Source organism: Pantoea cypripedii (assembly GCF_011395035.1).
Lineage (GTDB): Bacteria > Pseudomonadota > Gammaproteobacteria > Enterobacterales > Enterobacteriaceae > Pantoea > Pantoea cypripedii_A.
Genome location: NZ_CP024768.1, coordinates 3281730 through 3323764, shown reverse-complemented (window position 1 = coordinate 3323764; position 42035 = coordinate 3281730). Strand labels below are relative to the sequence as shown.

General features: G+C 54.3%; 39 protein-coding genes, 1 rRNA gene and 1 other annotated feature (1 of these 41 only partly in view). Of the genes, 14 read left to right on the top strand and 26 right to left on the bottom strand.

Annotated features, from left to right (window positions below):
- Positions 1-229, top strand: a sequence feature (23S ribosomal RNA rRNA prediction is too short).
- Positions 230-466: 237 nt separating this feature from the next.
- Positions 467-582 (top strand): 5S ribosomal RNA (rrf, locus tag CUN67_RS15525).
- A gap of 249 nt (positions 583-831) precedes the next feature.
- Positions 832-2136 carry an MFS family transporter gene (locus CUN67_RS15520; protein ID WP_208716220.1) on the top strand — a complete coding sequence of 435 codons (1305 nt, stop codon included), beginning with the start codon at positions 832-834 and terminating at the stop codon, positions 2134-2136.
- 34 nt (positions 2137-2170) lie between these two features.
- On the opposite strand, the gene pssA is transcribed toward CUN67_RS15520, so the two are convergent.
- The 4 genes from pssA to trxC all read right to left on the bottom strand — a co-directional run bounded on the left by pssA (position 2171) and on the right by trxC (position 7579).
- The gene (gene pssA / locus CUN67_RS15515) at positions 2171-3526 is read right to left on the bottom strand and encodes a CDP-diacylglycerol--serine O-phosphatidyltransferase (protein ID WP_208717237.1); all 1356 of its coding nucleotides are present in this window, start codon (positions 3524-3526) and stop codon (positions 2171-2173) included.
- A gap of 117 nt (positions 3527-3643) precedes the next feature.
- A complete protein-coding gene (locus tag CUN67_RS15510) occupies positions 3644-6301 on the bottom strand; it encodes a bifunctional acetate--CoA ligase family protein/GNAT family N-acetyltransferase (RefSeq protein ID WP_208717236.1) in 2658 nt (885 codons plus the stop codon).
- A 77-nt stretch (positions 6302-6378) separates the two neighbouring features.
- On the bottom strand, positions 6379-7071 hold the full coding sequence (locus CUN67_RS15505; protein WP_208716218.1) for a tRNA-uridine aminocarboxypropyltransferase: 693 nt from the start codon (positions 7069-7071) through the stop codon (positions 6379-6381).
- An 88-nt stretch (positions 7072-7159) separates the two neighbouring features.
- Complete coding sequence (gene trxC, locus CUN67_RS15500) at positions 7160-7579, bottom strand: thioredoxin TrxC (RefSeq protein WP_208716217.1); 420 nt, start codon at positions 7577-7579, stop codon at positions 7160-7162.
- Positions 7580-7734: 155 nt separating this feature from the next.
- On the opposite strand from trxC, the gene CUN67_RS15495 reads away from it, so the two are divergent.
- Both CUN67_RS15495 and CUN67_RS15490 read left to right on the top strand, forming a co-directional pair.
- Positions 7735-8847, top strand: coding sequence for a tRNA/rRNA methyltransferase (locus tag CUN67_RS15495; protein WP_208716215.1), 1113 nt, complete (start codon positions 7735-7737; stop codon positions 8845-8847).
- Between the two features lie 229 nt (positions 8848-9076).
- Positions 9077-9727: a hypothetical protein gene (locus CUN67_RS15490; RefSeq protein ID WP_208716214.1), complete on the top strand. Its 651-nt coding sequence runs from the start codon at positions 9077-9079 to the stop codon at positions 9725-9727.
- Between the two features lie 299 nt (positions 9728-10026).
- On the opposite strand, the gene emrB is transcribed toward CUN67_RS15490, so the two are convergent.
- From emrB to CUN67_RS15430, 12 genes are all read right to left on the bottom strand, one after another.
- The gene (gene emrB, locus CUN67_RS15485) at positions 10027-11562 is read right to left on the bottom strand and encodes a multidrug efflux MFS transporter permease subunit EmrB (RefSeq protein WP_208716213.1); all 1536 of its coding nucleotides are present in this window, start codon (positions 11560-11562) and stop codon (positions 10027-10029) included.
- Between the two features lie 17 nt (positions 11563-11579).
- Positions 11580-12752: a multidrug efflux MFS transporter periplasmic adaptor subunit EmrA gene (emrA, locus tag CUN67_RS15480; RefSeq protein WP_208716212.1), complete on the bottom strand. Its 1173-nt coding sequence runs from the start codon at positions 12750-12752 to the stop codon at positions 11580-11582.
- 150 nt (positions 12753-12902) lie between these two features.
- On the bottom strand, positions 12903-13433 hold the full coding sequence (gene mprA / locus CUN67_RS15475) for a transcriptional repressor MprA (protein WP_208716211.1): 531 nt from the start codon (positions 13431-13433) through the stop codon (positions 12903-12905).
- 329 nt (positions 13434-13762) lie between these two features.
- Positions 13763-14941 (bottom strand): MFS transporter, encoded by a 1179-nt coding sequence (locus CUN67_RS15470; protein WP_208716209.1) that lies wholly within the window; start codon positions 14939-14941, stop codon positions 13763-13765.
- A 234-nt stretch (positions 14942-15175) separates the two neighbouring features.
- Positions 15176-16171 carry a glycine betaine/L-proline ABC transporter substrate-binding protein ProX gene (proX, locus tag CUN67_RS15465; protein WP_208716207.1) on the bottom strand — a complete coding sequence of 332 codons (996 nt, stop codon included), beginning with the start codon at positions 16169-16171 and terminating at the stop codon, positions 15176-15178.
- A gap of 63 nt (positions 16172-16234) precedes the next feature.
- On the bottom strand, positions 16235-17377 hold the full coding sequence (gene proW / locus CUN67_RS15460; protein ID WP_208716205.1) for a glycine betaine/L-proline ABC transporter permease ProW: 1143 nt from the start codon (positions 17375-17377) through the stop codon (positions 16235-16237).
- A gap of 2 nt (positions 17378-17379) precedes the next feature.
- Positions 17380-18567 (bottom strand): glycine betaine/L-proline ABC transporter ATP-binding protein ProV, encoded by a 1188-nt coding sequence (proV, locus tag CUN67_RS15455; protein WP_208716203.1) that lies wholly within the window; start codon positions 18565-18567, stop codon positions 17380-17382.
- Between the two features lie 393 nt (positions 18568-18960).
- Positions 18961-19920, bottom strand: coding sequence for a class 1b ribonucleoside-diphosphate reductase subunit beta (gene nrdF / locus CUN67_RS15450; RefSeq protein ID WP_208716201.1), 960 nt, complete (start codon positions 19918-19920; stop codon positions 18961-18963).
- Positions 19921-19928: 8 nt separating this feature from the next.
- Positions 19929-22010, bottom strand: coding sequence for a class 1b ribonucleoside-diphosphate reductase subunit alpha (gene nrdE, locus CUN67_RS15445; protein WP_254711409.1), 2082 nt, complete (start codon positions 22008-22010; stop codon positions 19929-19931).
- A gap of 5 nt (positions 22011-22015) precedes the next feature.
- Positions 22016-22450: a class Ib ribonucleoside-diphosphate reductase assembly flavoprotein NrdI gene (nrdI, locus tag CUN67_RS15440; RefSeq protein ID WP_208716197.1), complete on the bottom strand. Its 435-nt coding sequence runs from the start codon at positions 22448-22450 to the stop codon at positions 22016-22018.
- A 4-nt stretch (positions 22451-22454) separates the two neighbouring features.
- Positions 22455-22697 carry a redoxin NrdH gene (locus CUN67_RS15435; protein WP_208716195.1) on the bottom strand — a complete coding sequence of 81 codons (243 nt, stop codon included), beginning with the start codon at positions 22695-22697 and terminating at the stop codon, positions 22455-22457.
- A 356-nt stretch (positions 22698-23053) separates the two neighbouring features.
- Positions 23054-23368 (bottom strand): DUF883 family protein, encoded by a 315-nt coding sequence (locus CUN67_RS15430; RefSeq protein ID WP_084876394.1) that lies wholly within the window; start codon positions 23366-23368, stop codon positions 23054-23056.
- Between the two features lie 149 nt (positions 23369-23517).
- On the opposite strand from CUN67_RS15430, the gene CUN67_RS15425 reads away from it, so the two are divergent.
- The 4 genes from CUN67_RS15425 (at position 23518) to CUN67_RS15410 (ending at position 26846) form a co-directional block, all read left to right on the top strand.
- On the top strand, positions 23518-23856 hold the full coding sequence (locus tag CUN67_RS15425; protein ID WP_084876393.1) for a DUF2002 family protein: 339 nt from the start codon (positions 23518-23520) through the stop codon (positions 23854-23856).
- Between the two features lie 133 nt (positions 23857-23989).
- On the top strand, positions 23990-25405 hold the full coding sequence (gene mmuP / locus CUN67_RS15420; protein WP_208716193.1) for an S-methylmethionine permease: 1416 nt from the start codon (positions 23990-23992) through the stop codon (positions 25403-25405).
- A complete protein-coding gene (gene mmuM, locus CUN67_RS15415; protein ID WP_208716192.1) occupies positions 25395-26330 on the top strand; it encodes a homocysteine S-methyltransferase in 936 nt (311 codons plus the stop codon). Before mmuP ends, mmuM begins: the two co-directional genes overlap by 11 nt.
- A gap of 96 nt (positions 26331-26426) precedes the next feature.
- On the top strand, positions 26427-26846 hold the full coding sequence (locus tag CUN67_RS15410; protein WP_208716190.1) for a hypothetical protein: 420 nt from the start codon (positions 26427-26429) through the stop codon (positions 26844-26846).
- Between the two features lie 13 nt (positions 26847-26859).
- On the opposite strand, the gene speG is transcribed toward CUN67_RS15410, so the two are convergent.
- On the bottom strand, positions 26860-27405 hold the full coding sequence (gene speG, locus CUN67_RS15405) for a spermidine N1-acetyltransferase (protein ID WP_208716188.1): 546 nt from the start codon (positions 27403-27405) through the stop codon (positions 26860-26862).
- 215 nt (positions 27406-27620) lie between these two features.
- On the opposite strand from speG, the gene CUN67_RS15400 reads away from it, so the two are divergent.
- The 3 genes from CUN67_RS15400 to CUN67_RS15390 are packed head-to-tail and all read left to right on the top strand — an operon-like array spanning position 27621 to position 30232.
- A complete protein-coding gene (locus CUN67_RS15400; RefSeq protein WP_208716186.1) occupies positions 27621-28580 on the top strand; it encodes an ABC transporter substrate-binding protein in 960 nt (319 codons plus the stop codon).
- Between the two features lie 21 nt (positions 28581-28601).
- Positions 28602-29447: an ABC transporter permease gene (locus CUN67_RS15395; RefSeq protein ID WP_208716184.1), complete on the top strand. Its 846-nt coding sequence runs from the start codon at positions 28602-28604 to the stop codon at positions 29445-29447.
- A complete protein-coding gene (locus CUN67_RS15390; RefSeq protein WP_208717235.1) occupies positions 29447-30232 on the top strand; it encodes an ABC transporter ATP-binding protein in 786 nt (261 codons plus the stop codon). Before CUN67_RS15395 ends, CUN67_RS15390 begins: the two co-directional genes overlap by 1 nt.
- Positions 30233-30311: 79 nt before the next feature.
- On the opposite strand, the gene CUN67_RS15385 is transcribed toward CUN67_RS15390, so the two are convergent.
- From CUN67_RS15385 to CUN67_RS15365, 5 genes are read right to left on the bottom strand one after another with little or no spacing between them, the layout of a single operon-like run.
- Positions 30312-30989 (bottom strand): ABC transporter ATP-binding protein, encoded by a 678-nt coding sequence (locus CUN67_RS15385; RefSeq protein WP_208716182.1) that lies wholly within the window; start codon positions 30987-30989, stop codon positions 30312-30314.
- Entirely contained in the window at positions 30982-31815 is an 834-nt protein-coding gene (locus tag CUN67_RS15380) for an ABC transporter ATP-binding protein (protein ID WP_208716180.1), read from the bottom strand. The genes CUN67_RS15385 and CUN67_RS15380 overlap by 8 nt, the downstream gene beginning before the upstream one ends.
- A complete protein-coding gene (locus CUN67_RS15375) occupies positions 31805-32662 on the bottom strand; it encodes an ABC transporter permease (protein ID WP_208716178.1) in 858 nt (285 codons plus the stop codon). Before CUN67_RS15375 ends, CUN67_RS15380 begins: the two co-directional genes overlap by 11 nt.
- Complete coding sequence (locus tag CUN67_RS15370) at positions 32659-33711, bottom strand: ABC transporter permease (RefSeq protein WP_084876382.1); 1053 nt, start codon at positions 33709-33711, stop codon at positions 32659-32661. Before CUN67_RS15370 ends, CUN67_RS15375 begins: the two co-directional genes overlap by 4 nt.
- Complete coding sequence (locus CUN67_RS15365) at positions 33711-35279, bottom strand: ABC transporter substrate-binding protein (RefSeq protein ID WP_208716177.1); 1569 nt, start codon at positions 35277-35279, stop codon at positions 33711-33713. Before CUN67_RS15365 ends, CUN67_RS15370 begins: the two co-directional genes overlap by 1 nt.
- 742 nt (positions 35280-36021) lie before the next feature.
- Between CUN67_RS15365 and mgtA the strand changes: the two genes are divergently transcribed.
- The 3 genes from mgtA (at position 36022) to CUN67_RS15350 (ending at position 39983) form a co-directional block, all read left to right on the top strand.
- Positions 36022-38745, top strand: coding sequence for a magnesium-translocating P-type ATPase (mgtA, locus tag CUN67_RS15360; protein WP_208716176.1), 2724 nt, complete (start codon positions 36022-36024; stop codon positions 38743-38745).
- Positions 38746-39151: 406 nt separating this feature from the next.
- A complete protein-coding gene (locus CUN67_RS15355) occupies positions 39152-39409 on the top strand; it encodes a DUF1471 domain-containing protein (RefSeq protein ID WP_208716175.1) in 258 nt (85 codons plus the stop codon).
- A 1-nt stretch (position 39410) separates the two neighbouring features.
- A complete protein-coding gene (locus tag CUN67_RS15350; protein WP_254711356.1) occupies positions 39411-39983 on the top strand; it encodes a TetR/AcrR family transcriptional regulator in 573 nt (190 codons plus the stop codon).
- On the opposite strand, the gene CUN67_RS15345 is transcribed toward CUN67_RS15350, so the two are convergent.
- The 4 genes from CUN67_RS15345 to CUN67_RS15330 form a co-directional block, all read right to left on the bottom strand.
- Positions 39980-40639 (bottom strand): epoxyqueuosine reductase QueH, encoded by a 660-nt coding sequence (locus tag CUN67_RS15345; RefSeq protein ID WP_208716174.1) that lies wholly within the window; start codon positions 40637-40639, stop codon positions 39980-39982. The two genes, CUN67_RS15350 and CUN67_RS15345, sit on opposite strands and share 4 nt — an antisense overlap.
- Positions 40640-40756: 117 nt before the next feature.
- The gene (locus tag CUN67_RS15340; protein WP_208716173.1) at positions 40757-41113 is read right to left on the bottom strand and encodes a hypothetical protein; all 357 of its coding nucleotides are present in this window, start codon (positions 41111-41113) and stop codon (positions 40757-40759) included.
- 414 nt (positions 41114-41527) lie between these two features.
- Positions 41528-41824, bottom strand: coding sequence for a contact-dependent growth inhibition system immunity protein (locus CUN67_RS15335; protein WP_029991162.1), 297 nt, complete (start codon positions 41822-41824; stop codon positions 41528-41530).
- A 7-nt stretch (positions 41825-41831) separates the two neighbouring features.
- A protein-coding gene (locus CUN67_RS15330; protein ID WP_208716171.1) for an RNase A-like domain-containing protein crosses the window boundary here: on the bottom strand, positions 41832-42035 show its final stretch. 618 nt of this gene lie beyond the right edge of the window; 204 of the gene's 822 nt are visible here — the last part of the coding sequence; the start codon falls outside the window, past its right edge; its stop codon occupies positions 41832-41834.

Below are 42035 nucleotides of genomic sequence, written 5' to 3'. Positions count from 1 at the left end.
GGACCGGAGTGAACGCACCACTGGTGTTCGGGTTGTCATGCCAATGGCATTGCCCGGTAGCTAAGTGCGGAAAAGATAAGTGCTGAAAGCATCTAAGCACGAAACTTGCCCCGAGATGAGTTCTCCCTGACCCCTTGAGGGTCCTGAAGGGACGTTGAAGACGACGACGTTGATAGGCCGGATGTGTAAGTGCAGCGATGCATTGAGCTAACCGGTACTAATGACCCGTGAGGCTTAACCTTACAACGCCAGAGGCGTTTTNGCTGAGAGGCCGGAAGAAGAATTTTCAGCATTGTTTACCGGATTCAGTTATGTCCTGCGGATTGAAGTCCGAAGGATTTTGCGCTGAAGCAAGGCGGCAAAAGAGACGGAAGGAAGGAGCATACATAAGTATGTGACTGACTTACGCGAATGCAGCCAACGCAGCAGCAGTGCAAAAGACACAGGACAGAGCAGAAAGAATTTGCCTGGCGGCTGTAGCGCGGTGGTCCCACCTGACCCCATGCCGAACTCAGAAGTGAAACGCCGTAGCGCCGATGGTAGTNTGGGGTCTCCCCATGCGAGAGTAGGGAACTGCCAGGCATCAATCAAGTGAAGAAGCCCTGAACGAAAGTTCAGGGCTTTTTTACGTCTGAAAATCAGAGAAACTTACAGAACCATAGCTGTGTGATTTATCGCGCAGATTTTGGTGTTATCCAATACGCGCGATAAATCGCGCCGCTACATCTGTCACATTTTGTCATTCAGATATTTGCCCGCTTCACCTGACGGGCCAACAAATGCTTTACTCAATGCTTTGGCGTTTATTATCCGCAAGGAAAAGAGGAAAGCATGACAGACTCTCTACAACAAAAAGTGGTACAACACGACACAACGGCCATCAGCAAACAACGCATCTGGGCGATTGTGGGGGCCTCATCAGGTAACCTGGTCGAGTGGTTCGATTTCTACGTTTACTCTTTCTTCTCACTCTACTTTGCCCATATCTTTTTCCCATCGGGCGATACCACCACACAATTACTGCAAACCGCAGGCGTGTTTGCTGCTGGCTTTCTGATGCGTCCTATCGGTGGCTGGCTATTTGGTTATATCGCCGATCGGCACGGCCGCAAAAGTTCCATGCTGATCTCAGTCTGCATGATGTGTCTCGGCTCACTGGTGATTGCCTGCTTGCCAGGATATGGAGAAATTGGCATTGCCGCCCCTGTGATCCTGTTGCTGGCGCGAATGTTCCAGGGGCTGTCCGTGGGGGGCGAATATGGCACCAGTGCTACCTATATGAGTGAAGTGGCGCTGGAAGGTCGCAAAGGGTTCTACGCCTCATTCCAGTACGTGACCTTAATCGGTGGGCAGTTACTGGCGGTGCTTACCGTGGTGGTTCTGCAGCAAATTCTCAATGATGAACAACTACATAGCTGGGGCTGGCGTATCCCATTCTTCCTGGGTGCTATTCTGGCGGTCGTCGCTCTCTGGCTACGCCGCTCGCTCAATGAAACTTCAGAGAAAAAACACCGTGAGCATCGTGATGCTGGCAGCATTACGGGCCTGCTGCGCAATCACTCGCGTGCTTTTCTGATGGTTCTGGGCTTCACTGCCGGTGGTTCATTAAGTTTTTATACCTTTACCACCTACATGCAAAAATACCTGGTCAATACAGCAGGGATGGATGCACGCAGCGCAAGTGCATTGATGACCGGGGCGTTGCTGGTATTTATGTTGATTCAGCCGATTATCGGCGCGTTATCTGACAAAATTGGCCGACGTGCTTCGATGATCATTTTTGGTGCTGGCGCGGCGATTTGTACCGTACCGATTCTGACGCTGCTACAAAATGTGCAGAGTGGCTGGCTGGCATTTTTTCTGGTGATGCTGGCATTGATCATCACCAGCTTCTATACCGCCATCAGTGGCATTCTGAAGGCAGAGATGTTCCCGCCAGAGGTACGTGCATTGGGTGTCGGGCTATCTTATGCGGTGGCAAATGCTATTTTTGGCGGTTCCGCCGAATATGTCGCCCTGCTGCTGAAAAAAGAAGGCGTGGAAACCAGCTTCTTCTGGTATGTGTCCGCGATGGGGGCATTAGCGTTTCTGGTTTCACTGATGCTGCATCGCAAAGGGAAGGGGATTAGGTTGTGAAATGTCGGCCGCTCTTCAGGGAGCGGCCAGGAGATTACAACAGACGACTGATCAGACGATCGATACGGATCCGGCGCAGACGGCGAATCAGCTTGCGCACTTTGGCCGGATAATCGGCAATACTTTCCAGTTCACGGAAATGCTGCACCACCGTGGTGTGGGTACGGATCAAGGCCAGTTCCCGCTCGCGTTGTTCAGCCAGCTGATTCAGCGGGTCATGGATAAGCACCGCGTTTTCCAGATCGAGCCGCCAGGCGCGTGGGTTAAGGTTATTGCCGGTGATCATCATCCATTCATCGTCGACCCAGATGCCTTTAAGATGGTAGCTATTTTCACCATCTTTCCACAGACGCACCGTCAGCTGGCCATTGTTGACGTAATACTGCAGGCGGCTCAGGAAACGGCGCAGGTTAATCTCGTAGAGATAAGGCAGCGCACCGATAATCTTGAAGGGCTGCTCTGGTGGGATATAGAAGTCATTAGCCGTTTTGTCCCCGACGATGATCTCAACCTCTTTCCCCTGACGCAGCAAATGGATCAGATTGCGTACCAGGATAGCGGGCAGGTTGAAATAAGGCGTGCATAGGGTGAGTTTACGCTCAGCGCAGGGCATTAAATGGAAGATGGTTTTATTCAGCAGGCTACGTTTGCCGAGGCCCACCAGTGGTGTCACCGTCAGCGTTTCGTTGCCAGCATTGCCGGTAAACTGATAGTTGAAACCACGCAGATCCTGACGGAACTGGCGGGTTTCATTTTTGATTTCCGGGCTGGAAGGTCGTTCCGACTGATCAAGACGGTGCACCGCATCTGACTGCTTCAGATTCTCACAGACCCATTGATACATGGTATCGGCCAGCTGTGGGTTGCGGATCAGTTGGTAGCGGTCATAACGGTATTTATCATGCTGATGTAAATAGACATCGTTCAGGCTGGCACCGCTATACAGCAGGGTATCGTCAATGATAAAGCCTTTCAGATGCAGTACGCCCAGCGCTTCACGCGTATTCACCGGGATGCCATAAACCGGAATGGCGATATCCGGATGTTGCGTCGCCATCTCGCAATACCAGTCGGCATTGGTGAAGCCACGTGCTGCACCGATGCGGCCACGTTGCGCACGATGCCAGTCCACCAGAATGCTGATATCCAGTTCAGGACGCGCCTGACGCGCAGCATACAGTGCCTGCAGAATGCCACGTCCGCCATCATCATTTTCCAGGTAGAGCGCAGCGATACAGATGCGTTTTTCTGCAGCGGCAATTTTCGTCAGCAGGGTTTCGCGAAATTCAGCAGGCGAGTAAAGCGTGGTCACATCCGACACGGATTGTGACAGTTTAGGCAGCTGTGCGAGGTGTTGTTGGTGTTTATTGCGTTTGAATTTAGACAACATCACGGTGCACTTCTTCTCTGTTCATTGCATGGCCTTTTGCCATCAAATCATGATCCTAACGCTCGATAATAACATTAACCGGCGGGCCAGGGGGGATTTTTACCTTTCTCTACAAGGTTAGTCGATGACATCATTTAAGGGTAAATTGAGGCTGACAATTCCGTCATCCAGTTGAATATTCACACGAAAGTTAAGTTTTCGTGCCAGCGTGATCATGCCGGTATTATGCGGCATGGTGATACCGTTCAATTGTTGCAGACCGTGATCGCGGGTATAGCGAATCATCTTTTCCAGCAGGCGTCTGCCCATGCCCAATCCTTTAAGGTCTGAACGCACCAGCACAGAAAACTCGGCATCAATGTTATCGGCATCAGAAATGGCACGCGTTACGCCAATAATCTCTTGCTGGCCTGCCTGCCGACGCACCGCCACAATCGCCATCTCTCGGTCATAATCGATCTGCGTCATATTGGCCAAATCCTCATGAGTGAACTCGTTGATCTCACTGAAATAGCGGTAATAGAGATCTTCTTTGGTGACCTGCGCGATAAAATCACGCAGCAGCGGTTCATCTTCAGGCAGGATGGGACGGAACAAACAGTGCTGACCATCTTTCAGCTCGACCTGCTCCTCAAGGTGATGGGGATAGGGGCGAATTGCCAGCCGGGCTTCGTTATCGCCGTGGAAAGGGGCCAGCTGCAGCGTGACATCCAGCAGCGTAAATTCATTCCCGGCGGCGAGTAGCGGGTGGATATCCAGTCGCTGAATCTCCGGGCAATCCACTACCAGGTTAGAAACCTGCACCAGTAATTGACTCAGCGCAGGAATATTTAACGGTCGCAGGGCGCTGCGGCTGCGCACTTTGCCACTCTTCATCGCCTGGATGACCAGATAACGTGCCAGCGTCATATTGAGCGGTGGCAGGGCAACGGCGGCTTGCTTATCCGGCTGCCATTCAACGCCACCTTCTCCCAGCATAATAATCGGCCCGAACAATGGGTCCTGTTCTACTACCACGCGTAATTCCTGCGCACCGGCGCGATTGGCCATGCCCTGCACCAGCAGGCCATCAATACGCGCGTGCGGATGGGTTTGACGCACGCGGTCGAAAATGGCTTCGGCGGCCTGCTCCACTTCTATTGCGCTGCGCAGATAAAGCATCACCCCCTGTACCTCGGATTTATGTGGGATATCTGGTGAACGGAGTTTGAGTGCCACGGGGTAGCCAATCTGCCCGGCAATGTTGGCTGCGGCAGAACTGTCAGCCGCAATCCAGGTTGGCAGGGTTGCCAGACCGTAGGCTTCCAGCACGGGCTGCACTTCGTGGGTATCCAGCGTGGTGATGCCCTGATCGAGTGCCTGCTGAATCAACTGATGTGCCTGCGCGCTATTCTGTGTCAGCCCCAATGGCAATGCGGGCGTTTCGCGCAGCTGCTTCTGATTGCGACGATACTCCACCTGATGCATAAACGCGGTCACTGTCCCTTCCGGGGTGCGCCAGGTGGGGATACCTGCTTCGGTGAAGGCGCGTCGTGCGCCCTGCGAGGAGAACTCGCCGCACCAGTTAGTCAGCAATGTCACCTGCTTGCCACGCGGATGGCGGGCGATTGCCGCGATGATTTGCCCGGCTGTTTCGCTGGCGGGGGATACCGCGCTTGGCGCGTGGATGATCATCAGTGCATCCAGCTCATGGCTATCAAGCAGCTTCTCAATGCAGGCGACGTAACGCTCCGGGGTCGCATCATCTTTCAAATCAAGAGGATTACTCCGCCCGACACCTTCTGGCAGTAGCGCCTCCAGCGCCTGCAAAGTCTCTGCGCTCAGGGTCGCCAGTTTACCGTTACGCGCGTAAAGTTCATCCAATGCGAGGGCCGCCGGGGCGGCACCATTGCTGATGATCATCAGACGATCGCCGCGCAGCGGGCGCATATGGCTGAGTGATTCGACGGCGGAAAACAGTTCATGTGTATCCTGCACGCGCAGCAGACCGGCACGCTGAATGGCCGCATCCCAGGCGGCATCCAGCCCACTATGGGTGCCAATCATCGCCTGGGCCTGATGGCTGCGACCACTTTTGATCACCAGGATCGGTTTATTTCGCGAGGCGCTACGTGATGCAGAAACAAAGCGGCGCGCATCGCTGAGGTGTTCCAGGTACAGCAGAATGGCGCTGGTTTTGCCGTCGCGCGCCAGGAAGTCGAGCAGGTCATCAACATCAATATCGAGACTGTCTCCGAGGGCAATAAACCAGGAGAACCCCAGGTTGCGCTGCTGCGCCCAGTCGAGGATGGTGTTCGACACCGCTGCGGATTGTGAAATAAAGGCAATGCGACCTTTGGCAATGGGCACAGGCGAGAAGCTGGCGTTCAGTCCTTGCCAGGGTGCAAGCAATCCAAGGCTGTTGGGGCCGAGCAGGCGGATCTGCCACTGGCTGGCGCAGGCTTTCAGTTCTTCCAGCTGGCTGGCCGGTGCCGAGAGGATAATGCAGGCTTTGCAGCCTTTTTCGCCCAGTTGCTGCAACAGTTCGAGGTTACGACGGGCATGGGTGCAGATGACGGCAAGATCCGGGGCGAAGGGCAGGCTGGCGATGTCCGGCCAAGCCAGCACGCCGCTCACGGCTTTATATTTTGGCGTCACCGGTAATACCGGGCCACTAAAGCCCCCCGCCAGCAGGTTACGCATCATAAAGTAACCAGCCCGACCGGTTTTCACCGAGGCACCAATTACCGCAATGGATTTAGGTCGTAACAGCGCTTCCAGTCCGCGTTGGCTCATCATGCACTCCTGACATGGGGATTTGCATGATTGTAAACGCTTTTGACGCCGTTTGCCGATTCACCGATCGCAGCCTGCTACAGGGCTTCGTCCAGCGCGTGCACAGGATGATGTGGCTTTCCGGCCAGATACGCCTGGCGGAATTGTTCGAAATGCTGATACAGGGCGCTGGCGGCCGCGCCGTCTCCTGCTTGCTCCAGCAGCGCGGCGGCAACTTCGGCCGTGCAGTGCTGGCCTTCAGCGTGGGCTTCACGCAGCGTGTAACGTGAAGGCGTGGTGACATTCAGCGACATCACTGGAAAACCATCCAGCCACGGGCTTTTGCGGAACATTTTACGCGCCTCAGTCCAGGTGCCGTCGAGCATAATAAACAGCGGCGGCTTGCCGGTGGTTGGCGGTTCGGTCAATACCGCACGACCAGGGTCAGCATAGGAGGCGGGGAACACCACCAGCGGCTGGTATTCGCTCATCTGCACCGCCTGTAATAATGCTGCATCCGGCTCGGTGCGCGACCAGCCAAATGCCAGGGTGTCTGGCAGAATATCGGCGATAAGGCGTCCGGTGTTGCTCGGTTTCATCGGTTCGGTATCAAACATCACCAGGCAGAAGCGGCTACGCGCGGTTTGCGGTTGTAAACTGGCACAGACGCAATGCTTATGCGGCAGAAGACAGCCCTGACAGCGGATAACACGATTTCCACGTGCCAGAAAAGGACGCGTGGCGCGGGCAAGACGTTGCGTACGCAAACGCAGGACAGCATTCTCAGACATAACACTCAGGCGGGCAGAAAAAACGCAATTGTAATGGAATTGCCGCAGAAAGGTAATATGGCCAGCGCAAGGCTGGCCAGGGGCAGGATCACAGCGATTCGTCGAGCCATTCATTAAACGGCGCTTTTGGCATGGCACCGTTGAGCATATCCACCACTTCACCCTTCTTAAACAGCATGATGGTGGGAATGCTGCGAATGCGAAAACGCGAGCTGAGTGCCGGTTCTGCTTCGGTATTTACCTTCACAAAACGCACTTTGCCACGACGCTCATCGGCGACATCTTTGAACACCGGTGCGAAGTTGACGCAAGGACCACACCACGGTGCCCAGAAGTCGACCACCACCGGCAGGTCATCCTGCAAATATTTATCCAGCGTTGCAGCCGTTGCGCTGACTACTTCACCGTTGAACAACTCACCGCCGCAGCGGCCGCACTTGGCTCCATCGGCAATGCGTGCTTCGGGCACGCGATTGGTTGCCTGACAGGAGGCACATACCGTATTCATAGTTACCTCAACCGGACCTGTAAAACTTACGATTGCCGAGCATTATGAAAGGGTTGAGTGCTATGCTCAATCTGGATTGCCCAATAGGTTCAATAGTTGATAGCTAAGCGCCTACACATCAGGTAATCTTCGCGCTCTCAATGCTGGAGGAACAGATGAACGACGAATTTAAAGGCAAAAGCGGCAAGGTAAAAGTGATGTATGTACGTGGTGAGGATGAGGGTCAGAAAGGCTCGCGTGCGCCAAACCCCCGTACCGGCAAAGGCGGCCGTACTGCTGCGCGCCAGGAAGATAATCGTCGTTCCGGGCCTCGCAGCGGACGTAATAATGAAGAGGGTGGCCGTAACGCCGGTCCTCGCGGCGGACGTAATAGTGAAGAAGGTGGCCGCAGCGCCGGTCGTCGCAATGACCGTGAACCCTCGCGTGGCTACGAAGATTCACCGTGGCGCACCGTTTCGCGTCCTCCTGTCACGGAAGAAAACCTGTCTGATGAGGCGGGTAGCAACAAACCTGCCATCGATCCGGAGCAAATTCGCCGTCAGCGTCAGGAAGAGACGCGCGTTTACGGTGAAAATGCCTGTCAGGCATTGTTCCAGAGCCGTCCTGAAAGCATCGTTCGTGCCTGGTTTGTGCAGAGTGTCACGCCGCGTTTTCGCGAAACCCTGCGCTGGCTGGCGGCCAATCGTAAAGCCTATCACGTGGTTGAAGATGCCGAACTGGCGAAAGCCTCAGGCACTGAACACCACGGCGGCGTTTGCTTCATCATTAAAAAACGCATGGGAATGGCGGTTTCTGAATGGTTAAGCCAGGCCGAAGCCAAAGATTGCGTGCTGGCGCTGGAAGATGTCAGCAACCCGCATAACCTCGGCGGCATCATGCGTAGCTGCGCGCACTTTGGCGTGAAAGGTCTGCTGGTGAATGACGCATCTCTGCTGGAATCCGGTGCAGCGGTTCGTACCGCTGAGGGTGGGGCAGAGCACGTCCAGGCGATCAGTGGGGAAAGCTTCTCCGCCGGTCTGGAAGCGTTCCGTAAAGCGGGTTACACCATCGTGACTACCTCAAGCCATGAAGGTACACCGCTGGCGAAGGCTGAATTGCCGGCCAAAATGGTACTGGTGCTGGGTCAGGAACGTGAAGGTCTGTCCGACAGCGCATTCCAGCAGGGCGACATGAGCCTGTCGATTGGCGGCACCGGTAACGTGGAAAGCCTTAACGTGTCAGTGGCAACCGGCATCCTGCTTGCCGAATGGTGGCGACAGAACGCATAAGGCCATAGTGGTCTGATCGTACCCGGAAATAACAAGACAGGCATGGCAGGTTATGTTCTACTGGATGTTCTTAAAGTAAGTTCATAATGCTATGCCTGTTTTTTCAGCAGTGATACAGATACGTACTTAGCTCTTTATTGATTTTTACTTGCGACTTAATTCTTCCACATCAAATTTTATTACAGGACTAAAAACCACTATATTTGATAAAAAATGAAAGGAATCTCTTATGCGCAGTTATTCGGAAATCGCAAGACGCATAGCAAAAATCATATTATCACCTGAATCAGCCATCGGTTTTTTTAGCGGCGTTCTTTCTGTGCCCACTGATATTGGATATCTGGCTTTTGGTTTTATTGATACTGAAAGTCGCCATCAGAGAAGAACTGAAAAAATAAGGATGCTAAAGGCAATTCGCCACGGAATTCTTGAAAATCATAATTTTGTTAAGACTATTGAAATTGTACTAAGTCGTTTCAATAAGAGTGTTCCTGAATCGAAGCAGAACGCTATATATCGTAAAACAATGGCTTCAGTAGCGGGAAGAACGCTAACAAACTCGCTGATTGCTGGAAGACTTGCTACAGTAATTGCGCAGCGTAGTTCTTTTCTGATCACCATTCGAGGTGGCCTTATAGGTAACACCTTGTTATTAGGTGGCATGGTTGAACGCTGCATCTACACTTCAGAACGACTCCAGCAGAACAATCCTGATATTTATCATGCTTTGCGATACCGGGATTTTGACCTGCTTTATTTTCTTCTTGAGCCTGCGCTAAATCCATTTATCGAAGCGCTTAATGTCAGAAGAACACAGGGGCAGACGGTATTTGAAAAAATTCTTGATATGGTTGAGAGTGAAATTCATGCGAGAAGATAAACCACCTAAACTAAACCTCGGAAAGCGAGTTATGTACACGCTAATAGAAGCTTCGGGTTCGATTATCGGAGGACTATTGGTTTTAGTGTGTTGCTACTGGTTTTTTCATTATGAAACATGGCATGAGCGATTTATTGCTATAGGATTATCGGTATTAGTTGTTTACCTCATCGTTAAGATCATGCCTGAAAGACCAAATCAGTAACGATGATGATGCTGTCAGGTAAGAAATAACTCGTGATATCCATGTTGCCGCAATAAACGCCTGATGAACTTCATCAGGCGTTTTGCTTTCTGGCTTAGTGTGCACCCCCGCCACCACCGCCCGCGCCGAAAGGCGGACGCGCGAACCAGATCAACACCAGCAGAATGATAAACACCCCGGCTGAGGCCCAGAAAATCTCGTTGGCGGAGATAATCAGGCCCTGATTGGTGATCTGCTGCGCGATATAAGCGGAAGCTTGCTGGTGGGTCATACCGAGGCTTTCCAGCTGATCGTACATCTGCTGCGAATTGGCGTTATACGGATTGACCGACTCCGACAAATAGCTGTGATGCATCGATTCACGATCGGTCCACATGGTGGTGGTGATCGACGTACCGATGGAACCCGCCAGCGTACGCACGAAGTTGGACAAACTGGACGCTGCTGCCATACGTTCCGGCGGCAGGCCCGACAACGTGATGGTGGTCAGCGGCATAAAGAAACATGCCACCGCGAAGCCCTGAATAAACTGCGGCCACGCCGATGCACCAAAATCCATCCCCGGCTCAAATGTATAGGCGCGCCAGTAAAAACAGACGGCATACATAATAAAGCTGAAGGTCACCAGACGGCGCATATCCAGCTTATGGGCAAAGCGACCAATAATCGGCGACAGGATCACCGGAATCACCCCGACCGGTGCCGAGGCCAAACCAGCCCAGGTGGCGGTGTAGCCGTATACCTCCTGCAATAGCTGCGGCAACAACACGATCGAGCCGAAGTAGAGCATGTAAGCGAGGCTAATCGACAAACAACCGATGGTGAAATTACGCGATTTAAATAGCGAAAGATCGACTATCGGATGGTCATCGGTGAGTTCCCACACCAGTAGCACCAACAGGGAGACCACGGCGACGACCGTCAGCACGATAATCTCCGTCGAGCTGAACCAATCCAGCTCCTTGCCACGGTCCAGCATCACCTGCAGACAGCCAATACCCACCACCAGCAGCACCAGACCGACCATATCGATCGGTCGTACTGCGGTTGCAGTTTCGCGGCCACGCAGGGTTTGCAGCGTCAGCATCACCACCACCACGCCAATCGGCACGTTGATGAAGAAGATCCAGCCCCAGTGATAGTTATCGCTAATCCAGCCACCAAGAATCGGTCCACAGATCGGCGCGACGATCACCGTCATCGCCCATAGCGATAGCGCCACGCTGCGTTTTGCCGGTGGATAGTTGTTCAACAGCAGGCTCTGTGACAGCGGAATCAACGGACCCGCCACCACCCCCTGGATGATACGGAAGAAAATCAGCATCGACAGACTTTCTGACATACCACATGCCCAGGAGGCGAGGGCGAACAAAATGGTCGCCCAGGTAAACAGCTTCACTTCACCAACACGTTTTGCCAGCCAGCCAGTGATCGGAATCGAGATGGCGTTTGCCACCCCGAAAGAGGTGATCACCCAGGTGCCCTGCGAGTTCGAGGCACCAAGGTTACCGGCAATGGTCGGAATCGCCACGTTGGCGATAGTCGAGTCGAGCACCTGCATGAACGTCGCCAGCGACAGGGCGATGGTCATCAGGACTAACGGCGCGCCTTCAAGCGGTTTTTGTGCCATAACAGCCTCCCGCGTTATCAGCCGGCGTTGGCACGAACGATGTCAGTGATCATCTGGTTAACCGGTGTCAGGTCGATTGCCAGCGCATTGCTTTCATAAGCGGCCTGAGCGCGAACACTGCTGGCCAGGGCTGCGCCCTCTTTATTCGAGGTATCCACTTTCACCAGGGTTGACAGACCGATACGCAGCGGATGATCCGCCACTTCTTTCGCATCCAACTCGATACGAACCGGCAGACGCTGAACCACTTTGATCCAGTTACCGGTGGCGTTCTGGGCAGGCAGCAGTGAGAAGGCGCTACCGGTACCCATATCGAGGCCGACCACTTTACCCTGATACACCACATCATCACCGTAGATGTCACTGACCACTGTCGCTGGCTGACCAATGCGAACTTCTGCCAGCTGCGTTTCTTTGAAGTTAGCGTCCACCCACAAATTGGTGGCCGGAACGACGGCCAGCAATGGCGTGCTGGTGGTGATTTGTGAACCTACCTGCACACTACGACGGGAGATATAACCATCCATCGGGCTGCGGATATCGGTACGTTGCAGCGCCAGCCAGGCATCGCGCAGTTCAGCGGACGCCTGTTTCACAGCGGGCTGGTTTTCCAGCGAGGTGTTGAGAATCATCGCCTGGTTGGCGTTGTACTGCTGCACCGCCACGTCAAGCTGTGCTTTGGCGGTTGCCACAGCATCGCGGGCGTGCTGCAACTCTTCACGGCCAATCAGGTTAGCGGCACCTAACGGTTCACGGCGTTTCAGATCCGCCTCAGCCTGTTCCAGCGCAGTTTGCTGCAACTTAATGCTGGCCTGATCCTGCTTGCCAGTGATCATTAACTGATGCGTCTGACGAACGCTGGTGGCCAGCGCTGTCTGGGCTTTCTCGAATGCCTGTTCGGCATCGGTTTTATCAAGCGATACCAGCACATCCCCTTTTTTTACGAAGTCGGTATCATCGAACCAGACTTTATTAACACTGCCGGAAACCTGCGCCATCACCTGCACCTGGTTACCGGAGACATAAGCATCATCGGTTTCCTGAAAATGCCGCAGCACCACCCACCAGTAAGCCAGATACGCCACACCAATTAATACAAACACGATTGCCAGCAGGATCAGCACACCTTTGCGCTTCTTCTTTTTATTTGCTGGCTGTTGCGGGCTTTGGGCTTCCGCTGTCGCACTCATTTGATTCTCCACGTTTTCCATTTTTTCGGGATGTGCTGATCCATCAACACGGGGTCCCGAGTCGAAAAAAGCCAGCGTTTAACACGCTGGCCGGATAAAAGGGGATTAAAATATCGGTTTCGACAGGTGATTGTGTCGCACTTCTTGCTATTAGCGCGACAGAGAGGCGATGAGCTGGTCTTCGTCCATTTTGTCGAGGCGGTTAAGCAGCTTACGGGTAATGGCTTCCAGCTGTCCCTGCTCGTCTGTGGAGAGGGATGACCAGAGATATTGCAGGCTCTGGTGCTGCGGTGGCAGCAGCTGGCGTAAGAATTCGTTACCTTTTTCTGTCAGGTGCAGATGCAGACAACGGCGATCGTTATCGCTTTCACGACGCTCAATCCAGCCGCGTTTTTCCAGTTCGTCAGCAATACGCGTGGCGTTGGTACGGGAAGAACCCAGCGCGGAACTCAGTTCTGAAGGCTGGATGCTCTGGTTTTCCTGCGCGTCCAGGGTGATCAGCGCCATGAATAAGGTTTCGTTAATTCCCTGCGCCTTTAACATTTTGTTGCGATTATCCAGCAGTTTGCCCTGCATGTGCATGCACAGACGCGTCAGGATGATTTCCTGCAGTGGAAAATCTTTGTGGCGAGTAGCACGGATGTTTAGCATCTGCTCAATGGGAGTAAACGAACTTTCCATTCTAAAAAAACCTCACTAGTTGCAACTGGTATAGTAATGATGGTGACAGATTAAGCGTAGTCATAATTCCCGCGAGTGATTGTTAGCAGGATCACACTGTCAACACCAGGCGATTCGAGGCCGCTCCCTGACCCCGGGCACATGGCCCGATCCTGAGGCTGCTGATGCGCAGACAAAGGATGCTATCAATTCGCCTCGCGAAATCTTTTTACTGTTGAATAATTTCGCGAGAAAAAATAACCCTGATGAATAACTCTCTGGCTAACCATAACAAACCCAATCATTGATGAACAGTATTGCTCATCGATTTGGTCCGGTCTTTACGTTTTCTAAACACTTTCGAAACGCGCATTGCGCCACCAAATCAATAGGTTAATTAAGGTGAACAGCACACCAGCCCCACAAACGCCATACCAGCCCGCATGATGAAATGCGTTTGCTGAGATAATGGAGCCCAGTGCGCCGCCAATAAAATAACTGGTCATATAACCGGCATTGAGGCGATTACGTGCCTCTGGCTTGTGGCGATAAATGACGCTTTGGTTAGTGATATGCACCGCCTGAACGGCTAAATCGAGCAGCAGGATACCGATAATTAGCGCCAGCAAATGCTGCGCACCCAGGGCCGTCACCAGCCAGGCCACCAGCATAATCAGCAGTCCGGCGCTGGTGGTGAGTTTGGCTTTGCCTTTATCGGCCAGCCCACCGGCCTGACGTGCCGCCAGCGCGCCAGCCGCACCGACCAGCCCCAGCAGGCCGATTTCACCTTCATTAAAGCCATAGGGTTGGGCAGAGAGCAGAAAGGCCATCGAGGTCCAGAGCATGCTGAAATTGGCGAAGCTGAGGCAGCCGGTTAGCGCGCGGGTACGGATCACCCGATTTCCCGCATACAGGCTGAAGATGGAGCGCAGCAGCTGCGGATAATTCAGCGGCACATGCTGTTTATAGCGTGGCAGAAAGCGCCACAGCGCCAGCGCCATCAGGATCATCAATACGCTGGCAGTCCAGTAGACGCAGCGCCAGCCGCCAAGCTGTGCCAGTGCCCCTGCGGCGGTACGTGCCAGCAGGATACCCAGCAGTAAACCACTCATCACCGTCCCGACCACTTTGCCGCGTTTTTCTGGCGCAGCCAGGGTGGCGGCAAGCGGCACCAGCATCTGCGCCACCACAGAAAATAGCCCGGTGACAACGGTGCCCAATAGCATGATTGGCAGAGAAGGGGAGAGTGCGGTGATCATCATGCCACCGGCAGCCAGCAGGCTCATTGACACAATCAGGCTGCGGCGTTCCAGCATATCCCCCAATGGCACCAACAGCAGCAGGCCACAGGCATAACCCAGTTGGGCGGTGGTGACGATAAAACCGGCGAGGCTGACGGAGAGATTAAACTGGTGGGCGATGGTATCCAGCAGCGGCTGTACATAATAGTTGCTGGCGACGGCAAGGCCAGTCGCGACCGACATCAGCGCGACCAGGGCAGAATTAAGGCCCTGATGGGAAGCATTCATAGCGGGATGAGCAGGCAAATAATCATAATAGGGTAATAGTAACCCAAAAAACTATTTCATTGTTGTGTTAATTAACAGGACGTACCAGTACGTTATAGCGTCCGAATCGATTGGGGAGCAGAATCACCCTGGAGATGATTCTGCTCCCGTGTAGCGGCGCGATTTATCGCGCGGATTTTTCCGGTTGCGAGCAAGGAATTGCGCGATGAATCGCGCCGCTACGGCCTGCAACAGTTATTTCGCGGCAGCCAGTGCGTCCTGCACCCACTTATCGAACTCAGCCTGATGGCCTTTAATCCAGCCATCGACGTGGCGGTTGATATCATCTTCCGAAGACTGCCCGCTATGCATGGCGGCGTTTTCCGCATTGATATCGGCGATCGGCAGTTTCATCTCAGCAAACAGTTTCGCCGCAGCCGGGTTTTTCTCGGCCCAGGCTTTGTTAGCAACGATATGCATGGTGTTCACCGGGAAGCCATAGTTGGCACCGTTGGCCAGTTTGGTATCGACATTTTTCTGCTCGCCCGGCAGTGATGAGAACGGCACCTGCAGCCACACCACATCTTTACCCGGCTTCAATACGTCGCTCACCCAATACGGAGTCCAGGTGTAGTACAGAATCGGTTTACCCTGCTTAAAGCGGGTGATGGTATCGGCGATCATCGCTGAGTAGTTACCCTGGTTATGCTCCACGGTATTGCTCAGGCCATAGGCGTTGATCTGGTGATTAATCACCGCTTCGCAGCCCCAGCCCGGCGTACATCCGGTCAGGTCGGCTTTACCGTCACCATTGGTATCGAACAGCTTCGCAATCTTCGGATCTTTTAACTGGGCAAAGTTGTTGATGTGATATTTTTCTGCGGTCTTTTTGTCGATCAGGTAGCCCTGCGCCGCGCCGGTCACATAAGTACCTTCACGGTAGAACTTCTGGTCGCCACCGGCGGCTTTGTACATATCATCGTGCAGCGGCTGCCAGTTCACGGCGGTGAAGGTGGCATCACCTTCGGCAATCGTGGTATAGCCAACGTTGTAGTCGACCTCGCTGGGCTTATCGACGGTGTAGCCCAGTTTTTCCAGTGCGCGGCTCACCAGCAGCGTCTGGAAGGTTTCTTCTGAGATGGTGCTCTGCACCGGCTTAACGGTAATGCCTTTACCCGGCAGGTCGGCGGCGGACACGTGCGTCACGGCGAACGTCGTCAGGACGGCAGCGAATAGAGATGTCTTGCGCATAGTCATTCCTTATTTTACGTGTTGCGTCGGAGACGGGCGGCCACAACGTGCCGCCCAAATGAATTATTTGTTTTTACTGAAAGGGCGCATCAGCAGGCCGACAGGGCCGGTGCTGTACCAGTGGCGATTGCCACGGCTGCGGCTGTCGCGTCCGACTGACTGGGTCAGACGGTCGAGAATAATGGCGAGGATCACGATACCGACACCGCCGACAGTGGCGAGGCCCATATCGAGACGACCGATACCACGCAGCACCATCTGGCCAAGGCCGCCGACGGCAATCATCGAGGCGATCACCACCATCGACAGCGCCAGCATCAGCGTCTGGTTAACCCCAGCCATAATGGTCGGCATCGCCAGCGGCAGCTGCACTTTGAACAACATCTGACGCGGGCTGGCACCAAAGGACTCACTGGCTTCAATCAGATCAGCCGGGACTTGTTTGATCCCCAGAATGGTCAGACGCACAATCGGCGGCAGCGCAAAGATAATGGTCACCACTACGCCAGGCACGTTACCAATACCGAACAACATCACAATCGGCACCAGATAGACGAAGGCCGGGGTGGTTTGCATCGCATCAAGCAGCGGACGGATGATACGGGCAGCACGTTCGCTGCGTGCCAGCCAGATGCCAAGCGGCAAACCAATAATGATGCAGAACAACAGCGCTGTGAGCACCAGCGCCAGCGTCACCATTGCCTGTGACCAGGCACCAATCGCGCCAATCAACACCAGCGAAATCAGGGTCGCGATCCCCATCGCCGGGCTGGCGATCTGCCAGGCAATCAACGCGAACACGATAATTGCCACCGGAGCCGGCATGCCCAGCAGCAGTTGCTGGAAGGCACTGAGGATGTAATCCACCGGTACGCGGATGCCCTGGAACACCGGACGGAAGTGGTTCACCACCCAGTCGATACCCTCAGTCACCCAGCTGTCGAGAGGGATCATGGTCTTATGGAACGGGTCCATGATATTGAAATGTTCTGGCTGCGGAGCTGGTGCACTGCTGAGCCAGTCGCTGCTGCTCGCTGCACTGCTGGCCGCGTCATGACCACCGCTGCTGGCAGCGGCAGCACCGCTATCGGCGGGCGTGCTGCTGGCACCGGTTGACCAGGGATCGCTGCTGCTGGCCGCCGCGCTGTTATCAGGGGTAGCAGTCTGGCTGGTGCTATCCCACGGATTGCTGTTTTGTTCACTCATTCTCAGGCTCCTTCACGATCTAAAGCGCGCAGCAGCGTGCTTTTCGAAATAACACCAACGTATTGATTTTCTTCACCCACCACCGGCACGGCACAAGGTGCCTGAGCCACATGGGAGAGCAAATCATTCAGTGAGGTGTCCGCAGGAACCGCAGCAATGTCCAGCAGTGCGCTGTCCAGCCCATCACCCGCCGCTAACGCCGCTTTAAGCGAGTCGGTCGAGACCACGCCAATAAATTTCTGTTTTTCCAGCACATAGCCAAAATCGCGATCTTCATCCTGCAACAGCTTGATGGCGGAACGCGGACCAAGCCCGGCCGCTTTACGGATCAGTGCTCCGGCGCTGCGACGCGCAATATCTTTGGCACTAAATACATGGCTGATATCGACGCCACGGAAGAAGGTACGGACATAATCGTTCGCAGGATTATTCAGGATTTCATCCGGTGTACCGACCTGCACCACTTCGCCGCCCTGCATAATGGCAATACGATCGCCAATACGCATCGCTTCATCGAGATCGTGGGAAATAAAAACAATGGTACGCTGATGTTTTGCCTGCAATTTCACCAGCTCATCCTGCATCTCAGTACGAATAAGCGGATCGAGTGCCGAGAAGGCTTCATCCATCAACAATATATCGGGATTGATTGCCAGTGCGCGTGCTAATCCAACACGCTGACGCATACCACCGGAAAGTTCATCCGGGTACGCATGGGCATAATTTTCCAGTCCCACCTGACGCAATGCTTCCAGCGCTTTTTCCTGCCGCTCCTGCAATGCGACGCCCGCTAATTCCATGCCGAAGGCGGTATTATTTAATACCGTCATATGTGGCATCAGGGCAAATGACTGAAATACCATGCTGATCTTATTTCTGCGCACTTCGCGCAGTTCAGCTTCCGATATTTGCGCAATATCGACACCGTCAATAATCACCTGGCCGCGTGTCGGCTCGATCAGACGATTGAGAAGGCGAACCATGGTGGACTTACCTGAACCTGAAAGCCCCATGATGACGAAGATCTCGCCTTCTTCAATGGCCAGACTGGCATTCTTAACGCCGAGAGAGAGTCCGGTTTTCGCCAGGATTGCCTCTTTACCCTCACCGTTTTCAATATGTTTAAATGCCCTTTCCGGGTGATCACCAAATATCTTATATAAATTCTTTACTTCGAGTTTAATTGCCATGCAGTAATTAAATTCCTGGTTAATTGATGTTTCGCTATTTCTTGTTGTGGCCCTGATTAAAATTAAGCGGCCTATACCGTAACATAATGAGAATATCTGACAACCCTTGTGGCCGATATTCGGCGCGCGCTGCCGGATGAAATGCCGCGCAATTCCAGTGCTCACAAGGGATGAGGGAGGATCAATTTTTTCGTAATTTTTTGCCGAATTTATGCCATCTGGACGGAAATAATTGGCTGAACGGTGATAAATCACGCTTTAGCTGGCGATATATGGACCATTTGAATGACGATAAAATGACAAAAGAATGAAGTTATAAAGGGAAAATAACGGGGGAATAACCAACAGCAGCAAAAGGAAATATCGGGCTGAGGCCAGCCCGATATGAAAGGATTAAAAGTTCCAGTCTTCGTCTTCGGTTTCGACCGCTTTACCCATCACATAGGAGGAGCCAGAACCTGAGAAGAAATCGTGGTTTTCATCGGCATTTGGCGACAGTGCAGACAGAATCGCAGGGTTAACCGTGGTCAGCTCCGCCGGGAATAACGCTTCATAACCGAGATTCATCAGCGCCTTATTGGCGTTGTAGTGCAGGAAGGTTTTCACCTCTTCCGCCCAGCCAACATCGGCATACAGCGCTTCGGTATAAATCACTTCGTTTTCGTACAAGGCCAGCAGCAGCTCGATGGCGAATTGCTGCAACTCTTCACGGCGCGCATCATCCACATTTTCCAGGGCTTTCTGATACTTATAACCGATGTAATAACCGTGGACCGCTTCGTCGCGGATGATCAGACGAATCAAATCGGCGGTATTGGTCAGCTTACCGCGGCTTGACCAATACATTGGCAACCAGAAGCCGGAGTAGAACAGGAACGATTCGAGGAACACGCTGGCAATCTTCTTCTTCAGCGGATCGTCAGCACGATAATGTTCCAGCACAATCTTCGCTTTGTTTTGTAGCGCTTCGTTCTCTTCACTCCAGCGATAGGCGGCATCAACATCCGCCGTGTTGCACAGGGTGGAAAAAATCGAGCTGTAGGAGCGGGCATGCACCGCTTCCATAAAGCTGACGTTGGATAGCACCGCCTCTTCATGTGGCGTCAGCGCATCTTCCATCAGCCCTGGCGCGCCAATCACGTTTTGAATGGTGTCGAGCAGCGTCAGGCCGGTAAACACGCGAATGGTCAGCTGCTGCTGCTGTTTATCCAGCGTCTGCCAGGCGGGCAGATCGTTAGATAACGGCACTTTTTCCGGTAGCCAGAAGTTGCTGGTCAGGCGGTTCCACACCTCAAGGTCTTTCTCGTCCTGAATGCGGTTCCAGTTAATCGCTTGAATTTGATTTAATCGCATAGTTTTCATCACAGGGCGCAGGAAACGCAGCCCTGCACCTCAGTGCCTTGAAGCGCCATCTGGCGCAGTCGAATGTAATAAAGCGTTTTGATGCCTTTCTTCCACGCATAAATCTGCGCTTTGTTGATATCGCGCGTGGTGACGTCATCGCGGAAAAACAGCGTCAGCGACAGTCCCTGATCAACATGCTGTGTGGCTTCAGCGTAGGTATCGATAATCGCTTCCGGGCCGATCTGGTACGCATCCTGATAGAAATCCAGATTGTCGTTGGTCATAAACGGTGCCGGATAATAAACGCGGCCGGTTTTACCTTCTTTGCGGATCTCAATACGCGACACAATCGGATGAATACTGGAGGTGGCGTGGTTGATATACGAGATGGAACCGGTTGGCGGGATCGCCTGCAGGTTCTGGTTATACAAACCGTGCGCCATCACGGCAGCACGCAGGGCCTGCCAGTCGGCCTGAGTCGGCAACGCGATACCGGCATCCGCAAACAGCTGTGCCACGCGTGTGGTACGTGGCTGCCAGGCGCGTTCAGTGTATTTGTCGAAGTAGCGGCCGCTGGCATAGGTTGACTGCGCAAAGCCATCGAAACATTGTTTACGCTCCTGCGCCAGCAGGTTGGAAGTGCGGACCGCGTGATAGGTGACGCAGTAAAAATAGAGATTGGTGAAATCCAGCGCCTCTTCCGAGCCATAGGCCATCCCTTCACGCGCCAGATAGCCGTGCAGGTTCATCTGACCAAGACCCACGGCGTGTGAACGGCGGTTACCTTCCGCCACCGACGGCACTGAATTTATCTCACTCATATCGGATACGGCGGTCAGCGCGCGCACCGCCACTTCCACCGTTTGCGCCAGATTGCGTGAATCCATGGCGTGGGCGATGTTAAGTGAGCCGAGGTTACAGGAAATATCTTTGCCAACGCGGCGATAGCTAAGATCGTCGTGGTACTCGCTGGCGCTATTGACCTGCAAAATTTCCGAACACAGGTTGCTCATATTGATGCGACCGGCAATCGGGTTGCTGCGGTTCACGCTGTCCTCATACATGATGTAGGGATAGCCAGATTCGAACTGAATTTCCGCCAGCGTCTGGAAGAAATCGCGTGGCTGAATAAAGGTCTTGCGGATGCGATCGTCGGCCAGCATTTCATCGTAATGATCGCTGATGCTGATATCACCGAAGGCTTTGCCATAAATGCGTTCCACATCGTAAGGCGAAAACAGCGCCATCTCGCGATTCTCTTTCGCCAGACGGAAAGTGATATCGGGGATCACCACGCCGAGCGACAGCGTTTTGATACGGATCTTCTCGTCGGCGTTTTCGCGTTTGGTATCGAGGAAACGCAGGATATCCGGGTGATGGGCGTTCAGCCATACCGCGCCTGCACCCTGACGTGCACCCAGCTGATTGGCGTAAGAAAACGCATCCTCCAGCATTTTCATCACCGGGATCACCCCGGAAGACTGGTTTTCGATGCGCTTAATCGGTGCGCCGGATTCACGCAGGTTTGACAGCAGGAAGGCCACGCCGCCGCCACGTTTGGACAGCTGCAACGCCGAGTTCACCGCGCGACCAATCGATTCCATATTGTCTTCGATACGCAGCAGGAAGCAGGAGACCAGCTCACCGCGCTGCTGTTTACCGCAGTTAAGGAAGGTGGGGGTTGCCGGCTGGAAGCGGCCACTGAGCATCTCTGCCAGCAGTTCACGCGCCAGCTGCTCATTGCCACGCGCCAGCGTCAGCGCCACCATACAGGCGCGTTGCTCAAAGGTTTCCAGATAGCGTTTGCCGTCGAAGGTTTTCAGCGTGTAGCTGGTGTAGAACTTCCACGCACCAAGGAAAGTATGGAAACGGAAACCCCAGGCATCGGCTTCATCATGCAGCTGGCACAGGAAGTTGAAGTCGTACTGATTCAACACCGCCGCTTCGTAGTAGCCTTCGGCCACCAGATAGCGCAGACGTTCCGCCGCTGAGGCGAAGGGCACGGTGTTCGGCTGAACGTGTTGCAGGAAAAATTGCTGCGTGGCTTCGTGATCTTTGTCGAACTGGATGCGGCCATCGGCGTCATACAGGTTTAGCATCGCGTTCAGGGCGTGGTAATCAAGCCCGGTGCCGTTGAGGGTGTCTGTCGTTGCCAAAATTGGGTTACTCCCGCTTTTACATTAGCGATATCGTCGGGGGTTCCCATCAACTCAAAGCGGTAGAGATAGGGAACCTGACATTTCTGCGCAATGATGTCGCCTGCCAGGCAGAACCCTGCACCAAAGTTGCGGTTACCGGCAGCAATCACCCCGCGGATACCGCGTCGGTTAGCTTCATCATTGAGGAACTGGATCACTTGTCCGGGCACCGCACCCCGCGCGCTGCCGCCGCCATAGCTCGGCACCACCAGGATATAGGGGTGATCAATATGCAGCTGCTGCGTGCTATCAACGGGGATGCGTTGTGCAGGCAGGCCCAGACGGGTGATGAATCGGTGCGTGTTCTCCGACTGGCTGGAAAAATACACCAGTGGAAACATCGCCTTATCCCCCGACAGCTGCGAGCTGGCGCAGGCTGGCGATTTTATCGGGACGGAAACCACTCCAGTGGTCATCCTGAGTCATGACCACCGGCACCTGGCGATAGCCGAGGGATTTCAGGTTGTCGATGGCTTCAGGTTGTGAGTCGAGGTTAATCAGCTGGTAATCGATGCCATTACGGTCCATGGCATTTTTTGTGGCGTTGCACTGGACACAGTTGTTCTTAGTGTAAATAATAATGCGCATGATTCGTATTTCCCTCTGGTTGTGGTCAGGATGCGAGATACGAAGCAAAAATCCTTCTGCTGCGAGCCTCATCCTTGCTGACATTTGGTAGCGAGTTGATGAAGTAAATACTAGATGTAGTGGTTGAGATGGTCAAGCCTACCAGATATAGGGTTTTTGAATTTCTGACCTCAGATTTCGCCTAAGGCCAGGGATCATGCACCTTCCCGGCCTGAAAATAATTTTGTAAAAGGTCAGGGCGCGGCATTTAAGGCAAATTCAGGCGGGAAATTGAACAATGACCGGACCGTAGCGGCGTGATTTATGGACACAAAAAAGCCCCGCAGGATGCGAGGCTCTCTGAAGGGGTGTGACGGTTAGCGGCGTGACACCAGCAGCGCCCCAATCACCAGACCAACGGCGGCACCGATGCCGACACCGTGCCAGGGTTTATCATGCACATAAGCATCGACCTGATAGCTCGCATCGCGTGCAGCCTGCGAAACCCGATTGTTGCCATTCAGTTTTGCACGCGTTTGTTTCAGCAGCGACTGAGCTTTACTGCGTGCGCTTTCCACCTCGTCTTTGGCTTCGCTGCCGTAAGATCTCAGTAACGCTTCCAGCGAATCTGCCAGCTCGTTCACATCCTGATTAATATCAATGTCATCGTTTTTACTGGTTCGATTAAACATTTTTCGCTCCCTTTGATTTAAAACGTAATACTTAGTGTAGACGAGTCATCATCAAACGCAGGTTTTCACCTGGCTTTATGGAAAATTCCGAAAGCCTTGTGCCACACGGCTGTTGTAAGGTTGCGAGGCTAGAGAAGAGAGGAGCAAGCATGTATTTACGACCGGATGAGGTAGCACGCGTACTGGAGAAAGCAGGGTTCGAAATGGATACCCTCACGCCCAAAATCTATGGCTATCGTCGTGGCGACAACTACGTTTACGTCAACCGTGAAGCACGTATGGGGCGCACGGCACTGATTATTCACCCCACGCTGAAAGAGAAAAGTCTGAACTTTGCTGAACCGGCATCAGAAATGAAAACCTGCGATCATTACACGCAATTTCCTCTCTATCTGGCGGGCGATACTCAGGAGCATTACGGTATTCCCCACGGCTTTAGCTCACGCATCGCGCTGGAGCGTTATTTACAGGGCGTCTTCGGCGGCTGAGGTTGCGCCCCGCCTGTGCGGGGCCGTGGCCACCTGATAAAATCCTTACCTTTTGCCACGTTGCATTTTCGCGTGCTGGCGCGTATAACCCTGTGTCCATGTAGATGTTTAGACGTCCATATGGATAAAAATAATGCAAACCGAGCAAAACCCTTCGCAGGAAAATTTTAAGCGCACCATGAAAGTGCGGCATCTGGTGATGCTGTCGCTGGGGGGCGTCATCGGCACTGGCCTGTTCTTTAATACCGGTTACATCATCTCAACCACCGGTGCCGCCGGTACGCTGCTGGCCTATCTGATTGGTGCGCTGGTGGTGTGGCTGGTGATGGTGTGTCTCGGTGAGCTGGCGGTGGCGATGCCGGAAACCGGTGCTTTCCATGTCTATGCTGCGCGTTATCTCAGCCCAGCCACCGGTTATACCGTCGCCTGGCTCTACTGGCTGACCTGGACGGTAGCGCTGGGTTCCAGCCTGACTGCCGCCGGATTTTGCATGCAGTACTGGTTCCCGACCATCCCGGTTTGGGTGTGGTGTCTGGTGTTCTGTATCGCCATCTACCTGCTGAATATCGTCTCGACCCGCTTCTTTGCCGAAGGGGAATTCTGGTTCTCGATTATCAAGGTCATCACCATCGTCGCCTTTATTATTCTTGGTGCAGGGGCGATGTTTGGCTTTATCCCGATGAAGGACGGCAGTGCTGCGCCCGGCCTGCATAACCTTACCGCATCGGGTTGGTTGCCGCATGGCACCCTGCCCATTCTGATGACGATGGTGGCAGTTAACTTCGCCTTCTCGGGTACGGAATTGATTGGCATCGCTGCCGGGGAAACCGAACAGCCGCAAAAAGCCCTGCCGCTGGCGATCCGTACCACGGTGGCGCGTCTGATCATCTTCTTTATCGGCACGGTACTGGTGCTGGCGGCGCTGATCCCGATGGATCAGGCCGGGATCGTGAAAAGTCCGTTTGTGCTGGTGTTTGAGAAGATCGGTATTCCCTGGGCGGCTGATATCTTCAACTTCGTGATTCTCACGGCGATTCTGTCGGCGGCGAACTCTGGCTTGTATGCGTCGGGGCGTATGCTGTGGTCGCTGGCTAATGAGAACACCCTGCCGCGCTGTTTTGCCCGGGTGAATCGTCGCGGCATTCCGGTGCTGGCGATTACCCTCAGTATGATTGGCGGCCTGCTGGCACTGTTCTCCAGCGTGATTGCACCGGATACGGTATTTGTCGCGCTGTCCGCCATCTCCGGCTTTGCCGTGGTGGCTGTCTGGCTCAGCATCTGCGCTTCACATTATATGTTCCGTCGCCGCCATCTCCAGCAGGGGGGATCGTTGCAGGATCTGGTGTATCGCGCGCCGCTCTATCCGCTGACGCCGATCCTCGGTTTCCTGCTGTGTCTGCTTGCCTGTGTCGGGCTGGCTTTCGATCCGTCACAACGGATTGCGCTGTGGTGCGGGATTCCGTTTGTTCTCTTCTGTTATGCCGCATACCATGTCACGCAACGACGTAAATCATCTTTGCAGGCTGAGGAGGCCAACGATGTGGCGTAACCCGGTAGCGCAGGCGCTATCCCAAACCGACACCCTGATCCTTGATGGTGCGCTGGCAACCGAACTGGAAGCGCGTGGCTGTAATCTTGCCGATGCGCTGTGGTCGGCAAAGGTGCTGATGGAAAATCCTGAACTGATCTATCAGGTACATTACGATTATTTTGCTGCCGGCGCCCATTGCGCCATTACCGCCAGCTACCAGGCGACTCCGCAGGGTTTCGCCCAGCGTGGACTGGATGAGGCGCAGGCGCTGGAACTGATCCGTCTGAGTGTTGCGCTGGCTAAACGCGCGCGTGATGATTATCGCGCTGCGTCGGGTAGCGCCGCACCGCTGCTGGTGGCTGGGTCGGTCGGTCCGTATGGCGCGTTTCTTGCCAATGGGGCTGAATACCGTGGCGATTATGCGTTGCCTGAAGATGAGATGAAGACGTTTCATCGTCCACGCATCGCGGCCCTGCTGGAGGCTGGCGTGGATTTGCTGGCCTGCGAAACGCTGCCGTCCTTTGCGGAAGCCAGGGCGCTGATCAGCCTGCTGGCGGAGTTCCCGGACAGCAGTGCCTGGTTCTCTTTCACGCTACGCGATGCACAGCATATCAGTGATGGTACGCCGCTCAGTGAAGTTGCGGCACTGCTCAGTGCGGCCCCGCAGGTGGTGGCACTGGGGATCAACTGCGTGGCACTGGAGAGCGTCACCCCGGCGCTGCGTACCTTGCAGGCATTGTGCGCTAAGCCGTTGCTGGTGTACCCCAACTCCGGTGAACAGTACGATGCCAGCAGCAAAACCTGGCACTCAGCCCCCTCAGGCTGCACGCTGCACGATAAATTCCCGGAGTGGCAGCAGGCCGGTGCGCGCCTGATTGGCGGCTGCTGTCGCACCACACCGCAGGATATCGCGGCGATTGCCGCCTGTTGTCAACCGCAATAAAGCGCAGAAAAGCGCCATTGATAGCGCGATTGAGGCGAGTGAAAAGGGCGGAAGGGCAGTTTAGACTGTTCCTTCTGACCCTGAAGCGGACCTGCTATGAACCTGCGACACCTCCTTCCTGCCTGCGCGCTGCTGTTAAGCGGCTGTGCGACCTTTGTTGGCACCCAAACGCAATCGGTAAGAATTGACTCCGTACCGCAGGGCGCGCGTTTCACCGTGCAGGATGAGACCGGTCATGCCGTGGCGCAGGGCTTTACCCCCCAGACTGTCGAACTGGCAAAATCTACTGGCAGCTATTTCGGCAAGAAACATTATCTGGTGATGCTGGAGAACCCGGGCTATGTACCGGTGACGATGCCCATCGAAGGCAGCGCTAACCTGTGGTATCTGCTGGGGAACATTCCGCTGCTCGGTTTCCCCGGCTGGCTGCTGGTCGATCCGTTCAACGGCGGCATGTATGACCTGAAGCCCGGGCACCCCAAAGCGTTTCTCAATCGGGTGGGCGCGCGCGGATAAAACCGCCGCGCCGCTACTGCGCGGTTGGCTTCACCATCGCCCCTGGCGTTTTATGCTGTGTCAGATATTGATGCTGAAAAATGCACATGCGAATGGTGTTACGGTAGGCACCGTTAATGAAAAACTCGTGTTTCATCACCCCTTCCACTTCAAAACCCAGCTTGGTGTAGATGTGGATGGCTTTTTCATTCTCCTGATCGACAATCAGATAGAGCTTGTAGAGATTCAGCACCGAAAAGCCATAGTCCATGGCTAACTTTGCCGCCTGTGAGGCCAGTCCTTTCCCCTGATGGGCCGGATCGATAATGATCTGAAACTCAGCGCGACGATGTACGTGATTAATCTCGACCAGCTCCACCAGCCCGGTTTTCTGTCCATCATGCTCAACCACGAAACGACGTTCGGTCTGATCATGAATATGTTTGTTATACAGGTCCGAAAGCTCGACAAAGGCTTCATACGGCTCCTCGAACCAATAACGCATCACGCTGGCGTTATTATCTAACTGATGCACAAAGTGCAGGTCTTCCCGCTCCAGCGGACGCAATTTGACTGTCATACGGCATTCCTTCTTCAACTAAGATGTGCTGAGTATAACCGCACCAAAGTGGTTATTGCGCCCCCTGGCTTGCTCCGCGACGGTGCAACGCATTTTCAGATCATCCCGTGCGCCACCGCACAGACTCGATCTGCTTTCTGGCACAGCCATTGCTTTGCTTGTATAGATAAGCCTATACAACTGTAGTTTTTCATCACCTTTGACAGGAGTGGAAGATGGGTAAGCCAGTGCAACATGCAGTTCGTGCGTTAACCGTAGCTGTGGTGTTAGGGGCTGCGCTCAGCGCGCAGGCGGCAGACACTAAGGTGGCGATTGGTATCTCCGGCTGGACCGGATTTGCCCCGCTGACGCTGGCGGATAAAGCCGGTATCTTCAAAAAGCATGGTCTTGATGTCGATGTCAAAATGATCCCGCAAAGCAGCCGTCATCTGGCGGTGGCCTCTGGCACCATTCAATGTGCGGCGACCACCGTAGAAACTTATATTTCGTGGAATGCGGCCGGTGTACCGATCAAGCAAATCGTCCAGCTGGATAAATCCTACGGCGCTGATGGTCTGGCGACCCGCAGCGATATCACCAGCATCAAAGATCTGAAAGGCAAAACCATCGCCGTCGATGCACCGGGGACTTCGCCTTACTTTGCGCTGGCCTGGATGCTGGATAAAAACGGTTTGACGATGAAAGATGTCAAGCTGGCGACGATGGCCCCGCAGGCGGCGGCGCAGTCGTTTGTGGCCGGGCAAAACGATGCGGCCATGACCTACGAACCTTACCTGTCAGTGATTCGTAACCAGCCGAAAGCGGGCAAAATCCTCGCCACCACGCTGGATTACCCAATGGTAATGGATACGCTCGGTTGTACCCCAACCTTCCTGAAAGAGCACCCACAGGCGGCGAAAGCGCTGGTGGCCAGCTACTACGATGCGCTGGAGATGATCAAACAGCAGCCGGATAAATCCAACGAAATCATGGGGGCAGCGGTGAAATCCACCGGCAAAGAGTTTGCCGAATCCGCCAGCTACCTGCGCTGGGCCGGTCCTGAAGAGAACAAAAAATTCTTTAGCGGTGAAATCGAAACCTTTAGTGATGAAGCGGGCAAACTGCTGCTGCGCGCGGGCGTGATCAAAAAAATGCCGGACGTGAAGAGCCTGTACGACGCCAGCTTCGTGCAGTAATCAGGGAGACAGGAGATGGAGATGAGTAAAAGCCAACCCGTAACGCCGCCCGAGGCGCTGCCGGATGCACCACGGCGCTGGCATAATCCATTGATGGTGCCGTTAAAAGCAATCTCAGCCCGGCTGCGTATTGGCCTTGGTGTGGCATTCTTTGTGCTGTTCGTCGCAGTGTGGGCGCTGGTGACCTTCAGTGGCATGGTATCACCAACCTTCCTTGCCGATCCCATCACCATGCTGCAACAGGGCGTGTCGCTATTCACCGAATATAACTTTTCGCTGGATATTGGCATGACGGTGATGCGCGTGCTGGCTGGATTCCTGCTGGCGGCCCTGATCGGGGTGCCACTGGGCATCATGATGGGCGCGTACAAAATGTGGGAAGCCTTTCTCGAACCCTTCGTCTCCTTCTGCCGTTACCTGCCGGCATCGGCCTTTGTGCCGCTGCTGATCCTGTGGGCCGGTATTGGTGAAATGCAGAAAATCCTCGTCATCTTTATCGGCTCCTTTTTCCAGATTGTGTTGATGGTGGCGGTAACCGTCAGCAGCGCGCGACGAGATCTGGTGGAGGCAGCCTATACGCTGGGCTGTAGCAACCGTTCGATTGTGCGCCGGGTCTTGATCCCGGGGGCCGCACCTGGCATTGCTGAGTTGCTGCGCCTGGTGCTGGGCTGGGCATGGACCTATGTGATCGTCGCCGAACTGATCGGTTCGGAAAGCGGTATCGGCCATATGATTGTCGACAGCCAGGCGCTGCTGAATACCGGGCAAATTATCTTTGGCATCATCGTGATTGGTTGTATCGGACTGGTGTCCGATTATCTGTTCAAAGTCGCCAACCGGCGCTTGTTTGCATGGAGTAACCTGTGATGAAACACAGCAAGCTGAACGTGCGCGGGGTGGAACGCGTATTTACCGGGCCGAAAGGCGAACAAACGCTGGCGTTGCAGCCGATTCATTACCAGGTGGAGGAGAATGATTTCATCACCATTCTTGGCCCCTCCGGCTGTGGCAAATCGACGTTGCTGCGCATTATTGCCGGGCTGGATACCCCGACGCGCGGGGAAATCTGGCTTGATGGACAACCGGTCGAGGGTCCCGGTGCCGACCGGGGCATGGTGTTCCAGAGCTACACGTTGTTCCCGTGGTTGACGGTGGAAGAGAACATCCGCTTTGGCCTGCGTGAGCGTGGCCTGAGTACTGCGCAGCAAAAGGAGCGCAGTGATTATTATATCCAGCAGGTGGGGTTGCGCGGCTTTGCTCAGCACTATCCACGTCAACTGTCAGGCGGGATGCAGCAGCGCACTGCCATCGCGCGTGCGCTGGCGAATGATCCGAAAGTGCTGCTGATGGATGAGCCTTTTGGTGCGCTGGATAATCAGACGCGCGTGATGATGCAGGAGCTGTTGCTGTCGGTGTGGGAACAGTCGCGCAAGACGGTGCTGTTCGTGACGCACGACATCGACGAAGCGATTTTTATGGCAAACAAGGTGGCGATCTTCAGCGCCCGGCCTGGCCGCATCAAACAGGAAGTGGCGGTGAATTTTAACAGTGGTCGTGATTACACCATTAAAACCTCACCGGAGTTTATGACGCTGAAGGCGGAGATTACCGAGTCGATCCGCAGCGAAACGCTGCAAACCATGACGCATTAACCTGAAATGCGCGATAAATCGCGCCGCTACAAAAGTGTGCCTGACCCGTAGCGGCGCGATTTATCGCGCGGTTTTCAACTCACGCGCTCAGTTGCTCAACGATCCTTCCCTGTGCCATACGCACCGCGCGATCGCACATATGATCGATCACGTCAGGATCGTGGCTGACCAGCACCATCGTTAATCCATCATCACGCTTCAGATCGTTCAGCAGGTTGAGGATCTCCGCCTGCACCGACATATCCAGCGCCGATGTTGGCTCATCCAGCAGCAGGATCTTTGGTTGCAGCAGCAGGGCGCGCACAATCGCCACGCGCTGACGCTGGCCGCCGGAGAGCTGATGCGGGTAGCGATCCGCCAGTGCGGGATCGAGGCCCACATGGCGAAAACCGTCATTGATGCGATCGTCGATATGGTCCTGTTTCAGCATTTTCAGCGGCTCGGCGAGGGTGCGACGCAGGCGGTGACGCGGATGCAACGAAGCGTAGGGATCCTGAAACACCATCTGCACATCACGCCGTAGCTGGCCGGTAAAGGGCTTGCCCGGTTGCACCGTGGTGCCCGCCAGCGCCATGCTGCCGGACCAGTGCGGATTGAGTCCGGCCATTACCCACAGCAGCGACGATTTACCGCAGCCGGAGGGGCCAACCAGGCCAAAACACTCGCCAGCCCTGACGTTAAGGGTGACGTCATGCACCACGGTGCGCAGTTCGTAGCCCTGTTTATGGGACACGCTCAGGTTGGATAACTCAATCATGGTTCTGCTCCAGGGTGGCACGATCCAGCACCGGCAGTGCTGCGCCGTGGGTGGCTTTGCTCGGGCGACAGGCCCACAGCGTGCGGGTGTACGGATGGCTGGCGTTGGACAGTTCCGCCGCAGGTAAGGTATCCAGCAGACGACCTTTATACATCACCATTACCCGTTCGCAATGTTCCGACACCTGTTGCAGATCGTGGCTGATCAGCAGCAGGCCCATGTTGCGTTGTTCCACCAGACGACGAATCAGTGCCAGTACCTGATCGCGCATCGCATGATCGAGAGCCGAAGTGGGTTCATCGGCGATCAGCAGCTCGGGATCGGTGATCAAGGCAATCGCCAGCATCACACGCTGACCCATTCCGCCGGAAAGCTGATGCGGATATCGCTTCATCAGCTGGCGGGGATCCGGCAGGCCGACGGCATCAAGCATTTCGCACACTTTCTCTTTGCGCTCGGCGCGGCTCAGACGATGGTGCAGCACCAGCGGCTCTTCCACTTGCCAGCCAATGGTACGCGTTGGGTTGAGGGCGTATTTCGGGTCCTGCATCACCATCGCCACCTTGCTGCCGCGCAGACGACTCCAGTCGCGTTCGCGCATCTGCAATGCATCTTCACCCACCACTTGCAGGCGATCCGCGTGCAAATGCAGTGACGGTGACAGCAGCCCCATCAGGGTGCGGGCGGTGAGGGATTTGCCTGACCCTGACTCGCCCACCAGCGCCACACGTTCGCGACCGAGCTGAAAGTGGATGTTATCAACCAGCAGCGCATCGTCGCTGCGAATCACCAGCCCCTGGGCATCAATTAACAGATCATTTGGCATGGCGGGTATCCAGTTGGTCACGCAGGCCATCACCTGCCAGGTTAAACGCCAGGCTGGCGAACAGAATGGCGGCACCGGGGGCCGCAGCCACCCACCATTGGTCAAAAATCACTTTGCTGCCTTCCGCCACCATCGATCCCCATTCGGCGGTTGGCGGTTGCACGCCCATGCCGAGGAAGCCGAGGCCGGCAGCGGAAAGAATAATGCCACCGAGGCTCAATGCCGCGCGCACCACGGCGGTAGGCAGGCAGAGCGGCAGAATATGGCCGAACATCAGGCGCAGGCCGGTGATACCCTGCATCCGCGCCGCGGCGAGGTAATCACTGCGACGCAGCGCCAGTGTCTCGGCACGCGCCTGGCGGGCGAACGGTGGCCAGCTGGTGAGGGCCAGCGCCAGCGCGCCGTTCATCAGGCCTGGGCCGAGCATGGCCACAAACGCCAGCGCGATGACCAGATTGGGCAGCGAGAGAAAAATGTCGGTAATACGCATCAGCACACGCTCGGTCCAGCCGCCAACATAACCGGCGGTGATGCCGACCAGCAGACCTACCGGGATGGTCAGCACCAGAATCAGCGCCACTAACAGCAGCGTTGGGCGCGTACCATAAATCACGCGAGACAGCAGGTCACGACCAAAGCCATCGGTGCCAAACCAGTGGGTTGCCGAAGGCGGCAGCAGGCGCATGCTGATGGTTTGCACATTCGGATCAAAGGGGGACAGCAGCGGCGCAAATATCGCCATCACCAGCAGAATCACCACCAGAGTTAAACCGATGCTGAGGGAGGTGATGCGGCGACGGCTGCGACGCGGGCGCAGTGTTTCCAGTTCGGAGAGTTGTTGAGTCATCGGGTTCTCGGATCGGTTAACCAGGTCAGGGCATCGGCCACCGCGTTAAGCAGAATAAAGCAGCTGCCAATCAGCAGGGTCGCGCCGAGAATCGCCGGAACATCGGCGGAGAACAGCGCGTTAGTCATGTAGCGACCCACGCCGGGCCAGGCAAAAACGGTTTCCGTCAGCACCGAACCTTCCAGCAGGGTGGCCCAGGAGAGGGCGATAACGGTAATCAGCGTGCCGAGCACGTTAGGAAAGATATGACGCAGTAAAATACGCGTGCGGCCAGCACCTTTGGCGCGAGCCAGAATGACATACTCTTTGCTGCTCTCCTCCAGCAATGCGGCACGCAGCAGGCGTGTAATTCCGGCCATCGCCAGCATGCCGAGAATCACCACCGGCAGCCAGATATGGGCGATAGCATTACGGAACATCTCAGGGTCCCCGGACAGCCAGCTATCAATCAGCACAAAACCGGTTTTCGGCTCCAGCGTATAAATCCAGATATCATCCAGCTGGCCCGGTCCGGCGGACCAGTGCAGCACGGCGTAAAACAACAGCAGACCCAGCAGACCCAGCCAGAATACCGGCACGGAATAGCCGAGCAGCGAAATAAAACGCGCCACGTTATCGATGATGCTGCCTGGTTTCCAGGCCGCCAGCAGCGCCAGCGCCACACCGAATACCGCCGCAAAAATGATCGAACAGGTGGCCAGCTCAATGGTCGCCGGGAAGGTGCGCATCAGGTCGGCACTCACCGGTTGATTGGTCAGATGGGACAGGCCGAGATCACCGTGTGCCAGATGGCTGATATAACGCCAGAACTGCACCAGAACCGGTTGATCGAGACCGAGATCGTGACGCACCTGCGCATAGGTGGCTTCGCTGGCGTGATCGCCTGCGATCTGCTGCACCGGATCAACCGGTGACAGGTGCGACAGCATAAAGGTAAAGGCCAGCAGGCCGAGCAGCGTCACCAGGAGCGACAGCAGGCTGGTGACGATTCGGCTGGTGCGTTGCCAGAGTGGCCGGGCGAACCCGGCCTGTGGGGCTGACGCCGCCATTACTTAGTGACCTGTGAGTAATACACCATGTCCGGGTTGATACCCTGAACATAGCCTTGCAGGTTGTCGCGAAGCGCAATCAGGTTACGCGCCTGCAGGCCGATCACATAAGGTGAGTTCTTCAGCACTTCACGCTGCATCGCCTGGTACATTTCCACACGCTTGTTGCTGTCGCTCTCGGCGGTAGCGGCCAGCGTTTGCTTGCTCAGCTCCGGGATGTGCCAGTCGGAGCGGTAAGCGATGGTTTTGCTGCCATCTTCCGGGTTGTAAGCAAAGGAGGCGGCGTTGGTGTTGGGATCGAAGTAGTCAGCACCCCAGGCATTCAGCGTCGCCTGATACTGGTGCGCTTTAACCTTGGTAGAAACTTCGGAACTGAGTCCCGGCTGTACTTCAACCTTCACGCCACCTTTAGCAAAGCTACCCTGCAACGCCTGGGCGATGTCGAGGTACGGCGGCTGATTGCTGGTGGAGAGGGTAAAGCTGACGTTGGTCAGACCGGCCTTCTTCAGGATGGCTTTGGCTTTTTCCGGATCGTAGCTGTACGGCGTATCGTTCAGCGCACCGAGGAAACCTTTTGGCAGGAAGGTCTGATGCACTTCGAACTGGCCTTTCAGCAGGTCGTTGGCGATGCCTTTATAGTCGAACAGGTAACGCGCCGCTTCCCACAATGCCGGATTTTTCAGCACCGGATCGGCACCGACGTTGAACTGGATATAGTAAAGCGAGGCCATTGGGATGGCTTCAGTTTTCACGCCCGCTTTGCCTTTGAGCGCCGCGATTTGGTCAGCGCCGAGGTTACGTGCGATATCCACATCACCCTGTTCCAGCAACAGACGGCGTGCCGCTGGCTCCGGTACGTTTTTGATCAGGACGTTTTTCAGCTTCGGTGCGCCAGCCGGAGAAGTGGGGTTAGCCGTCAGCAGCACCACTTCGTGTAACACCACTTTACGGATCTGATAAGGGCCGCTGCCTGCCGAATGGGTGCCAAGCCAGGCGTGACCGAAGTCGCCATTGGTCGCGTTCGCCTGCGCGGTTTTCTCATCAACGATTGAGGAGACGGGCGCAGACAGCAGGCTCAGTACATAGGCCGGGCTAACGTTGGCGCTCCAGCTGATCTGGACATGATTGTCGTCGATCTTTTTCAGGAAGCTATCAACGTTGTCTTTATTCCAGCCGAGCTGGGTAAGGATAAAGGAAGGATCGAGGTTCAGCTTCACCACGCGGCCCAGTGAGAAGATGACATCTTCCGGACGCAGCGGATTGCCACTGGCGAATTTGGCATCTTTACGCAGTGCAAACGTCAGGCTGCGGTTGTCGCTGCCCGGCTGCCATGAGGTTGCCAGAGTGGGCTTCAGATCGGTCGGATTTTGCGGATCGGACTGGACCAGGCGCTGATAAATGTTGGTAAATGCCTGCACTGTCGTCAGTTCAAAGCCTTGGGCTGGGTCAAAACTATCGGCATCGTCGGTGGATTGGGCAATCACCAGCGTATCTTTCGGCGTCGCGGCATCAACTGAGAACGCGGCTACCATCGATAACGCCAGCAGGGAGGGGATTATTTTTTTCATGAGAATTCCTTGCCTTAAAAAAGTAACGCGAGTTTACGAAAGCGTTGTAATGAATAATAGTCAATTATCAGATATCTATATGCCTGATAGTTCTAAGGCTAACCTTATGGTTATAAGGCGGTAAACACGGAGTGAACAGATTTGCGAAAACTTAACATCCGCTCAGGTGCGGAACGACTAACGCGAGGCATCTTACAACGGATTTTAAACGGAAATTGATGGCTGAATAATTAACTTTACAATACAGGCTTCAGGAATATAATGGCCGCAACTTCAAACAGGAGAATTCAGTTGGACAGTCACCCTTATTTAACACAATACAAGGCAAGCTGACGCACGAATTCTTTTGTTGCTGCTTGCCGGAACCGGCGGGTAGCAATCCTCTCTCTTTTCTGATGATTGTTCCCAGGCTTTGAATGTAGTACGAGCGAATGCTCGGGGGATAACATCATGCACATGATTTTACACGCACTTTTCCCTCCACCTCGGTGCGCACACTGACCTTCAGTGTGCTGGCTTTTCCTGCGAATCTGGCGACAGAACGCGGGCATCGACATCGTTGAATATTCATTAATTACTGCCTCAGTCAGCGGGATGATTTATTTCGTCTCCTCGTGTGCAGGCATGGATATTTCCTGTGTGTCGTATTTATTTTAATAACGCCTTGTCGTTGATTTATTTCCCAATAATGCATGCCTGACATGCAGGGATATTTTTTGCCGTAAAAAAGAGGAGTGTCACGATGACTGACATGAAACTCAATAAAGAAAAAAGAGCGCTGAACATCGCACGTCAGCCACGCCAGAAAACTCCGCGCTATCTGATTGAAGAAGAAGCTGCTTTCACCGCCAGTGAAACCCTGGCACGGGTGCACAGCGATGCACAGGGGCTAAGCTCCAGCGAGGCTGAAGCACGGCTGGCGGTATTTGGTCAAAACCAGGTGGCCCATGACAAAGCACCTCCGGCGCTGACTCAGCTGCTGCTGGCGTTCAACAATCCATTTATCTATGTCCTGATGGTGCTGGCTGGGGTGAGTTTCTTCACCGATTACTGGATGCCGGCACGTCATGGCGAGGAGACCGATCTGACCGGTGTCATCATCATTGTGACGATGGTAACGCTCAGCGGTTTACTGCGCTTCTGGCAGGAGTTTCGCACCAATAAAGCGGCTCAGGCTCTCAAATCGATGGTGCGTACCACTGCGACGGTACTGCGTCGTGAATCGGCACAGCAACCCGCGTGCAAACAGGAAGTGGACATCGCTACCCTGGTGCCGGGCGACATCATTTATCTCTCTGCCGGTGATTTAGTGCCTGCTGATGTGCGCTTGCTGGATTCACGCGATCTGTTTATCAGCCAGGCGATCCTGACGGGTGAATCGCTGCCGGTGGAAAAATATGACGTCACTGGCAACCTCGCCAGCAAAAGCAGTGCTTCCAGTGATCAGGGGGCGTCCCTGCTGGAACTGGGTAGCGTGTGCCTGATGGGAACCAACGTTTCCAGCGGTACGGCGAAAGCGGTGGTGGTAGCGACCGGTGAGGAAACCTATTTTGGTAGCCTGGCGAAATCCATTGTCGGCAACCGCACGCAAACGGCTTTTGATCGTGGCGTTAATAGCGTCAGCTGGTTGTTGATCCGTTTTATGCTGGTGATGGTGCCGGTGGTGCTGCTGATTAACGGCCTGACCAAAGGTGACTGGCTGGATGCGGCGCTGTTTGCCCTGGCGGTGGCGGTTGGTCTGACACCGGAAATGCTGCCGATGATTGTCAGCTCCAATCTGGCGAAAGGTGCGATCGCCATGTCACGCCGCAAAGTCATCGTTAAGCGTCTGAATGCGATTCAGAATCTGGGTGCGATGGATATTTTGTGCACCGACAAAACCGGCACGCTGACCCAGGACAACATCATTCTGGAGCACCATCTTGATTGCGCGGGGGTGGAAAACTCACGCGTGCTGATGCTGAGTTGGCTGAACAGCCACTATCAAAGCAGTACGCCCAATCTGATGGATCGTGCCATTCTGCGCTACGGTGAAAACCGCGTCAGCAGTGCTGTGGCGGATTACTACAGCAAAGTGGATGAACTGCCGTTTGATTTTGTGCGCCGCCGGGTATCGGTAGTGGTGGCAGACCGTCGTCTCGGCCAGCAGTTGCTGATCTGCAAAGGTGCAGTGGAAGAGATGCTGAGCATTGCCACTGCGGAACGTGAAGGTAAGCTTACCCAGCCACTGGATGCCGCCCGCCGTGCGGAACTGCTGGCACTGGCGCATCAGTATAACGAGCAGGGCTTCCGTGTGTTGCTGGTGGCCAGCCGTGTCCTGCCGGAGCCCGGTTTGCAGCATGCGCTGAGCGTGGCAGATGAGCAGGGATTGACGATTGAAGGGTTGCTCACTTTCCTCGATCCACCGAAAGAGAGCGCCGCAAAAGCCATCACCGCGCTACAGGAAAACGGTGTCAGCGTGAAAGTGCTGACCGGTGATAACCCGGTGGTGACGGCGCGTATCTGCCAGCAGGTCGGTATCGACTGTGGCACCATCGTCACCGGTGATGACATTGCGGCGATGAGTGATGAACAACTGGCGACAGTGGCCGCGCAGAGTGCCGTGTTTGCCAAACTGACGCCGCTACAGAAATCACGCATCCTGCGCGCGCTGCAACAGCAGGATCATACCGTTGGCTTCCTGGGTGACGGTATCAACGATGCACCGGCGCTGCGCGATGCGGATGTGGGGATCTCTGTCGATAGCGCCGCAGACATCGCCAAAGAATCATCAGACATCATCCTGCTGGAAAAAGATCTGATGGTGCTGGAGGCGGGAGTGATGAAGGGGCGGGAAACCTTCGGGAACATCATTAAGTATCTGAATATGACCGCCAGCTCTAACTTCGGTAACGTATTTTCCGTGCTGGTGGCGAGCGCCTTTATACCGTTTCTGCCAATGCTGGCGATACATCTGCTGATTCAGAACCTGATGTATGACGTTTCCCAGCTGGCACTGCCGTGGGACAAAATGGATCGTGAATTCCTGCGTAAACCGCGTAAATGGGATGCGCGCAACATCAAACGTTTTATGTTGTGGATTGGGCCGACATCGTCGATTTTTGACATCACGACGTTTGCCATCATGTGGTATGTGTTCGCTGCCAATACTCCGGCAGTGCAGTCGCTGTTCCAGTCCGGCTGGTTTGTGGAGGGGTTGCTGTCACAGACGCTGGTGGTGCATATGCTGCGGACACAAAAGATTCCGTTTATTCAGAGTCGGGCTGCATTACCGGTGTTGTTCGCTACCGCCTGCGTGATGGTGGCCGGGATTTTACTGCCGTTCTCACCGCTCGGCGCGATGGTGGGACTGGTTCCCTTGCCGTGGGCCTATTTCCCCTGGCTGGTGGCAACGTTGCTGGGTTATTGCGTCGTCGCGCAGGGGATGAAAACGCTCTACATCAAACGTTTTGGTCAGTGGTTTTAACCCCAGGGAGGCGATATGCGCAAACTGGATAAAGTGGTGTGCCATCTGCTGATCTTCATGGCAGTGATCGTGCTGTTAACGGTGGTGTTGCGTTAGCGCATTTAACGATTTGGGCGGTTATAACAGCAGCGTTTCATTGGGAACGCTGCTTTTTTTTGACCAGAAAACAGAGGGCTTGACATGGATTTATCGTACATGAGTACGATGAGTGAAGGTTTTTGAAAGATACTATCGGTAATTTTTCATTATCCAGGTAATGATATTTTATTTTGTACGTTGTACGGTATTTTCATGGATTGTTCTTATTCAATTTTAATGAATAAGTCTGTCAGGGGCGCAGGGTTATGTTTATCTGACCATCGCTCTACCATGCGCTCCAGCATTTCCCCCCTCTATTGGAGCAAACATGAAAACTATCCTTGTAAAACTGATGATGGCCGGTGCGCTGGTCTCCCTGAGTGCTTCGGCGCTGGCTGCGACGGAGATTGCTTCTCCAGGCGCGCAGCAGGTGATTGGGCATATTAGCGCCGGCGGTGCCAGCAATCTTGACGACCTGGTCGCTGCGCTCGCTCAAAAAGCTGATCGCGCAGGTGCCCCGGCGTTTCATATCACTTCTGCCAATGGCAAGAACACCTTTTCTGGTACTGCACAGCTGTTGAAATAAGATGAGTCAGATGATGAGTGTCGGGAAAAGAGCGATGCGTGCTGGTGGCGAGCAGATGCGTGACAGCATTCTGCACTGCGCGGCGGCGATTATTCGTCGCGACGGATTACATGCCTGTACCCATCGTGCAGTGGCAACTGACTGTGATATTTCGCCCGGGACCGTCACTTATCATTTCAAAAATCTCGATGAGCTGCATGCTGCGGTGATCGAACGTGCGGTGGTGAATTTTACCCGGCAAACGCGCGAGTGGTTTATTGAGGAAGAAGAAACGGACATTGCACGGCAACTGACCCGTTTTTTGTTCTGGACCCTGGATGCACGCGCCAGATTGATTTGTGAGTACGAATTGTTTGTGGCTGCGGTATCACGCCCTCGTTTGCGGCAGGCCGCAGCGGCATGGATTGCCAGCCATCAGCAAATTCTGCAACAACAGCTGGCGTTGACGTCGCAGCAGGCGGAAGCGGCGGTAGCGTTCACCGATGCCTGGCTGCTGCGATCCATCATTCAGGAAGGAAGTCAGCCGGATGCGACGCTGGTGCAGCGTTTTTTCGCCAGCATCCTGCAGAATTAGTTTTCGTCTGGCTGGTAATACTGCACGCCAATTTCGATACGTTCCCGACCGCTGGCAACGCGATGGCGGTTACTGTCGCGTAATGAATAGATGCAACCACAATATTCCTGCTGATAGAAACGCTCGCGCTTACTGATTTCAATCATGCGTGCAGAGCCCCCACCTTTGCGCCAGTTAAATTCCCAATACAGCATATCGGGATAACGTGCGGCGGCACGGACACCGCAATCGTTGATTTGCTGCATGTTCTTCCAGCGCGAAATACCCAGTGAGCTGGTGATGACCGGGAAGCCGTGTTCGTGGGCATATAACGCCGTGCGTTCAAAGCGCATATCAAAACACATGGTGCAGCGCACGCCGCGTTCCGGTTCCCACTCCATACCACGGGCGCGATCGAACCAGTTGTCTTTGTCATAATCCGCATCGACAAAAGGCACACCAAACTGCTCGGCAAAGCGGATATTTTCTTCCTTGCGCAGTTCATATTCCTTCAGCGGGTGAATGTTTGGGTTGTAGAAGAAAATGGTGTAATCGATACCGGAAGCCAGCATTGCTTCCATGACTTCCCCGGAGCAGGGGGCGCAGCAGGAGTGCAGCAGCACTTTGTTGTGACCGTTTGGCAGGGGAAGCGGCTGGCGAACGAAGGAGTCAGACATAAGCGTGTTTAATGGTTATTGAAAGAAAAGAGCAGTGTAAGTGCTATGCGAGCAGGAAGCAAAGCTGAGGAATTTAAGAGATAAAGAAAAGGCCGCGTTAGCGGCCTCGGGATTAGCTTATTCAGTGACTTTTTTCTTCACGTCGCTGGCACCTTCTTTGGTTTTATTCCAGCCTTTCTGGGCACCTTCTTTAGTGGCATCCCATCCTTTCTCAGTCCCTTCTTTGGTTTTATGCCAGGCTTTTTGCGAGCCTTCACTTGCCTTGCTGCTCAGACTGTCGCTTTTACCTTCAGCGGCATGTTGGGACTTGAGCTTCAGCTCAGCACCCTGATCCTGGGTCTGATGCAGTTTCTCTTTTGCGGTATTCGCCCCTGCCTGCGCATTGGCAACCGTTTCGTCAGTAGCGTGTGTGGTTGCGGCAAAAGCCGACGAAGCCAGCAGAAATGCTGATAAAGCTATAATTGTCTTTTTCATGAATATTCCCTCATCAAAGTCATTAATGTTCTGACTGTAGTTAACAATGGCACGCTCAGTAACATCTGGCTTTAGGAATAAACTGTAAATGAATCATCGTGTTTTGGTGGGTTTTGAATATTTTACTGGCGATTCCAGGCGTTTTTGCCAGTAAATTTGCTATTCCGTACCAGCTACTGATACCAGCAGGAATTACAAACACAAAAAAGGCCGCAAGGCTTGCGCCGTGCGGGCTCTTAGGACTTCATCGGATGACTCTGGTGTCATCGATGGAGAATTTTGGTGGGCTGGCGGAGTCTGAATAACTATAGCAAGTTATTGTTTTTAATGATTTTTCTCTAATTCAGGTTTCTTTCGTGTACCTAAACGTGTACCAATTATTTTTTCTCATCAGGAAATGTACTCCCGGAAACCTTATTTCTCTGACGAGATCTGACGTACTGTCATCAGGAATTCATGAGCAGTGGTTTCCCAAAGTTCAGGCGAAAAATCAAACCCATATCGTTTCCTGAACTCCTCTTCGACACCGTCACCATAGGCGGAGATAAAATCATCAACTTCTTCGACGAGATCTTTGAGCATCCAGTCTGGTGCTGACTTTTTGAACAGCCGTACTATGCCTTCAATCGTATCCTCGCCATCATTGATGATGTCGGCGTCCTGGTTGAAATAACCGAAAATCAGTTGGTCAAGAAAGTGGAAGTTTTGCATTTTGTACCTATAGAGCTGGGAACGCTGTGAGAATGTAATAGGGTTTGCCGTTATAATGCTGAAACTCAATAACAATTCTCACATTTGTCATGACTATCCGCTGGTTACTCCCGCGCTGGAAACCGTAGCCAATCGCTTTGCCAAATGCATAGCGAATAGTCAGCCTAGCTCCCTGCCTGCCTCCGCCAAGAACGGATTTTATAACGCCCCG

Coding starts and splice junctions, on each gene's coding strand:
- mprA (WP_208716211.1), bottom strand. CDS start 13,433: ATGGAAAGTTCGTTTACTCCCATTGAGCAGATGCTAAACATCCGTGCT.
- CUN67_RS15365 (WP_208716177.1), bottom strand. CDS start 35,279: ATGAAAAAAATAATCCCCTCCCTGCTGGCGTTATCGATGGTAGCCGCG.
- speG (WP_208716188.1), bottom strand. CDS start 27,405: ATGACAGTCAAATTGCGTCCGCTGGAGCGGGAAGACCTGCACTTTGTG.
- CUN67_RS15505 (WP_208716218.1), bottom strand. CDS start 7,071: ATGTCTGAGAATGCTGTCCTGCGTTTGCGTACGCAACGTCTTGCCCGC.
- CUN67_RS15390 (WP_208717235.1), top strand. CDS start 29,447: ATGAAACACAGCAAGCTGAACGTGCGCGGGGTGGAACGCGTATTTACC.
- CUN67_RS15470 (WP_208716209.1), bottom strand. CDS start 14,941: ATGAATGCTTCCCATCAGGGCCTTAATTCTGCCCTGGTCGCGCTGATG.
- nrdI (WP_208716197.1), bottom strand. CDS start 22,450: ATGTTTCCACTGGTGTATTTTTCCAGCCAGTCGGAGAACACGCACCGA.
- mmuP (WP_208716193.1), top strand. CDS start 23,990: ATGCAAACCGAGCAAAACCCTTCGCAGGAAAATTTTAAGCGCACCATG.
- CUN67_RS15400 (WP_208716186.1), top strand. CDS start 27,621: ATGGGTAAGCCAGTGCAACATGCAGTTCGTGCGTTAACCGTAGCTGTG.
- CUN67_RS15355 (WP_208716175.1), top strand. CDS start 39,152: ATGAAAACTATCCTTGTAAAACTGATGATGGCCGGTGCGCTGGTCTCC.
- CUN67_RS15340 (WP_208716173.1), bottom strand. CDS start 41,113: ATGAAAAAGACAATTATAGCTTTATCAGCATTTCTGCTGGCTTCGTCG.
- CUN67_RS15425 (WP_084876393.1), top strand. CDS start 23,518: ATGTATTTACGACCGGATGAGGTAGCACGCGTACTGGAGAAAGCAGGG.
- CUN67_RS15490 (WP_208716214.1), top strand. CDS start 9,077: ATGCGCAGTTATTCGGAAATCGCAAGACGCATAGCAAAAATCATATTA.
- nrdE (WP_254711409.1), bottom strand. CDS start 22,010: ATGCTAAACCTGTATGACGCCGATGGCCGCATCCAGTTCGACAAAGAT.
- CUN67_RS15435 (WP_208716195.1), bottom strand. CDS start 22,697: ATGCGCATTATTATTTACACTAAGAACAACTGTGTCCAGTGCAACGCC.
- proV (WP_208716203.1), bottom strand. CDS start 18,567: ATGGCAATTAAACTCGAAGTAAAGAATTTATATAAGATATTTGGTGAT.
- emrA (WP_208716212.1), bottom strand. CDS start 12,752: ATGAGTGCGACAGCGGAAGCCCAAAGCCCGCAACAGCCAGCAAATAAA.
- mgtA (WP_208716176.1), top strand. CDS start 36,022: ATGACTGACATGAAACTCAATAAAGAAAAAAGAGCGCTGAACATCGCA.
- trxC (WP_208716217.1), bottom strand. CDS start 7,579: ATGAATACGGTATGTGCCTCCTGTCAGGCAACCAATCGCGTGCCCGAA.
- CUN67_RS15345 (WP_208716174.1), bottom strand. CDS start 40,639: ATGTCTGACTCCTTCGTTCGCCAGCCGCTTCCCCTGCCAAACGGTCAC.
- CUN67_RS15410 (WP_208716190.1), top strand. CDS start 26,427: ATGAACCTGCGACACCTCCTTCCTGCCTGCGCGCTGCTGTTAAGCGGC.
- CUN67_RS15495 (WP_208716215.1), top strand. CDS start 7,735: ATGAACGACGAATTTAAAGGCAAAAGCGGCAAGGTAAAAGTGATGTAT.
- pssA (WP_208717237.1), bottom strand. CDS start 3,526: ATGTTGTCTAAATTCAAACGCAATAAACACCAACAACACCTCGCACAG.
- CUN67_RS15335 (WP_029991162.1), bottom strand. CDS start 41,824: ATGCAAAACTTCCACTTTCTTGACCAACTGATTTTCGGTTATTTCAAC.
- proW (WP_208716205.1), bottom strand. CDS start 17,377: ATGAGTGAACAAAACAGCAATCCGTGGGATAGCACCAGCCAGACTGCT.
- nrdF (WP_208716201.1), bottom strand. CDS start 19,920: ATGCGATTAAATCAAATTCAAGCGATTAACTGGAACCGCATTCAGGAC.
- CUN67_RS15510 (WP_208717236.1), bottom strand. CDS start 6,301: ATGAGCCAACGCGGACTGGAAGCGCTGTTACGACCTAAATCCATTGCG.
- CUN67_RS15385 (WP_208716182.1), bottom strand. CDS start 30,989: ATGATTGAGTTATCCAACCTGAGCGTGTCCCATAAACAGGGCTACGAA.
- CUN67_RS15520 (WP_208716220.1), top strand. CDS start 832: ATGACAGACTCTCTACAACAAAAAGTGGTACAACACGACACAACGGCC.
- CUN67_RS15395 (WP_208716184.1), top strand. CDS start 28,602: ATGAGTAAAAGCCAACCCGTAACGCCGCCCGAGGCGCTGCCGGATGCA.
- CUN67_RS15375 (WP_208716178.1), bottom strand. CDS start 32,662: ATGACTCAACAACTCTCCGAACTGGAAACACTGCGCCCGCGTCGCAGC.
- CUN67_RS15350 (WP_254711356.1), top strand. CDS start 39,411: ATGAGTCAGATGATGAGTGTCGGGAAAAGAGCGATGCGTGCTGGTGGC.
- mmuM (WP_208716192.1), top strand. CDS start 25,395: ATGTGGCGTAACCCGGTAGCGCAGGCGCTATCCCAAACCGACACCCTG.
- CUN67_RS15370 (WP_084876382.1), bottom strand. CDS start 33,711: ATGGCGGCGTCAGCCCCACAGGCCGGGTTCGCCCGGCCACTCTGGCAA.
- proX (WP_208716207.1), bottom strand. CDS start 16,171: ATGCGCAAGACATCTCTATTCGCTGCCGTCCTGACGACGTTCGCCGTG.
- CUN67_RS15380 (WP_208716180.1), bottom strand. CDS start 31,815: ATGCCAAATGATCTGTTAATTGATGCCCAGGGGCTGGTGATTCGCAGC.
- emrB (WP_208716213.1), bottom strand. CDS start 11,562: ATGGCACAAAAACCGCTTGAAGGCGCGCCGTTAGTCCTGATGACCATC.
- CUN67_RS15430 (WP_084876394.1), bottom strand. CDS start 23,368: ATGTTTAATCGAACCAGTAAAAACGATGACATTGATATTAATCAGGAT.